This window comes from Streptomyces sparsus, from assembly GCF_054776295.1.
Genome location: NZ_BAAHCA010000003.1, coordinates 1 through 53601, shown reverse-complemented (window position 1 = coordinate 53601; position 53601 = coordinate 1). Strand labels below are relative to the sequence as shown.

The 53601-nt window shown below is 68.9% G+C and carries 40 protein-coding genes and 6 pseudogenes; 26 read left to right on the top strand and 20 right to left on the bottom strand.

The features are described 5' to 3' along the window. Positions 1-922: 922 nt before the first annotated feature. On the bottom strand, positions 923-1102 hold the full coding sequence (locus ACYVE9_RS00820) for a hypothetical protein (protein ID WP_461025710.1): 180 nt from the start codon (positions 1100-1102) through the stop codon (positions 923-925). A 334-nt stretch (positions 1103-1436) separates the two neighbouring features. On the opposite strand from ACYVE9_RS00820, the gene ACYVE9_RS00815 reads away from it, so the two are divergent. Together ACYVE9_RS00815 and ACYVE9_RS00810 are read left to right on the top strand one after the other, a co-directional pair. Then, positions 1437-1889 (top strand): helix-turn-helix domain-containing protein, encoded by a 453-nt coding sequence (locus tag ACYVE9_RS00815; RefSeq protein ID WP_461025709.1) that lies wholly within the window; start codon positions 1437-1439, stop codon positions 1887-1889. 33 nt (positions 1890-1922) lie between these two features. Further along, positions 1923-2369, top strand: coding sequence for a hypothetical protein (locus tag ACYVE9_RS00810; RefSeq protein WP_461025708.1), 447 nt, complete (start codon positions 1923-1925; stop codon positions 2367-2369). Positions 2370-2738: 369 nt separating this feature from the next. On the opposite strand, the gene ACYVE9_RS00805 is transcribed toward ACYVE9_RS00810, so the two are convergent. Next, positions 2739-3980, bottom strand: coding sequence for a hypothetical protein (locus ACYVE9_RS00805; RefSeq protein ID WP_461025707.1), 1242 nt, complete (start codon positions 3978-3980; stop codon positions 2739-2741). A 335-nt stretch (positions 3981-4315) separates the two neighbouring features. On the opposite strand from ACYVE9_RS00805, the gene ACYVE9_RS00800 reads away from it, so the two are divergent. Continuing rightward, positions 4316-5335, top strand: a complete 1020-nt coding sequence (locus tag ACYVE9_RS00800) for a hypothetical protein (RefSeq protein WP_461025706.1) — start codon at positions 4316-4318, stop codon at positions 5333-5335. A gap of 133 nt (positions 5336-5468) precedes the next feature. Here the strand turns inward: ACYVE9_RS00800 and ACYVE9_RS00795 are convergent, their stop codons facing one another. Both ACYVE9_RS00795 and ACYVE9_RS00790 read right to left on the bottom strand, forming a co-directional pair. Further along, the gene (locus ACYVE9_RS00795) at positions 5469-5717 is read right to left on the bottom strand and encodes a hypothetical protein (RefSeq protein WP_461025705.1); all 249 of its coding nucleotides are present in this window, start codon (positions 5715-5717) and stop codon (positions 5469-5471) included. Positions 5718-5939: 222 nt separating this feature from the next. Further along, on the bottom strand, positions 5940-6971 hold the full coding sequence (locus ACYVE9_RS00790) for a hypothetical protein (protein ID WP_461025704.1): 1032 nt from the start codon (positions 6969-6971) through the stop codon (positions 5940-5942). Between the two features lie 666 nt (positions 6972-7637). Between ACYVE9_RS00790 and ACYVE9_RS00785 the strand changes: the two genes are divergently transcribed. From ACYVE9_RS00785 to ACYVE9_RS00770, 4 genes are read left to right on the top strand one after another with little or no spacing between them, the layout of a single operon-like run. After that, on the top strand, positions 7638-8915 hold the full coding sequence (locus ACYVE9_RS00785; protein WP_461025703.1) for an FAD-dependent oxidoreductase: 1278 nt from the start codon (positions 7638-7640) through the stop codon (positions 8913-8915). Further along, a complete protein-coding gene (locus tag ACYVE9_RS00780; RefSeq protein ID WP_461025702.1) occupies positions 8899-10317 on the top strand; it encodes a cytochrome P450 in 1419 nt (472 codons plus the stop codon). Before ACYVE9_RS00785 ends, ACYVE9_RS00780 begins: the two co-directional genes overlap by 17 nt. Before the next feature lie 29 nt (positions 10318-10346). Beyond that, the gene (locus ACYVE9_RS00775) at positions 10347-12410 is read left to right on the top strand and encodes a hypothetical protein (RefSeq protein ID WP_461025701.1); all 2064 of its coding nucleotides are present in this window, start codon (positions 10347-10349) and stop codon (positions 12408-12410) included. After that, on the top strand, positions 12400-13290 hold the full coding sequence (locus ACYVE9_RS00770; protein ID WP_461025700.1) for a class I SAM-dependent methyltransferase: 891 nt from the start codon (positions 12400-12402) through the stop codon (positions 13288-13290). The genes ACYVE9_RS00775 and ACYVE9_RS00770 overlap by 11 nt, the downstream gene beginning before the upstream one ends. Before the next feature lie 149 nt (positions 13291-13439). Here ACYVE9_RS00770 and ACYVE9_RS00765 read toward each other — a convergent pair whose 3' ends face one another. After that, positions 13440-15464: a prenyltransferase/squalene oxidase repeat-containing protein gene (locus ACYVE9_RS00765; RefSeq protein WP_461025699.1), complete on the bottom strand. Its 2025-nt coding sequence runs from the start codon at positions 15462-15464 to the stop codon at positions 13440-13442. Between the two features lie 646 nt (positions 15465-16110). Between ACYVE9_RS00765 and ACYVE9_RS00760 the strand changes: the two genes are divergently transcribed. The 3 genes from ACYVE9_RS00760 (at position 16111) to ACYVE9_RS00750 (ending at position 18511) form a co-directional block, all read left to right on the top strand. Continuing rightward, positions 16111-16875, top strand: a complete 765-nt coding sequence (locus ACYVE9_RS00760) for an SDR family oxidoreductase (RefSeq protein ID WP_461025698.1) — start codon at positions 16111-16113, stop codon at positions 16873-16875. 76 nt (positions 16876-16951) lie between these two features. After that, positions 16952-17266 (top strand): nuclear transport factor 2 family protein, encoded by a 315-nt coding sequence (locus tag ACYVE9_RS00755; protein WP_461025697.1) that lies wholly within the window; start codon positions 16952-16954, stop codon positions 17264-17266. A 60-nt stretch (positions 17267-17326) separates the two neighbouring features. Further along, the gene (locus tag ACYVE9_RS00750; RefSeq protein ID WP_461025696.1) at positions 17327-18511 is read left to right on the top strand and encodes a low temperature requirement protein A; all 1185 of its coding nucleotides are present in this window, start codon (positions 17327-17329) and stop codon (positions 18509-18511) included. Between the two features lie 201 nt (positions 18512-18712). Here the strand turns inward: ACYVE9_RS00750 and ACYVE9_RS00745 are convergent, their stop codons facing one another. Beyond that, on the bottom strand, positions 18713-18895 hold the full coding sequence (locus ACYVE9_RS00745) for a DUF4259 domain-containing protein (protein ID WP_461025695.1): 183 nt from the start codon (positions 18893-18895) through the stop codon (positions 18713-18715). Positions 18896-18980: 85 nt separating this feature from the next. Here ACYVE9_RS00745 and ACYVE9_RS00740 point away from each other — a divergent pair, with 85 nt between their 5' ends. The 6 genes and pseudogenes from ACYVE9_RS00740 to ACYVE9_RS00715 all read left to right on the top strand — a co-directional run bounded on the left by ACYVE9_RS00740 (position 18981) and on the right by ACYVE9_RS00715 (position 26360). After that, positions 18981-21014, top strand: coding sequence for a DUF4158 domain-containing protein (locus ACYVE9_RS00740; RefSeq protein ID WP_461025694.1), 2034 nt, complete (start codon positions 18981-18983; stop codon positions 21012-21014). 452 nt (positions 21015-21466) lie between these two features. Beyond that, positions 21467-21736 (top strand): hypothetical protein, encoded by a 270-nt coding sequence (locus ACYVE9_RS00735; protein WP_461025693.1) that lies wholly within the window; start codon positions 21467-21469, stop codon positions 21734-21736. Positions 21737-21771: 35 nt separating this feature from the next. Further along, positions 21772-23799: a M48 family metalloprotease gene (locus ACYVE9_RS00730; protein ID WP_461025692.1), complete on the top strand. Its 2028-nt coding sequence runs from the start codon at positions 21772-21774 to the stop codon at positions 23797-23799. Positions 23800-24132: 333 nt separating this feature from the next. After that, positions 24133-25140: a recombinase family protein gene (locus tag ACYVE9_RS00725; protein WP_461025691.1), complete on the top strand. Its 1008-nt coding sequence runs from the start codon at positions 24133-24135 to the stop codon at positions 25138-25140. A gap of 25 nt (positions 25141-25165) precedes the next feature. Then, positions 25166-25474, top strand: a pseudogene (locus ACYVE9_RS00720) (ISL3 family transposase); the annotation flags it as partial. A 196-nt stretch (positions 25475-25670) separates the two neighbouring features. After that, entirely contained in the window at positions 25671-26360 is a 690-nt protein-coding gene (locus ACYVE9_RS00715; RefSeq protein ID WP_461025690.1) for a transposase, read from the top strand. A 110-nt stretch (positions 26361-26470) separates the two neighbouring features. Here the strand turns inward: ACYVE9_RS00715 and ACYVE9_RS00710 are convergent, their stop codons facing one another. Continuing rightward, complete coding sequence (locus ACYVE9_RS00710) at positions 26471-26788, bottom strand: hypothetical protein (protein ID WP_461025689.1); 318 nt, start codon at positions 26786-26788, stop codon at positions 26471-26473. A 488-nt stretch (positions 26789-27276) separates the two neighbouring features. Between ACYVE9_RS00710 and ACYVE9_RS00705 the strand changes: the two genes are divergently transcribed. After that, complete coding sequence (locus ACYVE9_RS00705; RefSeq protein WP_461025688.1) at positions 27277-28071, top strand: hypothetical protein; 795 nt, start codon at positions 27277-27279, stop codon at positions 28069-28071. Further along, positions 28068-28973 carry a hypothetical protein gene (locus ACYVE9_RS00700; RefSeq protein ID WP_461025687.1) on the top strand — a complete coding sequence of 302 codons (906 nt, stop codon included), beginning with the start codon at positions 28068-28070 and terminating at the stop codon, positions 28971-28973. The genes ACYVE9_RS00705 and ACYVE9_RS00700 overlap by 4 nt, the downstream gene beginning before the upstream one ends. Positions 28974-29349: 376 nt before the next feature. Here the strand turns inward: ACYVE9_RS00700 and ACYVE9_RS00695 are convergent, their stop codons facing one another. After that, complete coding sequence (locus ACYVE9_RS00695; RefSeq protein WP_461025686.1) at positions 29350-31377, bottom strand: S8 family serine peptidase; 2028 nt, start codon at positions 31375-31377, stop codon at positions 29350-29352. Between the two features lie 786 nt (positions 31378-32163). Between ACYVE9_RS00695 and ACYVE9_RS00690 the strand changes: the two genes are divergently transcribed. After that, on the top strand, positions 32164-34044 hold the full coding sequence (locus ACYVE9_RS00690; RefSeq protein ID WP_461025685.1) for a DNA/RNA non-specific endonuclease: 1881 nt from the start codon (positions 32164-32166) through the stop codon (positions 34042-34044). Positions 34045-34924: 880 nt separating this feature from the next. On the opposite strand, the pseudogene ACYVE9_RS00685 reads toward ACYVE9_RS00690, so the two are convergent. After that, positions 34925-35505, bottom strand: a pseudogene (locus ACYVE9_RS00685) (IS701 family transposase); the annotation flags it as partial. A gap of 583 nt (positions 35506-36088) precedes the next feature. On the opposite strand from ACYVE9_RS00685, the gene ACYVE9_RS00680 reads away from it, so the two are divergent. The 3 genes and pseudogenes from ACYVE9_RS00680 (at position 36089) to ACYVE9_RS00670 (ending at position 40360) form a co-directional block, all read left to right on the top strand. Continuing rightward, on the top strand, positions 36089-36622 hold the full coding sequence (locus ACYVE9_RS00680) for a CbrC family protein (RefSeq protein ID WP_461025684.1): 534 nt from the start codon (positions 36089-36091) through the stop codon (positions 36620-36622). Positions 36623-37384: 762 nt separating this feature from the next. Further along, positions 37385-37804 (top strand): hypothetical protein, encoded by a 420-nt coding sequence (locus tag ACYVE9_RS00675; RefSeq protein WP_461025683.1) that lies wholly within the window; start codon positions 37385-37387, stop codon positions 37802-37804. An 87-nt stretch (positions 37805-37891) separates the two neighbouring features. After that, positions 37892-40360: pseudogene (locus ACYVE9_RS00670) on the top strand (helicase associated domain-containing protein). Positions 40361-40689: 329 nt separating this feature from the next. Here the strand turns inward: ACYVE9_RS00670 and ACYVE9_RS00665 are convergent. Continuing rightward, a pseudogene (locus tag ACYVE9_RS00665) lies at positions 40690-40866 on the bottom strand (restriction endonuclease); the annotation flags it as partial. Positions 40867-41104: 238 nt separating this feature from the next. Between ACYVE9_RS00665 and ACYVE9_RS00660 the strand changes: the two are divergent. The 3 genes and pseudogenes from ACYVE9_RS00660 to ACYVE9_RS00650 form a co-directional block, all read left to right on the top strand. Beyond that, on the top strand, positions 41105-41923 hold the full coding sequence (locus tag ACYVE9_RS00660) for a glycine-rich domain-containing protein (protein WP_461025682.1): 819 nt from the start codon (positions 41105-41107) through the stop codon (positions 41921-41923). Between the two features lie 220 nt (positions 41924-42143). Beyond that, a complete protein-coding gene (locus ACYVE9_RS00655) occupies positions 42144-42578 on the top strand; it encodes a hypothetical protein (protein WP_461025681.1) in 435 nt (144 codons plus the stop codon). A gap of 132 nt (positions 42579-42710) precedes the next feature. Then, positions 42711-42902 (top strand): annotated as a pseudogene (locus tag ACYVE9_RS00650) (hypothetical protein); the annotation flags it as partial. Positions 42903-42939: 37 nt separating this feature from the next. On the opposite strand, the gene ACYVE9_RS00645 reads toward ACYVE9_RS00650, so the two are convergent. From ACYVE9_RS00645 to ACYVE9_RS00635, 3 genes are all read right to left on the bottom strand, one after another. Further along, positions 42940-43101, bottom strand: coding sequence for a hypothetical protein (locus ACYVE9_RS00645; protein ID WP_461025680.1), 162 nt, complete (start codon positions 43099-43101; stop codon positions 42940-42942). A 252-nt stretch (positions 43102-43353) separates the two neighbouring features. Continuing rightward, entirely contained in the window at positions 43354-43818 is a 465-nt protein-coding gene (locus ACYVE9_RS00640) for a hypothetical protein (protein WP_461025679.1), read from the bottom strand. A 786-nt stretch (positions 43819-44604) separates the two neighbouring features. Then, complete coding sequence (locus ACYVE9_RS00635; protein WP_461025678.1) at positions 44605-45213, bottom strand: TetR/AcrR family transcriptional regulator; 609 nt, start codon at positions 45211-45213, stop codon at positions 44605-44607. A gap of 135 nt (positions 45214-45348) precedes the next feature. On the opposite strand from ACYVE9_RS00635, the gene ACYVE9_RS00630 reads away from it, so the two are divergent. Continuing rightward, positions 45349-45981, top strand: a complete 633-nt coding sequence (locus ACYVE9_RS00630) for an FMN-dependent NADH-azoreductase (protein WP_461025677.1) — start codon at positions 45349-45351, stop codon at positions 45979-45981. A gap of 966 nt (positions 45982-46947) precedes the next feature. Here the strand turns inward: ACYVE9_RS00630 and ACYVE9_RS00625 are convergent. The 7 genes and pseudogenes from ACYVE9_RS00625 to ACYVE9_RS00595 form a co-directional block, all read right to left on the bottom strand. Beyond that, a pseudogene (locus ACYVE9_RS00625) lies at positions 46948-47686 on the bottom strand (IS5 family transposase); the annotation flags it as partial. Positions 47687-47781: 95 nt separating this feature from the next. Continuing rightward, entirely contained in the window at positions 47782-48369 is a 588-nt protein-coding gene (locus tag ACYVE9_RS00620) for an SMI1/KNR4 family protein (RefSeq protein ID WP_461025676.1), read from the bottom strand. 43 nt (positions 48370-48412) lie between these two features. Then, the gene (locus ACYVE9_RS00615; RefSeq protein WP_461025675.1) at positions 48413-49339 is read right to left on the bottom strand and encodes an ISL3 family transposase; all 927 of its coding nucleotides are present in this window, start codon (positions 49337-49339) and stop codon (positions 48413-48415) included. 515 nt (positions 49340-49854) lie between these two features. Beyond that, positions 49855-50025 (bottom strand): hypothetical protein, encoded by a 171-nt coding sequence (locus ACYVE9_RS00610; protein ID WP_461025674.1) that lies wholly within the window; start codon positions 50023-50025, stop codon positions 49855-49857. A 110-nt stretch (positions 50026-50135) separates the two neighbouring features. Continuing rightward, the gene (locus ACYVE9_RS00605; protein ID WP_461025673.1) at positions 50136-50672 is read right to left on the bottom strand and encodes an ArsR/SmtB family transcription factor; all 537 of its coding nucleotides are present in this window, start codon (positions 50670-50672) and stop codon (positions 50136-50138) included. 77 nt (positions 50673-50749) lie between these two features. Continuing rightward, complete coding sequence (locus ACYVE9_RS00600; protein WP_461025672.1) at positions 50750-50965, bottom strand: MbtH family protein; 216 nt, start codon at positions 50963-50965, stop codon at positions 50750-50752. Then, the coding region (locus ACYVE9_RS00595; RefSeq protein WP_461025671.1) for a condensation domain-containing protein at positions 50962-53601 on the bottom strand (2640 nt) is incomplete at its 5' end. The genes ACYVE9_RS00595 and ACYVE9_RS00600, both read right to left, overlap by 4 nt.

Here is a 53601-nt window from a genome sequence, read left to right as displayed (position 1 = left end):
GCTGCCTGCACAGTTGTCCGCTCCGCTCCCAATCGTGAACCCCGCACCCGCTGCGCGGGCACGAGGCCGGCACCCGGCTCCGCCGGGTGAAGCGGGCCACGAGGGAGGGTGGCCGGGTGCTGCTCGCAGGCTCGACTACCCGGGGGCTGGCCCATCCGTCCGGCCCAGGTGTATCAAAGTGATGCACTATGTACAGTTGGGGAAAACGAGCCACACCCCCCGGCAGAGCACGGCCCCTCACCAGCCACCCCGAGGAACCCCAGGCTGCCACAACCGAGCCTCACCGGCCCCGGTCGATATGGGCCGGGTAATTCACTCTCGCCTTTCACTCTTCGCCTGGCGGATTCGCCAATTCACCGCCCGCTCAACGCGAATGCCCGCGCTCGCTTCCGCCGGCTCGCAACTCGCCCTGCCACACCCGGGAGCACGGGAGGACTGCGGCAGGGGTGCGGCGGGTCTGCTGACCCCGGCAGCCCCACACCCCGTTTCCCCTTGCCACAGCCCGGAACTCCCTTGCCACAGCACCCGCCGCACCGTGCGACCACAGCCCCCGGGCAACCCGCCGGCTCGCAGGCCCGGCCAGCGCACGGCCAGGCGGCCGGACACCCGAGCTGCACCACGGCCAGGAGGCGCAGCACGTCGGCACCACGTCGAATAGCCGGACCCCGCCAACAACGCCCGGACCGCCACGTCCTGAGTGTGTATCAAAAACGACCCGTAGACCAACTCTGGAATGGCCACCCACCACCCCGGAAACCACCCGCACCCCGAATCCGAACCACCCCCGGAAAAGCCCCTGCCACACCCGAAATTGATGCACGCACAGGAGCGCCACCGGAGCGACCCCCCCGGCAAACCACCCCAGCCGCAGCCGCCACGGCCCGGCCGCCGGCTCGCACCGGGCGCCGGCTCGCACCGGTACTCAGCGGGTGGTGGCGCGGCCGTACTCGAACTGCTCGACACCGTCGGCGGACCACACTGAGCAGCGGATCGGTCCGGTGGTGTAGCGGTGGAGAACGCGGGCCTCACGGCACAACTCCCCGGCAAGGGCGCAGGTGTCCCAGCCCGGCGGCAGCACGCGGGTCCCTCCACCCAGAGCCACGCGGCCAGCAGGGGCCGCTACGTCATCAGGGCGCTCTACCAGGTACGCGTAAACAGTCACGAGTCCATCCAACACCCCACCACGCAGCCCTGTACGCCGACCTGACAGCCCCACACACCACACCCACAGAGACCCGGACGGGGTTGTGAACAGGCACGCCCATGGCAGCCCCCCATCCTCGCGATAGGCGCTTGACGACAGCAGCTCAGTCACCTCGTGACAGCCATGATCACTTCACTGCGCAGTATGAGCAGGGCCAGCCCTCCCCGCCCTTGCTGACGCCCATCCAGTGCCACCACCCCACCCATTCACATTCGTCGGCGAGGCGTTCTCCATGGACAGCCTGGAGTTCATGCGCTGGGCCGCCGTCCGGTACGACGACGACCGGTTCGTCCTCGTGGTGCTGTTCACCCTCATGGGATCGCAGAAGCCCGGCGGGTTGATCGAGGCCACACACGTGGACGTCGCTCAGGCCCTTGGATATAGCCGTCCCCACATCAGCCGCGTCTTCAACGTCCTGAAGGCCGACGGGGCGCTTCGCAAGCTCCAGCGGGGCCTCTACCAGCTGAACCCGGCTGCCTCGCTGAGGGGTGGGCTCAGGGAGCCGGGCAAGGGCGAGAAGAAGCGCTCCAAGACGGGTATGGGCGACAGGGTGGAGCAGCTGGATCTGCTGCGCGAGATCATGGAGGACCCGGACGCACCCGAAGCGTTCCGGGCGATGGCGGCTCCTGGCGCGAAGCTGGAAGTGCGCGAGGAGCCGGATGGGGAAGGGAAGACCACGTCATGACGTCCCGCAGAGGAATGGGTTCCGCGCCGCAACGTGCTGTGGGGCGGTTTCAACGGTCTCGCGTACGTACCGCGGCTGCCTCCTACCGCCTACACCCTGCTGCTGTACATGATGAGCGAGCAGGAGCTGGGCGGCCTGGTCGTTGCCACGCACGACGAACTCGCCACCGGTCTCGCGTTGGAACGCGGCACGATCAGTCTGGCCATGCCGCACTTGGTCGCCGCCCGGCTCGTCACCGTGGTCCGCCGCAGCCGCTTCCAGCTCCACCCTGCGATTGCTGCCTTCAACGACCCCCGCGAACAGCATCGGGCGCTCAAGGCTCTCCCCCGGGACCTGCGGCTGGATGTCGGCGACTTCGAGGACGAGTACGAACGCCGCTTTCAGCTGCACCTGGACGAGAAGGCCCGAAAGGCCGAAGCAAAGGCGAAGGGCAACGTCACATCCATCACCAAGCCGCCCCGCCTCAAACGCGTGCACTGACCACCACACGGCGCCGTGCCCCTTCGGCACGGCGCCGTTCTCGGGCGCCCAGGGGCGATGCTCCGCCCCCAAGGGAGAAGCTGCTGGCCAGCGGCACTCAAGACCGATAGGTGGTAGCACCAGGTGAACCGGTTTGTTCTACCCCTCCAGAACAATCCACGACTGACCTGGCCGTGGCCGATCGATGCAGCAGCTCTGCATAGATCTCGCCCGGAACATCACAGGCCTGCGATGTTGTACAGCCGCTGACGGTGCGGCACCGGCCGGGCCGGCCCGCCCGAGCCACGAGCAGCACCCATCGCCTCGCGTAGCGCTGTGGTCACCTTGCTGCCGTCGCCAGTGGGGGCCGCGCAGGTTCGACGATTGGTCTCAGCAGCGGCGCCCAACGGGCGTGAGGCTCACAATCTGACGGCCTTCACGGGGTTCCAGCCGCTCTTTCAGCGGGCGCGGCAACGTTGGGACAGAGCCGCCGGGAAGAAGGCCCCTGCGGCGCATGGTCTGGTCGCGGCCGCGGCACCAGGGTGTGCAGAACTTGCGTGGACGACGGCTGGACTCGGGGAGCGGCTGGGCGCAGGTGGGGCAGTGGCCGGCCTCGATGACCGGGGCCAGTTTCTGGAGCAGTCGCCGCACGCGGTCTTCGTCTTGCGAGGTGTACGGCTCTACGTCGGCGCGGCACCCAGCGAGGAGTTCGACGAAGAGGGTGCGCAGCGATGTGAGGTCGCGGTGGCAGGTGCCGAGCAGGTCGAGGTATTCCTCCACCGGCCAGGTGGCCAGGACGGTGGAGCGGGAGAGGTAGAAGCCGACGGTGTCGATGCGGTAGCGGTCTGCGGTGTCGAGCAGCAGGTAGCCCAGTAGCTGCCAGGCGCTTGCCTTGGGGAAGCGGTGCGGGTGCCTGTCGCTCTTGAAGTCGATGAGGAGGCCGTCAACTACGAGGTCGGCGTCGGCGGTGATGGGGGTGCCGGGGAACGTGGGGCCGGGCGTGCAGTCCTCGGGGCGAGTGCGGGCGCGCAGGGGGTGCAGGGGGCCGTCAGCGGCCTGGTGGAGCTGCGCGACGATGTCGGCTACCAGGTCGCGGTGAGGGAGCAGGAGGAGCCGATCAAGGGTGAAGGAGCCGGGGTCCTCGCGCGCTGCGAGATACAGCGGGGTGTGCTCGAACCCGAAGGGGTTGCGGGCGAGGACCTGGTACCAGGCCGCGGCGATGAGGAGGCGGGCCAGGGCTTCCTCCTCATCGTGGGCGCGGTCGATGGGGGTGTTGCGGTTGGCGAGGTCCAGGGCGTGGACGGTATGCGTCAGTCGCGAGGCGAGCTCGTTGCCGACGGCGCGCATCCGCAGGCCCGCGCCTTGGTAGTGGCGGCCGGTCTGTTGGATGCCGATCGCGGCCGCCAGGTCCACGGGTGCGACTGTGGTGAAGGCGAGACGCAGCCGAGTGTCGATTGCTGTCCCGGCGGTGCCGGCCTCGGTGCCGACACCGGGGAGTGGCATCAGGACGCGGTCTGTGCGGTGTTGGGACCGAAAGGACTCCCTCAGCGGCTTGGCGCCGGCGGACAGTTCACGGTCCAGGAACCGGCGCAGCGGACTGCGCGGGTTGTCGACTCCGCTCTTGAGACTCATTCGGGGGCCGCCCTTCGACAGACGCGCCCCCGTAGGTGACGCGGTGAAGTGGTCACAGAAGGGACGGTAGGAACCGGGACTGACACGGTGTCGCCCGGAAGAGGTAGGCAGCGAATGTCCTCGGTGCGGAGTTCACCCGTTCGTGCGGCGAGGGCGCTCTGCACGCGGATCGGGCGCGCAGCGGGGCGGCAGGCGTGGCCGTCTGCTGGCCACCGGTGGCCACGACGTGTCTACGGACTGAGGGCGCCAGGATGCGGCGGGAGTGCGCCTCCTGCTGCGCACCTCCGATCAGGAGTTCGTCCCGCTCCGCCGTGGGTGGTCGGTACTGTCCCGTAATGGAATCGCCGATCACGTTCGATCGTCTCTACGAGGGCGGCAAATACTTCGCGCACCTCGCGATGGAAGCCCACGCCGAAGAGAAGCAGGAAGTCTTCCTGTTACACGCTGGCGTCAGCGTCGAGCGCCTGGCGAAGGCGGCTTTGGCCCTTGTCCACCCCACCTTGCTCACCGAGGTGAGCGGGAAGGACGACATGCTGCTGCACTTCGCGGGTGCGGTATCCAAGCCGCCGACCCGTCTCAGGACCATCGGCGCGGCTACGGCGATCGGTCGGCTGCGGAAGATGGACGTCTTCCCGCAGCGGCCTAGTAGGGAGGCTGACGATCTGGATGGTCTGATCGAGCTTCGCAACGGTGTCGCTCACCTCGGGACAGAAGATGTGGAGGACTACCTGGGGACCTTCACAGCGACGGTGGACAAGCTCCTGCTGCACGCGGGGCGGGGCCGCGGCTCTTTCTGGGAGTCCTGGTCGGACACGGCGCAGGTGGTGTTGGACGACAGGGCGGGTCGCCTGCAGAAAGCGGTGCGGCTGAGAATGGGTCAGGCACAGCATCGGTTTCGGGCGCGCTTCGGTTCCCTTCCCGCGGGTGTAGTCGACGACGTTGCGCAGACTGTGGGTGATCGCGGGCTGCTAGTGGTCGAGGTCGGTCCCGCAAGGGCGCTGTTCCAGACGCTGAGCCAGTGCCCTGCCTGTGAGCGAGAAGCCGCCGCTTTGTTCTTGGCCGTAGGGAAGGACACCGCGCTGTTCGACCTGGAGTTGGCGGCCGAAAGCCTGCTGTGCCGGTTGTGCGGGTTCCGCCTTTCCAGCGCGGAGGAAGTCGAGGCCGTGGGCCTGCCGACCACTTACCGTTACTCCGTGGAGGACCTGACGCAAATCATCGCTGAAGGCCCGGACCCCATAGAGCGCCTTGCCGTACTCAAACTGGCCCTACCGATCACAAGGCCCGACACCGACGGCAGGTTTTGGAACCAGCGCCCCGTTGTCGCTGGGTGGCTACCCGAGCCAGACAACTGGTGAAGAGCCCCTATTCGAGTCGTGCGGTATTCCCCGGCTCGCTGCAACCTTGACGGTCACCCAGGCTGGCTCCAGGCCGCAGGCATCGGAGCGGAGAGCGAGCACCAGCACATCGACCGGCCGCCAGGTCAACGCGTCAGGTCCGGCCCTTGGGCTTCTTGCGCCGCACCCGCTCCTTGCGCCGCTGCTCCTCGCGGTTGGCTGCCTGAACTTGCTGCCGTTCTTCGTGGGCAGAGCGCCAGGCCTCCAGGTCGAAGTCGGGCGCGTGCTCGCCGATCCAGGCATCGACGTCCAGGCCGGGCACGGTGTACTTGTAGCGGGCTACCAGCTGCGAAGGCGTGCGGGCGGGGCTCACCGGCACCCCGCACATCGACGCTGACCTCACCGACCCCGACACCGTCCTGGCCCCGCCCGGCCCCTGGACCAACCGGTCGCCTTGATGTTGCTGTCCACCATCGGGCACGTCACCGACCCCGTCGCGGCCGCCGACCTGGGCAGACGTATATGGGGCGCCTGGCAGCGGAAAGCTGTCTGGTGCTGTGCACGACGCTGGCTCCCCCGAGGTCTCCGCCGCGAGCGAGTGGCGCAACCGGCTCCGGGGCAGGTGTCAGGCCAGGCGTGTGGCCCTCAGCCCGTCGAGCGGATACTCGCTCGGGAGCCTGGCGGGGTCGCCCGGCACGGTGATCTGTACGGCGATGGGCCGCGAGTTCCCCGCTGTCAGCAGCTGATCTGTCTGGGAGTCGATGTACACCTTGCCGTCCTCGTGCGTGACGTCGACACCGGACGCCACAACCTTCGCCCCGCGCGCCGTTCGCAGGTCGAACGAGATCCGGAACCTGCGTGTCTCTTTCCCCTCGCCTCCGGCCTTGCTCGCAGCGGTGACGGTCAGCTCGACGCTGTACACCTTGCCCTGCGGATCGGAGCTCTGCCACGATCCGGAGGACTTCTTCGTCACACGGATCTCGTCGTAACTGGGAGGTACCGGCATCGGTGTAATGCGTCCGGCTCCGTTCACGACCTCCAGGCCGTCGACGGGGATCTTCCCCTTCCCGATCCGCTCGGCACGGTCGGGAACGGTGCTGCCGCTCAGGTCGAGGTGGTTGACGTTGCCCGCGGAGTCAACGGCGTAGAAGTGGCCGGCGGAGTCAAAGAACGTGGCCGAGTAGGACTTCCGGGAACCGCTGGACTTGCTGGCCTCGGCAGGGGGAAAAACACCTTTTCTGAGCACGGTCTTCATGGGGTTCTTCCGGGGGTCCACGTGTAGCAGGTCGCCGTTGTCGCCTTCGACCGAGATCAGTCGGCCGTCCTTCGGGTGGTGGGCGAAGTCGTCCCACCGGCCGGAGCCCGGGCGAGGCCCCTCTGTCGCCGTCCGGGCCACCACGTCGATCATGTAGCTGGGGACGTCGGGGCCGCTCGCGACGAAGAGTTTCTTCCCGTCGTCGTCCATGTCGCCGTCGTACCATTTCAGCCCGCCCGGCAGCCCTGCGACGGTCTTGTCCGAGACCGTGCCGGCCTCCACGTCGATGGTGACCAGCCGGTTGCCGCTGACGGCGAAAAGCAGGGGCTCCTGGTCATCACCCCGGTACTGCGCGCCCATGGCGGTGTAACCGTCCTTGTACGCAGGCACCTTCTCGACCACACGGGTGTCCCCGTCGATCGGGTCGAAGCGGTAGATCCGCGTGTTCGTCCTGCCTACCGCCAGATAGACCTTACGGTGCGCCATGAATTGGTTCCTTTCGGTGATGCCTGGGTGCCGCCCACAGCATCGGTAGCTGCGCATTTCTTGGCAAGGCCACAAAGTGGTCGACCGGCGACAAAAGGTCAATCCTGATCGTTGTGCGCTCTACCGGCGCGCCTGCTCGACAGGTCCCTCGGTTCTCCTACGACAGCCAGGTCGGCGGCCGCCAATGCCCTGATGGGCCACGTGCCGGAGTCGTCTGACCAGAGACTCCGGACCGCGGCCCCAATCGGTTCGGGGTTGTTCTCCTGCCAACCGGCCGGGCACGCGCGATCCCAGAATGGGGCCGGGACCCTGGCGACGGTCGGAGCGCAGTCGCCGGCGAGCTGGAGCGTTGACGGTTTCTCCCCTTGTCGGCGCATAGCCTCGAACGTTGATCCCGTATACGGGACAGCTGGCGCCGGCAGGTGCCCAAGGCGTGCGAGAACGCGGCATCTGGAGTAACTGACTGGTACTCGCGAGTGCCATCTCTCGTAGCGTCGGATGTGGCGTGCAAAAGCCCCGGGTGCCGCGTTCAGCTCGCTCGTCCGCCCGGGACAGAGCCCTAGAAGTTGGGAAGGCCGCACCGTGGAGAACCCCGACGTGCTGGTGGCCGGAGCAGGCCCGGGCGGTTGTGCCAGCGCACTGGGGCTTGCCGGACGAGGAGCCGAGGTGCTTCTGGTGGACCCCGGTCCAGCCCGGCAGCCGTATCTGTCCGGTGAGTGGATTCATCCCACCGGCGTCGCCGCGTTGCGGCGTCTGGGGGTCGAGTTCGACGGCGCTGCCTGTGCGCACCATCGCGGCTTCATCGTCCACCCTCCAGACGGCGAGCGGCCCATCACGCTGGAGCACCCCGGCGCCAGGGCCCTGAGCATGCCGCACCAGAATTTGACTGCCGCGCTGCTCAGGATGGTGGTCGACCACCGGGGCATTACCCTGCTGTCCGGGCACCGGTTGCTCTCGGCCACCGAGCACGGCCTCGCGCAGACCACCGACGGCCATTACCGGTCAGCCCTCGTCGTCGGTGCAGAAGGCCGCAGCTCCGCCGTCCGCCGGGCTCTTTGCCCGACGGAAAGCGCACCGGTCAAGCTGAGCCGTACGGCAGGGATCGTGCTACCCCTCGCAACGCTGCCAGCGGAGGGCTATGGTCACGTCGTGCTCGGTGCTCCGGGGCCGATCCTCCTGTTCCGCCTCACTCCCGACAGGATCAGGATCACCTTCGACATCCCCATGCCGGGGCCTTCTCGACAGACCCTGATACGTCATCTGCTGGAGGAGTACCTGCCGCACCTACCTGGTGCACTCCGGCCGGCGGCCCGGATCGCCCTGACCTCGCGGCTGGTCCAGTGGGCGTCCAACACCTACCGGCCGCGCGACTTCCACGGCCGCGGGCGCTGGGCTCTCGTGGGCGATGCCGTCGGTCACAACCATCCGCTGGCCGCCCACGGCCTCTCCCTCGCCCTCCTGGACGCCGAGCAACTGGCAGAGACTCCCCACCTGGGCGCCTACCGCCGCCGCAGCCGCAGTACCTCCTGGGCTCCGACGCACGTCTCCGCTGTACTCGGCAGACTTTTCCTTGCGCCCGATGCCCTGTCGGCGGATCTACGCCGCAGTCTCTTCGCCGAATGGCGCAGCAGCCCTGTACGCGCCCGGCAGGCGATGCGGCAGCTGGCACTTCTGGACACCCGCAGGTGGCCGCTGGCGACGACCTTCGCACGCACTGCCGGACGCGCGCTGACCGGCAGCGGCCAATCGAACCTCCCCGCCCTGTCCCGCCGGATCCGGGAACTGCTCGCCTGGGGCGGGTGGCTCGGTCGCACCCATCCGCCCTATACCGAGGGAGCGCCACGTGACCACGTCAGCTGACCGGCCCGGACACGGGGCAAGAACCACGCCTTCTGCCGCCCTTGAGGACCAGATCAAGCCCTGGCAGGCCATCCCTGCGCTGCCACAGGGCTCTCGCCTGCTGGGGAACTCTGTGGCCTTCGGGAAGGATCCCGTGGCTTTTCTGGAAGCGGGACGGGCGTATGCAGGTGACCTGTTCCGCTTCCGTCTGATGGACCAGCAGGTGGTGTTCGCCTGCGGTGCGAGGGCGCATGAAACCGTGTTCAAGGCTGCGGACAGCACGCTGAATCCGGGCGACGCCTACCCCTTCATGAAGCCCATCTTCGGCGCGGGCATCGCTTTCGATGCCGAGCCCGAGGAGATGGACCGCCAGATGGGTCTGCTGGCGCAGCACCTCACGGCGCCTCACCTCCGCCGCTATCCCGCCCTCATGGAAACCGTGATCGACGAGTGCATCGAGGGATGGGGGCCCGAAGGGGAAATCGGGCTCGTTCCTGCGATTGCCGAGCTCGTCGCCGCTGTGAGCAGCCGCTGCCTGCTCGGTCGTGAGATCCACCGGACCACGGGCCCCGACACCATCAGCCGCTACCGCGACTTGGCGAGCGGCATGCGACTGGCCGGGCTGCTCGACGTACGGCTGCCTCTGCCGGCTTTTCGGCGCAGGGACCGTGCGCGTCGGCACATTGCCCAGCAACTGCAGCAGGTCATTGACGCGCGCAGGAGATCTTCGGATGCACCGGAGCAGGACTTGCTGCAGCACTTGCTGGAGTCGCGGACTGCAAGCGGACAGCTCACGCCGGACGAGACGGTGATCGGGATGCTGATCTCGATGACCTTCGCAGGAGTGCACAACAGCGTTGGCCTCGCCTCGTGGGCGGGTGTGGTGCTCCTGGAGCAGGCGGGGATGCTGCCCCAGCTGCTTGAGGAGCAGGAGCGCGTCGTATCCCCCAGGGGCCCGCTGACGGTGGAGCAGCTGCACGGTATGGAGTTGATGGGGCACTGCATCCGGGAGGCGGAACGGCTCCATCCACCCACGATGGTCCTGATGCGTAAGGCCCGCACGCCCTTCATCCTTGAGGGGCATCACATTCCCCAAGGCACGCTCGTGATGGTGTCCCCCTCCGCGGCCCATCGGATGGAGTCGGTCTTCGCCGACCCGGCGCGCTGCGATCCGACCCGGTTCGCCGCAGGCCGGGAAGAACATCTGGGTCCGTATCGCTTGATCGGTTTCGGCGGGGGCAAGCACCGGTGCATCGGGTTCGCCTTCGCGACGCAGGAAGTCAAAGCGATCTGGAGCGTCCTGCTCCGGCGCTTCGACCTGCAGCTCCTCGGCGCCCCCCACCGGCCGTCCTACTCCACGGCGTTCATCTCCGAGCCGTCGGATCCCTGCATCCTGCGCTACCGCAGACGGCAGCAGGGCTAGGCACGGTTCGTGCGACAGAGGAGAAACCCATGGGCCTGTCCGCCCCCGAAAACGCGCTGGGATACGCCACCGATCGTCAGCGGTCGGCTGCAGATCCCCGGTCGGTCCACCGCCTGGCACGCCAGCGTGTGCTGTCCCTCCAGGGCTTCGACGGTTCCTGGGAAGGCGAGATGGCCTGGAGCGTCATGATCCTCTCGCAATATGTGATCACCAGGCATCTCTTGGGCAGACCGCTACCACCGGGCGAGGTCGGTCCGATCGTGCAGCACTACCGGGTCAAGCGCCTCCGGCAGACAGGCTGGGGGCTGCACTCCGCCTCCGCGGGACCGTCGCCTTACTGCACCAGCCTGGCCTACATCGCCCTGCGCCTGCTAGGCCTCGCTCCCGACCATCCCCTGTGCCGCCCCGCGCGGCGGTGGCTGCGCGCCCAGCCGGGCGGGGTCGCGGCCATTCCCTCTTGGGGGAAGTTCTGGCTCGCGCTGCTGGGCCTTTTCGACTACCGGGCCATGCACCCCCTTCTGCCCGAGCTCTTCCTGCTGCCGAAGTGGTTGCCCATCCATCCCGACCGCCTCTACTGCCACACACGCACCATCTCCCAGGCCATGACCTACCTGTACGGGACCCGCTTCCAAGGACCGCAGGGCGGAGTCGTCGAGGATCTGCGCAGGGAACTATTCGACCGCCCGCTGCGGCGCAGTGACCGTCACCGCATCGGCATCGACGCGGCAGTCTCTCCCACCGTCTCGCTGCGGCTGCTCCAACGAGCCCTGGCCGCCTACGAGACCCGCCCTCCCCTTGCGCTGCGCCGCCGCGCACTGGATCGCTGCCGTGCGCGGGTCGAGCACGAGCACACGGTGGCCGGCCGCCTAGGGCTGTCCCCCGTCAACTCGTTGCTCGATATCCTGGTCCTGCACTCCAGCGGTGAGAAGCCCGACGAGGTCGACCGCTCACTGCAGGCCCTCGACTACTGGCGCTGGACCGACCCGCATGAGGGAACCCGCTATGCCGGGGCCCGTTCCCAGACCTGGGACACCGCCTTCGCCGTTGAGGCTCTCCTCGCCGACCACTCACCCTGCCCGGAAACGCTCCGGGCAGTCAAAAGAGCCGACCGTTTCCTCACTGGCGCACAGATCACCGAGGAGATCCCCACACCCCGCCTGACGGCCCGCTCACCCGTCCGCGGCGGCTGGTGCTTCTCCGAAGGCGGCCATCGATGGCCGGTCAGCGACTGCACCGCCGAAGCCGTCGGCGCTCTGCTCGCCGGAGCCAGCGCAAGCCGTGCCGCCCCCTCCTTCGATGCTTCCGCCGCAACGGAGTTCCTCCTGGCCCGGCAGAACCGCGACGGGGGCTTCGGCACATACGAGGCCCGCCGAGCACCGCGCCTGCTGGAGTACCTCAACCCGGCGGAAATGTTCACCCACTGCATGGTCGAGGGCTCCTACACGGAGTGCACGGGTTCGGCCGCCGTCGCCCTGGCGCAACTGCGTGAGCGCGGCGACAGCACGCAACGACAGCTATGCGACAGAGCACTGAGCAAAGCCCGCGCCTTCCTGCTGTCCCAGCAGGAAGAAGACGGATCCTGGCCCGCAGCGTGGGGAGTCAACCGGATCTACGGCACCCTCTTGGCGGTCCGCGGCCTGCTGGCCGCAGGAGTGCCACGCACTCACCCCTGCTTCGTCCGGGCCGGCTGGTGGCTGGAGAGCATTCAGCTCCCGGACGGCGGCTGGGGCGAGGACCACACCGGCTGCATCGACAACCGCTACGTGCCTGGCGCCGCCAGCCAACCCGTCAGCACCGCCTGGGCGCTCCTCGCGCTCCTTGAGCTGACCGGCGGCCGCAGCCGAGCCGTCCTATCAGGTATCGCCTGGCTCTGCGACCGCCAACTCCCCGGCGGAAGCTGGCCGCAGACCGCAGCCACCGGTGTCTTCTTCGGCACCGCCATGCTCGACTACCGCCTCTACCGCGAGTACTTCCCGCTCTGGGCTCTCGGCCGCTGGCTCGCTACGCACCCCGGCCCGGAACTTCCGGTCGGCAGCCCTGCTGCGCACACAGCCCACCTCCCCAGCGACCCAGGAGCTCGTCATGACAGCTGAACCCCAATTTGCACGCCTCCAACGTCTCGTCTCCAGCCCGCACACCCGCCATCACCACACCACGGAGATGGTCACGACCTACTACGAGCTGGTCAACGACATCTGCCAGGCGGGCTGGGGCGACTCGCATCACTTTCCGCCGCTGCGGCCCCACGAAACGCTGGCCGCCGCCCAAGCCCGCAGCGAACGTGCTCTCGCGGACCGCGCTCGACTCACTACGGGCCAATGGGCACTCGACATCGGCAGCGGCGTCGGCGGCCCAGCCGTCACCATCGCCCAGCACTCCAACGCCCAGGTCGTCGGCATCGACCTCAGCCACTTGCGCATCACCAAGGCCCGGGAACGAGCTGCACGCATCGGCCCAGCCCTCCCGGTGCAATTCATCGAAGGCGACGCCACTCGGCTGCCCTTCCCCGATGCGACCTTCGACGTCTGCTACAGCTTCGAGGCGATCTGCCACATGCCTGACAAGCTCCAAGTCCACACGGAGGCCTTCCGGGTCCTCAAGCCGGGTGGCCGATACCTCGGATACGACTGGCTTGCCGCCGACAGCCTTGACCTCGCGGATCACGAGCAATACATCGAGCCCATCTGCCAATACCACGGTATTCCGGACCTGGATACCCCGACCCAGCTCGACGAGCGCCTGCGTCAGGCCGGCTTTGCCGAACCACAAGTGACACCCGTCGAATCCCCTGCCGACATGCACCGCACCTGGGACCTACTCGAACGCCATGACCGACTCGCCCACGGTCTGAACGACCCGGTCATCGCCTTCATGAGCAGCGGTGCAAAAGCCCTCTATCAAGGGGCTCGCGCCGGCAAATTCACCATCGGACGATGGGAAGCGGAGAAGCGCCCGGATCCTTCCGGCCTCTGACCGCGCTGCTCTTGCCCCGCCTGCTCCCACGCGGGTGCGTTGCCGGTGGAGTTCCGTCCGTTCGGGGCAGTCGGCCGGAACTCGTAGATCCCCCCTGTCCGGCCTCAAACCTCTTCGTCTGGAAGGAGTGGGGGCGGAGCGTGGCCGCATCAGGTGGCGGGTCCCCGACCAGGCGCGACCGTGGGGACATCCAACTGGGCTGTTGTCCATTCCGCGAGAGCCCAGAGCGGGAAGTAGTACCGATAGTTGTCGTAGCGCAGGGCGAGGGTGCGGAAGGTGACTCCTGTGTATGGGCCTTTGGGGTAACTGCCGTCGGGGAGTTGCTGCTGAATGAGATACCGCACTGCGGCCCGGGCGGCGATGCCGGTGGCTTGCCCGGCGGCACACAGCGCTAGGAGGCCCCAGGCAGTTTGGACGGGACTACCATGAAGTGAGGCTGCGTAACGGCCGTTGAGGCTGGAGGCGGGGCTCTCCCCCCAGGACCCATCGGGGAATTGGATGCTTCGCAGGAATCGTGCGGCACGTACGAGCGCGGAATGGTCGTGGTCGAGGCCTGCAGCGCGCAAGCCCTCGACACCGAACCAGGTGCCGTACGTAAAGCAGATACCCCAGTTGCCTTCGAAGCTACCGTCAGGGCACTGGGCATCGAGCAGGAAATCGCGTCCGGAGGCAGTGGCGGTCTCGATCCGGTGACGCAGAGGCGGAGAGAAGGTGTCTTTATAGGCATTGAGGGCTTTGAGGATGCTGGCGGTGCATTCGGTGTAGGACCGCTCGATCATGCAGTCAGCGAACACGTGCATGGGGTTGAGTCGGGCCAGCCAGCGTGGTCCGCGTTCCGGTTCGTAACTTGACCAGCCACCGTCGCGGTTCTGCCAGGAGAGCAGTAGGTCCGCGGTGACGGACGTGGGTACCGCAAGGCGTTGCGTGGACGTCTCAGGCAGGTCGGTTTGCAGAGCTTGCAGGGCTTCCGCAGTGCAGTCGCTCACTGGCCAGCCGTGCGCCCGAGTGGAGAAGGGCCAAGCACCGGCGCGGCGTTCGCGGTGGAAGGAGCCCGGCTGGGGCAGATCGTCGGTCAACTGGCTGGCACGGATATAGGCCAGGGCCCTGGGCAGGGCAGGAACAGACAGATGCGGGCCAGCTTTGTCGGCTGCGGTGAGTGCTTGCGCGGCCAGTGCCGTGTCCCAGACCTGGGTGGATTCGCATCCTTGCACGTCCGCGCCGTGCGGTCCGTGCCATAGGTAGTCCCTCAGTCGGCTAAGAGTTCTTTGGGCCGTCTCGCCTGCCGGGTCGCAGAAGTGGTCGACAACGGCGGCCAGTGCCGCCGCGCTCGAACTCATGTGGAGACCAGAGGAGTGCTGGCCGTCGTACTTCAGATGAGCCAGGACATGATCGAGGGCCCGGCGTCGGAGGCGCTGCGGCACGCACGTGTCAACGAGGCGTCCGGCTGCGGCGCCGGCGGTAACGAGCCAGGAAGCGGGTTGCAGGTCGTCGCTGGAGGCGATCGTGGCGCGATGTTCGCGCCACGGGATGTGCTCGTAGTCCCGCTCGTACAGCTCCATGCGCAGAGCATGGATCACGTCATCAGCCGGCACGGTAGCCCGGTGAGCGTAGAGCCAGCTCATGGGCAGCAGCTGCTGCCGGGAATGGCAGTAAAGTCGGCTGGGATGCAGAGGAAGCCGACGCGGCAAGAGCCAAAGTTCCGGCAGCAGCGGATCCAGGCCGCGGTAGTCGTAGAGGTTGATCAGACACAGCCAGAATTTGGCCCAGGGGGCTGCGCGCAGTGGCCCGCCCTGACAGTGGATCCACCGGCGCATGGCCGTCATGTCAGGCTCACCAGGACTCTCGCCCAGCAAGCGCAAGGCGGTGTAGTTCAACACGGTGCTGAACAAGGTGCCCGGGCCCTGCGCGTATAGGCCCGTGCTGCCGTCCGCATTACGGTAATGACGCATCTGCGAGGCCAGGGAACCGGCCAGATCCGCATCGTAGGGGGTCCGCGTGATTGAGTGCGCCAGGACGAACATCGGGGTCAGGAAGGTGGGCCCGCTGTACTCGGCGAGCCAACTCCCGTCCGCTTGCTGACGGCGAGCCAGGGCCTCGCCAGCGGCATGAATCGTGTGCTGAACTCGGCAGGGCAGGGTTACCTGATCGTCAGTGGCCTCCGGCGGTGCTCTCATACGGCTGCTCTCCCACTAGCACCACAGCTGCTGCGGACGCGCAGCAGCCACTTCTCTCCCACCATTGTTCGAGACAGGCAGAGCCGCAAGAGGAGCATGCGACACCGGTAGCGATCGTGGGGGCCGCGCCCACAGCTGGCACCATGGTCAACCTGCGTCGAACAGCGCATGCGACGGCCACGGACGCTCGGAGGAAGCGCGCGTTGGAGCACACCGATAGGAAGCCCATTGGAAGCGATGGGAGCAGGGCGGACCACCTCATCCAAATCCGAACACCACCTCCGATGCGGGACCAAGGTCGGCAACACACGGGCGTCCCGAGCTCTCGGTGGTGACCACCGCCGCCGGGTGCGCAGCACGGCGACAAGGCCCGCGACGTCGCGGCCCCAGTACGTGAGGGCACCAGTGAGGTCGACGCAGGTGGACCAGTCGGCGGGCAGGGGTTCGGCGGCGGCAAGGGGGTCGACGTGCTCGGCGCGGCGCGATCGGCAGGCTGATCCATGGGATACCTCGTGCGGTTCATGGCCGTGACGGTCTGAGCGTCGAAGATGCGCACAGTTCGCTGCGGTGTTTCTGTTGAGCGTGGCATGGCCTCGGTGTCCGTCGGGCCGTGCCCTTCCCGTTCGGCACAACGCAGGAGGCATCCATGGTCGATACCCCGGACAAGACGCTCAGCGGCAAGGTCGCCTTCGTCGGCGGCGCGTCCCGCAACCTCGGCGGACTGATCAGCACCACCCTCGGCGCGGAAGGCGCCCGGGTCGCGGTGCACTACAACAGCGACTCCTCGCGGGCCAAGGCCGAAGATGTCGTCGCGCAGATCAACGAGGGGCCGGGCGAGGCGTTCGCGATTCAGGGTGATCTGACGAAGGTCGCCGAGGTGGAGCGGGTCCTTGACGAGGTCGTGAACCGGTTCGGGAAGCTCGACTACAGCATCAACACCGCCGGCATGGTGCTGAAGAAGCCGCTGACCGAGATCACGGAGGAGGAGTACGACCGCATGTTCGCGGTCAACTCCAAGGCCGCGTTCTTCGTGATGCGCGAGGCCGCCCGGCGTATCGAAGACGGCGGGAAGATCATTACCATCGTCACGTCGCTACTCGCCGCGTACACGGGCCTGTACTCGTCGTACGCGGGCAGCAAGGCGCCGGTCGAGCACTTCACCCGCGCCCTGTCGAAGGAGCTGTTCGGCCGGAACATCTCGGTCAACACCATCGCTCCGGGACCGATGGACACGGCATTCTTCTATCCCGCCGAGGACGACGACTCCGTCGCCTACCACAAGTCCTCCGCGATGAACGGCGACCTCACCAAGATCGAGGCCATCGTGCCGTGGGTGCGGCACCTGCTGACCGAGGGCTGGTGGGCCAACGGCCAGACCCTCTTCCTCAACGGCGGCTACACCACCCGCTGACCGGCACCAGCCCGGCGGGGGCGCCGTGCCGTCCACCCGCCGGGCCCTCACATCCGACTCCTTGCGGAGGCTTCCCATGGCCGTCCAGTTCCCTGACCCGACCGTGGCCGCGTTCGTCGACGCGGTCAACGCAGGCGACAAGGACGCGTTCCTTTCCGTTCTCGCGCCGGACGCCACCATGTCCGACGACGGAACCGACCGAGACATCACCGACTGGACCGAGAAAGAGATCTTCTCCTCGAACGGGCGTATGGACGTGGAGAGCGTGTCTCCCGACGGGCGGGCCCTGGTTGCCACCTACACCAACTCCGCCTGGGGAGCCATGCGCACCCGGTGGGCCTTCACCGTCACCAGTGGCAGGATCAGCCGCTTCGAGACCGGCCAAGCCTGAACCGGACCACCCCCGCCGACGCCACCACGCTCCTCACCGCACCACAGGGATCCCACGCCCATGAGCCAGACACCCTTCATCGCCGGCGCCTGGCACCGGCCGATGACCGCCCGCCCACGGGATGAGAAGCATCGCAGCGCGACCGCCCTGGAACTCTTCTTCGACCTGTGTTTCGTCGCCGCCGTCGCCCAGGCAGCCGTGGCGTTCGAGCACGAACTGGCCGAAGGACACATCGGCCACGGCATCCTCGGATACGCCCTGGTGTTCTTCGCGATCTGGTGGGCCTGGATGAACTTCACCTGGTTCGCCTCCGCCTACGACACCGACGACGTCCCCTACCGAGTCCTCACTCTGGTCCAGATCACCGGCGCCCTGATCATGGCCGCCGGTGCGGCCGAAGCCCTCCAGAACCAGGACTTCACCGTCATCACCTGGGGCTATGTCGTCATGCGCCTCGCGATGGTCACCCAGTGGCTACGCGCCGCGCGCTCCGACCCCGACCGCCGCACCACCTGCCTGCGCTACGCAGCCGGCGTCTTCCTGGTCCAGGTCGGCTGGGTTGCACGCCTGTTTCTTCCCGGCGACGGCGGCCTTACCGTGTTCGCGGTCCTGGCCCTGGCCGAACTCGCCGTCCCGGCCTGGGCCGAGCGGGCAGCCATCACCACGTGGCACCCGCACCACATCGCCGAACGCTACGGACTGTTCACCCTGATCGTCCTCGGCGAGTCGATCACCGCAGCCACGGTCGCCGTCCGAACCGCCCTCGACGGAGACGCCGCGCTCAGTGACATCGCCACCCTCGTCATCGGCGGCATCCTCACTGTTTTCGCCCTGTGGTGGTACTACTTCGCCCAGGACGCGCCCCGAAGGCTCATCAGCCTGCGCTCCGCCCTGATGTGGGGCTACGGCCACTACGCCGTTTTCGCCTCCGCCGCAGCCGTCGGCGCCGGACTCGCACTCAACGTCGCCCACACCACCGGCCACGGCCACCTCACCGACCACACCGCCGCAGCCGCCTACACCATCCCCGTCGCCATCTACATCACCGTCGTCTGGCTCCTGCACCACCGGGCTTCCGAGGTACGCACCGCGAACGACATCATCCACCCCACCGCCGTCCTCGCGATCCTGGCCGCGACCTTCACACCCACCCCCGTGCTCATCACCGGAGTCCTCACGACAGTCCTCATCGCCACCACCCTCGTCGTGGGGGCACGCGCCGCGGCCGCGGCCTGTCACACCTGAGACGAACCCCCCGGCTGGTCGCCCTGCGCCGCGCCCCCGCAGAGTGTGGCGCTCCGAACTGGACCGCGCGTCCCTACCTGCGGGCATCAGCAACATGGCCCCGGCACCGCTGCCCTACGGCACACAGCTCAACACCCATAGGGCAGGTGTCTAGGACGGCCTCTTTTGGGCTCTGGCGCAAGTTCCGTAAAGCGGTCACGATTAGTGACCAGTAGGCGTTTCGAGTGCCTGGAGGATCTGTCGTACTTCCTGGCGCCATTGTTCGGCGTCGGCGCTGTCCACCCAGCCGGTTGCCATTTCTGATCCGTCCTGGAGAACCCGGTCCAGTGCGAGTCCGGCCTCGGGGAACAGCGGTACAGCGGTTAACGCTAAGCCGGTGATCATGGGCTTCTAGCACAGGCGATCGGCTTGGCGCGGGGGTTCGGCGGAAGATCGTTGAGCGGCTGCGGGCGTCGTTAGCGTCAGGTCCATGCCAGTGGAGTTCTTGACCGACGAGCAGGCGGCTTCGTACGGGAAGTTCAACGAGGAGCCGACCCGGCCGGAGCTGGAGCGGTTCTTCTTCCTCGACGACGAGGACCGCAAGCTCATCGCGAAGCGGCGCGGTGATCACAACCGGCTTGGGTTCGCCCTTCAGATGTGCACCGTGCGCTACATCGGCCGGTTCCTCCCGGACGACCCGCTGGACGTTCCGTGGGCGGTGGTGGAGTACCTCGGGGAGCAGCTCGACATCGAGGACGTCAGTTGCGTGAAGCAGTACACCGAGCGCAAGCCGACGGCGTACGAGCACGCGTGGGAGATACGTGACGCGTACGAGTACCACGAGTACGACGATGCGGAGTGGGGGCGGAAGTTCCGTACGTTCCTGCACGGCCGGGCGTGGACGCACGCAGAGGGGCCGGTGGCGCTGTTCAACCAGGCGGTGGGCTGGCTGCGCCGGCACCGGGTGCTGCTGCCGGGGGTGTCGGTGCTGGCCCGGAAGGTGTCGGAGGTCCGTACGGTCGCGGAGAAGCGGCTGCACGCCACGGTCTCCAGGGCCGCGCACCGGGCGGACGCGGCGCTGCCCGGGGACCTGGTGGCCACCTTGGTGACGCCGGAGGGCGCCCGGTTCTCGGAGCTGGAGAGGCTGCGCCGGCGGCCGACGCGGACGACGGGCACGGCGTTCGCCCGGTCGCTGGAGCGGGTCGATGAGATCGGCGCGTTCCAGCTGGGCCGGGTGCGGCTGTCGCAGGTGCCGCCGAACCGGCTGGCCGCGCTGGCCCGCTACGGGCTGGGCTCGAAGGCGGCGAGCCTGGAGCGGGCGGAGGAGCCCAAGCGCACCGCGATGCTCACCGCGGTGATGCGGCACCTGGAGGCGAAGGCCATCGACGAGGCCCTGGACCTGTTCCAGGTCCTGATGGCGACCCGGCTGCTCAGCACGGCGAAGCGGGCGACGGAGAAGGAGCGCCTGTCGGCGCTGCCGCAGCTGGAGAAGGCGTCCCGGACGCTCGCGCGGGCGGCGAAGGCGCTGTTCGAGGAGCTGGAGCTGGTGGAGACGCACGGCGCCGACCTGGACGCGGCGGCGCTGTGGGCGGCGGTCGAGGAGGTCGCCCCGCGGGAGTCGGTGATGACTGCGGCCGCGCTGGTGGTCTCCCTGGTGCCCGAGGACGAGGACTCGGCCGACGTCGCGATGCGGGCGGCGCTGACCACCCGCTACAACACGGTGCGCCCTTTTCTGGCGCTGCTGGGCGAGTCGAAGGCGCTGGCGGCGTCGACCGGCGGTGCGCGGGTGCTGGCCGGGGTGAAGCGGCTGCCGGCGCTGGCGAGGCGGCGGGTGAAGGACAAGCCGCTGCTGCCGCGCGAGGTCGACGACAAGCTGGTGCCGGCCGCGTGGCGCAAGGCGACGGGGACGTATGGCGTGCTGGAGCCACTCGCCCGCAACCGGGTCAACCTGAAGAAGATCGAGACGTGGTGGCCGGACATGCTCCGGGTCGCAGGCTCCCTGGTCACCAACCAGGTCCGTGCCTACGACCTGCTGCGGATGTTCGGCCGCGAGGGCCACCCCACCCCGCCGGGGCAGGCGTTCGCGGAGTATGGGCGGATCGCCAAGACCGAGCACCTGATGCGGATGGTCGACCCGGTCGACGACACCTACCGCCGGCAGATGAACCGCCAGCTCACCGTGCAGGAGTCCCGCCACAAGCTGGCCCGGGACGTGTGCCACGGCAAGCGCGGCACCATTCACCAGGCGTACCGCGACGGCATGGAGGACCAGCTTGGCTCGCTCGGCCTGGTCCTCAACGCCATCGTGCTCTGGACCACGAAGTACATCGACGCCGCCGTCGCCCAGCTCCGCGCCAAGGGCCACGAAATCCGGGAGGAGGACATCGCTCGGCTCTCCCCGCTCAAGCACCGCAACCTCAACGTGCTCGGCCGCTACAGCTTCACCGCCTCCACCCCGGCCGCCGGCGCCCTGCGCCCGCTGCGCGACCCTGATGCACCAGAACTCGACGATGACGAGGAGTAGGCGGCGTCGACCCGCGGGAGTGAGCGAGGCGAATGCTGATGCTGACGGGCTCGTCCGGGCTAGCGTGGACAGGCTGGACTTCGAGAAGGCGCAGGGGGACAAGTATGGAGACTGAGGCAGCCTCGTACGAGGAGCATACGAACACAGGAACCGTGCGGGAAGTGGTACACGATGTGGTGGCCCGGGTCGCGCAGGAAGAAGTGCCCGTGATGGAGGGGCTGGCTCGGTTCAGTGACGCCACGGTCGTGCGAAGGTTAGGACACCGGGGCGGGCGGCGGCGTGAGCCGTTGGGCTTTGGGGCAGGTGAGGTTGCCGCGTTGGTTACGGGGGTTGTGTGGCTGGCGCTGGACCAGACCGTACGGCTGCTTGGCGAGCGGGCGGCGGACCGTACGCTCCGTGGGACGAGGGGCCTACTGCGCAGGGTTTTCCGCCGAAACGCAGAACCGGCGAGAGTGCCTCCGCTGACCCCCGAGCAGCTGGCCGAGGTGCGGCAGCGGGTGCTGGAGGTGGCGGCCCAGCGCGGCCTGGAGCGGGAGCGTGCCGAGACGGTCGCCGAAGCGGTGGTGGTCAGGCTTGTGCTGGGCACCACGGAGGTGGTACCGCCCGCAGCGCCAGGCGAGTTGGGCGGAACTGCCGACGGTGGTACGAGCGACAGCGCGGGTGGTGATCCGCCACCGGACATACGAGGCAGCAGCGAGGGCAGCGCGCCGGAGAGGCCGTGATGGTGACGGCCACGGGACACCTCACACTGCCGCGCGTGGACGAGCGCTCGATGCCCTCGGGCACCACGCTACGCTTCATTCTGCTGGTGGTGCTGATCGTGGTGAGCAGCGCCCTTATGACCATGCTGACCCTGGGTTCCGGGTTCGGTGCGGCTTCGACCTCGCGCACGGGCAGCACGAATGGTTGCGAACTCGCCGCAGGGGGAGACCCGTCCCGCATCGGCGGAGCGGTCCCGCAGGCGGACACTAGCGCTTACCGGGAGTGCCTGGCCCGCTTTGGCCCGAAGGACACCTCGCCCTGGTGGGTATCCGAGGTTTGGCCGCTTTTGATGGTGGTGGTCGCCGCCGTACTGATGTGGACGATACCGGCGTGGAAGGCGCGGCGGGGACGGGTCGTCCCGCTGGAGGCGGTGGACGGCGACGGCGCGGTACGGGGCGCGGTGGCGGAACTGGCTACGGCGGCGGGGCTGAGGAGGGCGCCGCGAGTGGTCGTCGATCCGACGGCTGCCTCGGCCGGCGCGGTGGTGTTCGGCAGCAACAGGCGGCCAGTGGTGTGTCTGCACGGCGGTCTGCTGGTACGCGCGCGTACCGATCCGGAGGGCTTTCGCGCGGTGCTACTGCACGAGTTCGCGCATATCCGCAACGGCGATGTCACCCTCACCTACCTCACCGTGGCGTTGTGGCGGGCATTCCTCGGCGTTGTGCTGTTGCCATACGTGGCACTGATGCTCAGTCTGGCGGTGTGGATGGCGCTGTTCGCTCTGGAAGTACGTGCGCCGCTGGCGCCCGAGACGATGGCGGGTATCGACAGCACCAGGCTGCTCATAGCCCGGCTGCTCGGCCTTGCGGCCGTGCTGGTGCTGCTGGTCCACCTCGCGCGGGCGGACGTGTTGCGCACCCGGGAAGTCCACGCCGACCTGACTGCGGTGCGCTGGGGCGCGACCCCGGACCACTGGGCGGCCCAGGCGGCCAGCCCTGGCGGAGCTGCTGCGCAGCGCGGCGTGTGGCGGCTATGGGCGTCCTTCGCGGAGCTGTTGCGCACCCATCCGCGGTGGGACCTGCGCCGGGAGGCGCTGGCCGACCCTGCGGAGCTGTTTGGCGTACGGGCGCTGCCGATGTTCCTCACTGGGGTGGCCGCCCCGGTGATCAACGCCCAGGTGTGGTTGTACTCCGGGCGGAGCGGTATCCCGCTGCTGGAGGAGGCTTCCTGGGCGGTGACAGCCGCGCTGGTCGCCGGAGTGGCCGGCGTTGCCCTGTGGCGGGCGGCCGCGCACGCTGTGCTCACCGGGCGGCGCGAGCCTTCCGGTGTACGCGCCGGGATGTGGCTGGGCGCCGGGATGACCGCCGGGGAACTGGTGGCCTACCAGTCCGGGATCAACACCTGGCTGCCCGGCAACCCTGTAATGCTCCTGTTCCCGTTCGCCGCCGGTGCGGCCTTCGGCTGGTGGACCGCCCAGTGCGCCCGGCTGTTGACCAGGGCATGGCCAAGGCGTATACGGCCGATGGTGGTGCTGGGGGCGGTGGTCGGTGCGGTGCTGCTGGTGTCGTGGTTCGCCTGGTGGCAGATGTTCGGCGTGACCTACGCGCGCGAGGGCCGCTCAACGGCGCGCGCCGCTGCACCCGCCCAGGACCAGACCCCCGCTACCCCGTCCCCCAAGACCCGCGCCCTGCAGGTATACGCCTGGGAAGTATACGGCGGGAACCGCCTGGAACAACGCTTCATCACCATCAACCGCGAGCTCGGGCCGCTCATCCAGAACCCGCATGCCATCGACGAGTCCCGCACTCGCGCCCAGTGCGCGCAGTTCCGCCGCTTCGCCCACGACGCCGCTCGGTACTTTCCCGTACCCGACCCCCGGGCCCAGACCTTCTGGCGGCGCACCCAGACCTACGCCACCCGCGGCGCCGCGAACTGCGACCGCGCCTTGGACCGCGCCAGTGGCCGCCTTCTCGCCACCGCCCTGAACGAATTCACTGAGGCCTTGGAATCCATGGGCGCCATGAGCGTCCGCAACCAGAGCATCATCAAACGCGCCGGAATACTGGGACCACGGCGTAGCTGAAGCGACCTTGGGCGCCGAGGAGCATCTGCGTCAAATCCTGCACCTATTCAGCCTCGCAGGCTGGAGCCGATGCTGCGTCAGTCGACCATCGGGCTGGCGCAGCCTTGAAGCACGATCTGTCATGGATCGTCCTAAAGCCCCGAATCACGCCCCTACGGACAGCCGACCGGGCGGCCTCCGGCCACGGACGTCGCGCACGGCCATTCTCATAAATGTTCATCTGTGAGAGTTCTGCGAGAGCCCCCAACGTGATCACGTTTCCGCAGGTCGCCGTTCGCAAAAGTCCTCTCGAAACCGGCACGTTGTGCGAGGCACTTCTGAGAGACTCTCGGCATGGATCTCACGCCCGATCAGGCAGCACTTGCGGTAGAGCGTCATGACTGCCCGAACTGTGACGCGCCCGCCGGCAGCGCCTGCCGCACCCGCGGCGGGAAGACCGCCGCGAAGTACCACACGCCCCGCTTCGTCCTCGTCCCCGCACTTCGCGAGGAATTGGAGATCCTCGTCCCCGTCGACCGCCACCCGGGCCGCGCGTGGAAGCAGGGCCCGGCGCTCGCCGTCGTGCCCGCGCCCCGCACCGAGCGCCCGGTCCGCATCGGGTACGCGAGGACGTCGACCGCCCGGCAGGAGCTGGCAAGTCAGCTCGATGCCCTCCACCGTGCGGAGTGCCACAAGGTCTTCAAGGAGCAGATCAGCACCCGCGTCAAGGTCCGGCCCGAGCTGGAGAAGGCGCTCGCCCTGGCCCACCAGTTCAAGGAGGCCGCCCCGGAGACGTCCGTCATCCTCACCGTGCACGAGCTCAAGCGCCTCGCACGCAACGCGGCCGAGCTGATGACGCTGTCCGCCGAGCTCCAGGCCGGCGGCATCCAGCTCGAACTTCTCACCGGCCCGCTCACCGGCATCTACGACCCCAACGGCATGGGCGCCATGTTCTTCGCCGTCCTCGCCGTGGCCGGGCAGATCGAGCGCAACTACATCCGGGAGAAGACCCTCGAAGGCCAGGTCATCGCCGCGTCCAAGGGCAACCACGGCGGACGCCCCAAGGTCATCGACGACGACATGCTCACCTTCGCCGTCGCGCTCAAGGACAAAGGCGTCCCCGTCCCCGACATCGCCAAGAAGCTCACCATCAAGGTCGGGAAGAACGCGGGCAAGTCCCCGTCGGTCGCCTCGCTCTACCGGGCCCTGGCGGAAGCCGAGGCCGCCGCGGCGGACGACGGCCTGCCCCTGCGGCCGAAGCCCGTACGCATCCGCCAGCCCGAAGAGCCGCTCACCGCCGAGGAGATCGAGCTACGCGAACGGCTCCAGGCCCAGCCCCACCCGAACGCCGAGCTGCGATAGACCTGCTCCCACCTGCACCGAGCCCATGATCACCGGCTTAGCGTTAACCGCTGTACCGCTGTTCCCCGAGGCCGTGCCTGATCCGCAGTTCAGCACGCCGCGAGTGCTGGGCGTGGACGACTTCGCGATCCGTCGCGGCCAGACCTACTCCACCGTGTTGACCTGCGTGGGAGCCCATCGCGTGGTCGATGTGCTTCCGACGCGTGAAGCCGGGCCGCTGGCCGCGTGGTTGATCCGTCACCCAGGCGTCGAGATCATCTGCCGGGACCGGGCCGGCTCATACACCGAGGGCGCCCGGCGCGGTGCCCCCGATGCCTTACAGGTCGCTGACCGGTTCCATCTGTGGCAGGGCCTCGGCCGGGCCGTGGAGACCTGCGTCGCCGCCCACCGCGACTACCTGCGCAGCCCGTCGCCCAGGGGGGACACTGCTGGAGTCGATCAGCCCAGAGTCCAGTCGGCCGCAGGACGACTGCGAACCCATCGGCCGACGGGCCGAGCACAAGAAGGCCGCACACGCACTGGTCCACGAGATGCTCACTCAAGGCCACTCACGCCGGGCGATCGCCCGGCACTTGGGCTGGGGCCTCAACACCGTGCTCCGGTACGCGACCGCCGCCCGCTGGCAGGACACCATCCGCGAGAACACTCCCCGGCGCAGCAGACTGGACCCCTACAAGCCCTACCTGGAACGACGATTCGCCGCAGGATGCACCAGCGTCACCCACCTCCACCGTGAACTCCTCGCCGACAACGCCCCCGTCACCTACCAGATGGTCCGCGCCCACATCGCCACCCTGCGCACAGCTCCGGCCAGCCCACCGCCCCGACCGCCGACGGTGCGGCAGGTAACCGGCTGGCTCACCCGTCACCCCACGGCACTGGACGAGGAAGACCGCGCCAATCTGAAGGAGGTCCTGGTCCGCTGTCCCGAACTGGACACAGCCGCCGGGCACATCCGCGACTTCGGCGAGATACTCAGCAACCGCCTCGGCGCCACGCTCCCCGCCTGGATCGAGGCCGTCGATGCCAGCCAGCTGCCCGGCCTCACCGGCTTCGCACACCACTTACTCCGAGACCTCGACGCTGTAACAACCGGACTCACGCTGGAGTGGAGCTCCGGCAGCATCGAGGGCGCCGTGAACCGCATCAAGAAGATCAAAAGGCAGCTCTACGGCCGAGCCGGATTCGAACTGTTGCGCAAGATGACCTTGCTTCAGTAACTCCCCGCAACCGTCACCCAAGACCTGCACCAGGATCGAGTTTCAGCACCACATGGAGGCTGGAACCTGTCACTGATCCCGGTCGGTGAACGAGGTTGCCGGGCGGTATCTCAACCGAGCATGGCCAGTGCTGCGATGCCGGTTAGATAGGGGGCCGGGATGACGAGCATCCCAAGTAGCCACGGCCGGATCCGACGCCCATAGGCCGCGGGAAAGAGCACATCAACGGCGACGATCAGCAACAGACCAAGCCCGCCGAAAATAACAACGCCGGCCCTGGCCCACCCCGCCCCTTCGATGATGTCGACACTGCCGCAGTGGGTCTGCCCGAACCCTGAGTTGTCGAACGTGCAAGCGCGGTACTCAGTCAGCAGCAACCATGCCGAGTGCAAGGGCACCATGGCGGGCAACCCGATGATGAAGTTCACCCACACCGGCGCCAGTTGCCTCCACCACGACGGGCCCTCAGACCTCGACGTGTCGTTGCTCTCTAACGCAGTCTGCCCTATGCCCCCATGGCCGCAGGGTATCTGATCGGGGAAACCTGGTCCTCCGATCGGTCTACGAGCCGTGCGGACTGAACTCGTCCCGCCGGATCCACGGCAGGTGCCAGGAACCCCACCAAGAAGATCAAGAGACAGCCCTACGGGCCAGCCGGATGCGAACTACTCCCGCAGTATAAACCTGCTTAGTGACGCTCCGCCACGGCTCCCCAAGATCTGTGCCAGAACCCGCTGCTGCTCGATAAAGCGACCGCCTGGAAGGCGCAGGGGAACGCCGTTCCGCCCGCTGTCAGCGCCACCGCTTCGCTCCCTTGCGCGCCGAGACCCGCCCTGTGGTCTGAGCAAGCGCTTAGACGGTACCGCTCGGCCTAGCAGCGGGAGCGGGTGTGCCGCCGCTGCCTGAGTATCGGGTCATGGTCACTCGCCGCACCACGCTCCATGTCGCGCTCGCCGTGATGGCGGGACTGGTGCTGCTCGTGGGAGCAGTGGGGATCATCCGCACTGTCACCACCGGGGACAGCGGCGCCCCGGAGCGCGCCCCGGGGGACGAGACGTCCAGCCCCGGCGAGCGTGTTCCAGGGGATGAGACGTCCAGCCCCGGCGAGCAGCGGCCACAGCCTCCCGTCGTGCGGATCTCCGGGGTGTCACTGGACGGTGCCGTGGAAGCGGACCCGGACAGCGGGGAGGGCGTGCTCTGCGGCACGCTGACGAACAGCTTCGACCATGCCGTGACGCTCCTCGGGATCGCGGCGGAGGACGGCCAGCGAGTCGGTCGCTGCCTCAGTGCGCAGGTCCCCGGCTGCGCACCGGAGACGGTCCTGGAGCCCGGGGTGGCGTGCTCAGTCGCCCTCCGCGGGGTGCCGGTGGAGGAAGTGCGTCTGAGTACCCGGCTCTCCGTCATCTGTCCCTCCCGGTCCGGAACGCCCTGTGAGCGGATTCCGGCGGACCGGGCGCCCGTCGCCGGGCGACCGGTGACGCTGATCGGGACCGGCCACTGGCCGCGGTCCGATGCGGACTCCGAGGAGCCTGAGAAGTCGGTGGACCCCGTGGAGCCCGAGGAGCACGGAGAGACCGAAGATCCCACCGATCCTGCGGATCCGTCGCCGGGCCTGAGCCCGCCGGGGACGCCCGGCACTACCCCGGCGCCCCCCGGTTCCGACGGGGAAGCCCCGGGCGGCTCCGACCGTGGCCAGGCCAGCCGTCGATGACTGCGTCCCTGCCGGGGCGGTTGCGGGTGGCCGCCACGATCATCGCCCCGGCGACGGCCGTGACCTCGCTGCTGTTCTTCTTCGGCTACGTCGCGACCCGCGCCCGGCTGCGCTACTTCGGGGTCTATCTCGACATGGTCGATCTCTCCGTGCGGGAGACGATGCTCTACGGGGTGGAGGCGATCTATCCGCCGCTCGTGCTTTTCGCCTTCGCCGGGCTCTTGGCCACCGGTCTGCACGCCGGTGCGCGCTGGCTGGTGGCCTCGCCGCGCCGGGACCTGGTTTCCGGCTGGGCCGGGGCGTTCCTAGTCGTGGTCGGCGTGCTGGCGTTCGCCCGAGGTGTCACCGGTTTTCTGCTGCCGACCGTCTCGCGCGGTGAACCACTGGCCGTGACGCCCCTGGGGCTCGGGCTGGGCGTGCTGGGCGTCGGCTACGGGAGCTGGCTGCTGCACACCGTCGGCACCCGGCGCGATGCCCGACTGGCGGCTCCCGCCGTGCTGCAGATCGGTCGGCACGCGGTGGTCTGGGCGCTGCTGATCGCGCTGGCCAGCTCGTTCTGGGTGGTCAATGAATTCGCCGCAGCCTACGGTCGGGGGCGGGCTGAGGACGATGCGGCGCGACTGGCCTTCCGGCCCGAGGTGGTGCTGTACACCCGGGAACCGCTGGCCGAACTCCCCTGTGGGGTGGACCACGCGCCGAGCCGCCCGCCAGGTGGCTCGGAAGGCAGTGAGCCGCGGCACCGCTACACGGGGCTGCGGCTGCTGGTGGAGGCGGGCAATCGTCTCTTCCTGGTCCCGGCTCACTGGGACGAGGCCGAAAGCCGGACCCTGGTCGTCCCGTACGACTCCACCGTCCGCCTGGAGCTCCGCCCACCGCCGGCTACTCCCCCGGCCCCTTGCTGAGGCATGTCGTTGGGAGTTTCGGGCCAGCCAGGGTGCGCTGGAACTGCGTATCGGTCCTTCGGCGGAGAACGCGCCAGCCGCCGGTACGCGCAGCTTCCCCGCGCATACCGAGCGGCATGAGACGGAGCGCGGTACGAGCCCGAGTCGGTCTACTGAGCCGGCGGGCCTTGCGGGCGACGTCCGCAGCCTGGGGTTCGACGACACGGTCCGCAGACTGCTGCACCGGCAGGGGCCGGTTCTCCCGCGTGTACCCGTCCGGTCGAGGAGCCTCCGCCCGGCCGGAGGTCTCCGCTGCGTCCGAGCACGCGGTCAGCCTGGCGTGAACAATCCCCGGCCGGCCCGGGAACGCGGAACGGGCCGGGGAGGTGGGAGTGGGTCAGGAGATGCGCCAGGCGAGGGCGTACGGCTGTGCGAACCGGGTGATGCGGTGGGCGCGGACGACAACCTCGGTCTCCCCGGCAGGGATGTCCTTCCAGCGGACTTGTTCGATGTTGTTGACGCGGTCGAAACCGGAGTCCGTACCCATGTTGCCGTGGCGTTCCCGGCCACCCGCGCGGACGATGAGGTCGAGGTCGTTCTGCAGGGCAGGGCCGGGCGGGTCCGTCCAGACCAGGGTGACCTTCAGGGTGTGACCGGTCCCCTGCGGGACCGTGACGCGGATGGTGCGTTCGTCGCCCTGCTCCATCTCCTTCTCGTCGGCGAAGCCGGCCTGGTTGCCGTTACTCGGGTGGATCACGGAGCGTTCGAGGTTGACGAGGCCGAAGCCGGAGTTGTTGTTCGGGGAGAGGCCCGCCTCGGTGGGGTTGTATTGGCCGGGCAGGTCCTCCGCACCGTTGATCAGCATGGCTTTCACGAGCGCGGCGCTCGGCTTGGGGGTGCCGTTCTTCACCAGGGTCTCGCGGAGAACCGCCACGCAGCCCGCGACCAGCGGGGTGGCCATGCTGGTCCCGCTGAGGAAGGAGAAGGCGGGGCCCGAGGAGCTGCCGAAGAGGTCGTTGGGCGCCGCCGCACGCGAATGTGTCGACAGGATCGAGGTGCCGGGGCCTACGAGGTCGGGCTTGATTCGGCCTTCCTGGGACGGGCCTCGGCTGCTGAAGGCTGCCATTCCCGATGGGTTGCCTGCCTGCCGGTCGTCGCGAATCGGGTTGGCGGGAAAGCTGAGGGAGCTCAGCTGACCATAGGTGAGGGGGATGTCAGGACGTCCTCCCTCGCTGGCGCCGATGGTGATGACGTTCTTGGCCCCCGCCTGCCCGCTGACGGATGCCTGGTTGATGCGGCCGTCGCGGTCCTGGTCGTGGCCGCTGTTGCCCGCTGCGAAGCAGATGACGTATTCCTTGTTGTCCCAGACCATGAGGTCGGCCTCGAACGCGCTGGAGTCGTACGGGAGGCCAGGGGCGACGGGGCCCCACGAGTTGGTGTGAATTCGCGCCCCGTCCTCCAGGAAGGGCGGCTCGAACAAGTCGCGCAGGTCGAACGGGATGCCGCCGAGCCCGCCGTCCTCGTCCAGGAGTGACTGCAGAACCAGACTCGCCTCGGGAGCTGTGCCTGTGACGGCACCGCCCATCGACGCCGACGTCCCGTCGCCGAGGACCGAGCCCGCCACGTGGGTTCCGTGTCCGTGGGGGTCGTCAGCGCGGTCGGGGCCTGTACGTCCCAGGGCGATCAGGCGCTTGACCCGGTCGGTGAAGGCGGGGTGCACGTCTGTCGTCGAGCCGCGATCGAAACCGGTGTCGGCGACGGCCACGACCTGGCCGTCGCCCCGGAAGCTGGTACCGCTGAGGGACACCTTGGCGTGCATCAGGGACCCGGCGAGAGTGTTGTACAGCTGCATCCGGGGGACCTCCTCCACATGCCGTACCTCGTCGAGGGAGGCGAGCGCGGACAGGTCGTTCTCCCGGACCGTCATTCGCACCTTGCGGCGGTCGGGCCGGACACTGCCTGTGCCGACGCGGGCGGCGCCGGCAATCCGCTCCCGCACTGTGTCATCGTCCGCGTCGACGTCCTCGTGGAGGACGACGTCGACCGTGCGGGTTCGGGGACTGGCCGCTTCGAGGGGCTCGGCCAGTACGGCGACCGCCGGCCGCAGTCCCGGCGACCGCAACGACGGGGCGACCTTGAAGCCCTTGAGGTACACATCCGCCCAGGCCACGAAGGGCAGTTCCCGCACGGCCTGCAGGTCCGAGGAGCGGTAGCCGCACAGGTAGGTGCTCTCCGGGACGTACTCGTGGATCACCACGCCGAGCGCCGCCAGCTGTTCCCTCTCCCCGGCAGAGGGCACATGCGTGGTCTGAACGAGCAGGTAGTCGGATGCGGAGGCGTCCTCGGAGACCAGCGATGCGCCGGCCATCTCCGCGGACTGGGCCAAAGGGTCGACGGTCACGCCGTTGATGGTGATACGGGCCATACCGGACTCCCGGGGGTCGCGTGCGGGGTAGGCGACTGCAGTTTGTCGCTATTGAGGGGGAATGCGTCACAAGCGTGGCCGCCATGCGGGCTCGCAGTCGTTCACACTCGAACGGGTGACGCGCTTCCCGCAGGTCACCACCGGGAACACCAGACCCCCAAGTCATCGGTGGCCGCGCGGTGATAGTGGCCGTGACCCCCTCCGCGCCGAGTTCGCGGGCTGCGCGGCAGGCCCGGTAAGGCCCGCGCAGCAGTGCGCGACCAAGCACGAGCGCGGCCCTCTTCATCGGCGAGGTCGGCCGCTCCGATGCGGTGACCAGGCAGGCGGAGGCACCGGAGCGGCCCGTCTCGGGGCGCAGGACGCCTGGCCGCCCGGGGTCACGGAATGGACGCCGGAAGGCACTGCTCCGGCGCAGACGTCGAGCAGGTCGCACGGGGCGTGGAGATCCTTGGCGCGGTGGAGGGGTGCCGTCTGCGACCCATCCGTTTCTCGTCGCGCCTGGCGTGCTGGGGACACGGAAGTAGGGACCGCAAGACATTCCGCAGCCCTTGATGTCCATATTGCACATATTTGACTACATTGAATGTTGTGCCAAGTCCGTGGTCGTTCACCGCAGCGACCACCGCGCCCCTGCGCAGGAGCATCCGGAGGCGTTCGCAGCGAACGGACTGGCCCACCACTGCCAAGCCGGACCCGCCAGCAGACGGTCAGCCGCGACCGAGCCGGGCTACGTGTGCCGCAGGCACCTCCATGTGTGCTGCCTCCTCCGCGAAGGGACTTCCTCTCATGGCCTCCAAGAACAAGAAGAAGACCGCGCCGCCATCGCCGCCCCAGAACCCGGCCACCGCGCAGGACGAGCTCATCGCCTCGCTGCGGCAGTACATCCGCGCCCAGGGCCCGGGTCTGCTGAGGGATCCGAACGTGTCCTCTGTCGGTATCGGCTACAAGATCAAGGATGGTACGCGGGAGAAGGAACTCGCGCTGCAGTTCACGGTCGACTCGAAGGTGGGACCGGAAGCACTGGAGGCGTTGGGCACGGTCCTTCTCCCGGAGTCAGTGACGGTGGACGGCATCGAGGTGCCCACCGACGTCATCGAACGCAGCTACAAGCCGGACTTCCGCGTGGTGGCCGAAGCGGAAAGCCCACAACGCAAGACCCGTCTGGACCCGGTCGTGCCCGGAGCGAGCGTCGGGCACGTGAAGGTTTCGGCGGGCACGATCGGCTGCATCGTCTTCGACCGCGCCGACGGCACCCCCTACGCCCTGAGCAACTGGCATGTACTGCACGGCCCGGAGGGGAAGCTGGGCGAGGATGTTGTCCAGCCCGGGCCGCACGACGACAACCGGATCAACCGCAACCGCCTCGGTGCGCTGAAGCGTTCCCACCTCGGCGTGGCCGGTGACTGCGCGGTGGCGACCATCGTGGACCGCCGCTTCGCCCAGGAGATCTGCGGGCTCGGCGTGGTGCCGGAGGAACTGGGCGAGCCGGAACTCGGGGACAAAGTCGTCAAGAGCGGGCGCACCACCGAGGTCACGCACGGCGTGGTCCGCCGCATCGACACCATCGCCAAAATCGACTACGGCGGCGACGGCGGCGAGGTCCTCGTCGGCTGCTTCGAAATCAGCCCCGACCCTCGCAACCTGCCCGCGGACGGCGAGATCAGCAGCGGTGGCGACTCGGGGGCGGTGTGGCTGTTCAAAGGGAACAACGGCAAACCGAGCAAGATCCTTGCCGGTCTGCACTTCGGCGGGGAGAGCGGCACCAACCCCGATGAGCACGCGCTGGCCTGCCTGCCCGCCTCGGTGTTCGAGAAGCTCGACATCAGCCTGCAGCCGCCCGCCCCGGGCGAGGTCCAGACCATGCCGGGCTACGACCCGCACTTTCTGAGCATGCGGCTCGAAACCCCCCAGCTGGCCGCGGACATCGCGGGCGACGCCGTGCTGCTCAACGGCTCCGCGGTCATCCCCTACACCCACTTCTCCCTGACCCTCAGCACATCTCGACGCTTCCCGTTCTGGGTGGGCTGGAACATCGATGGCGGCTCCCTCAAGAGGCTCAGCCGCTCCGGCATCCCGTTCACCAAAGACCCCCGGCTTCCCGCCAGCGCCCAGGTGGGCAACGAGCTGTACGCAGCCAACCGGCTCGACCGGGGCCACGTCGCGCGGCGCGCTGACCTGCTGTGGGGCAGCCCGCCCGAGGCCAGGCAGGCCAACACCGACTCGTTCTTCTACACCAACATCACCCCACAGATGGACGACTTCAACCAAAGCAGCAAGAGCGGACTGTGGGGGCAGCTGGAGGACGCCGTCTTCGCCGACACCGATGTCGACAACCTCAAGGTCAGCGTCTTCGGCGGACCGGTCTTCCACGACGACGACCGCCGCTTCCGAGACGAGCGGATCCCCCGCGAGTACTGGAAAGTGCTCGCCTTCACCCAGCAGGGCGAACTGAAAGCCAAAGCGTTCCTCCTCACCCAGAACCTCAACCAGATCGAAGCCCTCGAACTCGACGAATTCCGCGTCTTCCAGGTCACCCTCAGCGAGATCGAGGAGCGCACCCGCCTCCGCTTCCCCGACACCCTCCACAAGACAGAAACCCTCCCCACCCCCGAGACCACAGCCGATCGGCAGCCCCTGGAAGACCTCACCGACATCCAGTGGCACTGACAAGCCGGCCGCTCGAGCGTGCCGGGCCTGGAACGGAGTCGGCCGTGGCCAGCTGAAGTGACGAGGCCGCCCGCCGGGCCGAGCACTGCGCGGTGGACACAGCGGCCACCGCCCCTGACACAGCCGCCGACTCAGCGACCGCCGATCATGGCGACGCGCCGAGGGTGTGCCGTGACCGAGTCCTGACGTCAGAGCTCGACATCGACCAGGTGGAGGTCCGTCACACCGCTGATGTTCACCGGCCACGGACACCCCGCTCGCTCGCGGCGTGGTCGAAGGCGTAGGTGTGGCCAGGGCCGGGGCTCCAGTGGCCCGGACAACCGGGCTGCTGTCCAGGGACTCACCCGAGGCGGTCTCGCACAGCATGTGCCAGCCTACGCAGGCGCCGTCCACGCCACCCGGCAGACCTCCGGGCAGCAGGCCCTCCACCCGTCGGTCACCCGGCCCGATCCGTTCTCGACGCAGACGCGGATCTCGCCGCAGCCGAAGCAGCAGGACCCGCCGTCGGTGGCACAGGCGGGCGCGGCGGCCCGCGCCCGCCGCACCTGTCACGCACGACCGTCCAACGCATGTGTCTGACCTGCCGTAAGCAGGGGCTGCCGGGGGTGCCTACACGCCCTTCGTCAAGGCGCCCCTGTCTGGTTGGGGCTGATTCGGCAAGCCTGATGGATCTAGTACTCAGCGGGACTTTGCTGTCTGACCTGCGGGTTCGTCGGGCGGCTGGAGCGCGGCGGGACTTCGATCGTGTGGGGGCGGCCTCACGGAGACCGCCCCTCGATCGTGCGACAATGCCGCAGGTAGTGACAGCGGCGGGCGACTGCGTGGCGTCGGCGGCGCCAGTTCGACCGGCTCAGCGCGTGGTGCAGTCCTCGGTGTCCGCTCAGGTGCGGGGGCCGGGCACGACAAGCTGCCAGGAGTCGCCGAACCTCCGCCACTGTGAGCTCGAGGGCCCCGGCCGTCTCACCTGTTTCGCCCTTTTCCCGGGCCTGGTGTGTCGTGGCGGCCAGGAAGGTGTGCGCGAGCATGGCCGTGGTGACGTGCCGGTACCAGCCCACGTAGCGACGGACTTCGTACTGGTCTAGGCCGCATTCCTTCTTCGCGGCCTAGAAGCACTCTTCGATCGCCCAGCGTGCCCCGGCGACCCGCAGCAGCTCCTGGACGGTGACCCGAAGGGGGGTGTAGGCGAGGTAGCAGGCGATCGTCGGTTTGCGAATGCTCCGCAGGGCCAGTGCCCACCACATCCGGTGAGAGACCTCGCCCTGATAGTCGAATTGGATGACGGTCGACAGCCTCACCGCTGCCCAGTGGCATACGCGGGGCCCTTCGCGCCCGTCGCCGCATGACATCTTCTCCCACGCTCCGCCCGGGGCCTGCGTGAACAGAACCTCGATCGGCGAACAGCCCACGCTGAACACAGACTTGGGGACGGCCAGCACCGTAGCCGACACCCGTCTGTTCCAAAGGCCCGGCCACGGGCGGAGGCGTAGGCGGTGAAGACGCCGATCTGGCGATTCTCGGTCCGGCCGGGCAGAAGCCGATCAGGACCCGGCCCAGTGGCTACCGCTGGCCCCGGACGCGCACTGCCGGTACGTGGGCGAGTGGGTCGCGATGAAACTCCGCTGGCAGCTCACCCTTCGACGCCGCGGAGCTGGACGCGCTGAAGGTGTTCGCTGAAGGGCCTGCGACGACACCGTCGTCCAGTACACCCCGGCCGGGTAACAGCGCCTGCCCACCTCCATCGGTGCTCGGGGGGCGCCCCGTTCTCGGCCGCCCGGCGGGTTCACCAGTTCGATGCGGTTCGGGTCCCTTCCTGCGTCGCGCCGTGGGGCGCGACCGACCGCGCTGGTGCGGTGGGCGAGCGGCACCAGTGACCGCGAGGAGCGGCGCGCGCGGGAGGCCCATCGCCGACCGCTGGTTTGTCAGCTCCAAGCTGCGCCGGGTGTGGCCTTTTTGATCATGCGGCTGAGTCTGTCGTCGGTACCGACCCAGCAAGATCATGGCCTCACAGCTTGATCACGAGGCTTCTTGTGAACAGACTGCCCTGGTGAGCGCCGATCTGCCTGCCTTCCGCTACCACCCCGATCCGCTCGCCAGCGGCTCCATCCGCCAGAGCGCGGAGACATGTGTGTGCTGCAACCGCGACACGGGATGGATCTACACCGCGGCCTTCTACACCGCCCAAGCGGTCAGCGGACGTTTCTGCCCCTGGTGCATCGCCGACGGCAGCGCGGCTGAACGGTTCGCCGGCGAGTTCGCCGTTTCCTACGGGCTTGAAGACGTCAGCGAGGAGACCCTCCGCGAGGTCACCCGCCGCACTCCCGGCTTCCATGCCTGGCAAGACCCGCACTGGCTCGTTCACTGTCACGACGCGGCAGCCTTCATCAGCGAGGTCGGATACACCGAACTGGCGGCCCGCCCCGAAGCCCTCGACCAGCTCAGGCAGGACCTACGTACGAACGACTGGCACGACACAGCCCAACTCGAGCAGTTCCTGACTCACCTCGGCGAAACAGCCACCGCCATGCTCTTCCGCTGCACAGTCTGCGGCACCTACCTCGCCTACACCGACGCCTCATAGCCCGCCGCCCCCGAGCAACCAACCACGTGCGGCGTGAGGGCCCGCCAGGGGTGAGGAAGCGGGCACCCATGTTGTCCCTCGGATTGAGGTAGACCATCGCGGTGAACCAGTGGGGCGGCCTTGCGAGGTGCTTCAGCCGCAGCAGAGTCGCGTAGGCGTAGAGCGTGCGGTGGGCGGGCCGGTGAGCGCCATAACCGGTGGAAGGAAGAGCTCGAACGCCACGAGACTGGGCTCGTGGACATTCGGTCAGCTCGCCCAGACGACGCCCCCGTGATCGCGGAAATCTACATCCGAGCCTGGCAATCGGCCTTCGCCGGGATCATTCCCCGGCACTACCTCGACGGCATGGACCTGGCAGCCGAGACGGCTGGCTGGGACGAAACACTGCGAGCAGCCCGATGGCCGAAGGCCGGCGCGCTCGTCGCGGAGGAAGAAGCAGACGTGACAGGTTTTGCAGGGTTCGGACCAGCCCGCGAGTCACCCGCCACCGCGGAGCTTTCGACCCTCTATGCCCTGCCCATCGCCTGGCCACCAGCACGCCTACTCACAGGAGCGTCACGGCGGGGCTCGCCTCCGGCGGCCTCACCTTCTCAGACCCGGACCGCCGTATCTGAGCACTACCACCACGGGTCGCGTCACATCCAAGACCAGCTCACCACCTAGCCCCACCGCCCGGTGTGGCAGCGCCTCCACCTGGACAGTGGTCGTAGCCGGCCCGGCTCCCGCCTCCGATACCGTGTTCCTCTACGAGGTGCCACGGATGTGGCGCCCTCCACCGGAGGTAATCAGCGTATGAGTTCGAAGCGCAGCAAGAATCCAGCCCTGCCCGTACTTGACGACGCATTCCGACTCGCGTCGGTCAAGGACGCCGAAGAGTCCACCCGTGACTTGGCCGCGCGGCTGGCCACCACCGAGCTGCGCCGCGTTTCCCACCCGGGCCGGGTCACCTGGGAGCCCACCGATCAGGCCGAGCCCGTACCGGTCCCGCCGACTGTGGTCGACGGTGACGGGGACCTGTGGCTGCGGGACCGGGGCACCGGCACCTGGACCATGCCCGAGTTCAACCCGAAAGAGTTCCCGGCCCGCTGTGGCGAGGTTCTGACGTGGAACCAGCTTGCCCGCGAGTTCGGCCCGCTGACCGGACTGGCCGACGACCGCCGCATCGGCGGCGGCCGGCGCTGACCGCGCACCCTTCTGGGATGGCCGCGCCCCTGAAGCGCCCGTTACGGGTAGCTGGGCCGCTGTACCGAACCCGAGGGGAGGACGTCCATGTCCGTCATCAAACTTCGCGAACACCAGGTGGCCCAGAAGGCGGCCTTCCGGAAATGGGTGGGACTCCCCCCACGGTCACCGGTGCCCCCGCATGACGCCCGGGGCACGATCGTGTCCGCGACCGGCTCCGGCAAGACGATCACGGCCGCTGCGAGCACCCTGGAGTGCTTCCCGGACGGGCGAATCCTCGTCACCGTCCCGACCCTGGACCTGCTCGCGCAAACCGCCCGGGCCTGGCGGGTGGTCGGTCGGTCACCAGGCCACGATGGTCGCGGTGTGCTCGCTGGAGAACGACGCCGTACTGGACTCGCTGGGGGTGCGGACCACTACGAACCCGATCCAGCTCGCCCTGTGGGCCGGGCACGGGCCAGTCGTCGTGTTCGCCACGTATGCCTCCCTCGTGGACCGCGAGGACGTCGACGCACCGATGGGCCAACGGAAGGTTCGCGGGCCGCTGGAGGCCGCTCTGACGGGCGGCGAGCGCCTGTACGGGCAGCGCATGGACGGCTTCGACCTCGCCATCGTGGATGAGGCCCACGGAACCGCTGGTGATCTTGGTCGTCCGTGGGCGGCGATCCACGACAACCAGCGGATCCCCGCCGACTTCCGGCTCTACCTCACCGCGACCCCGCGCATCCTCGCCGCGGCCCGCCCGCAGAAGGGCGCGGAAGGCCAAGAGGCGGAGATCGCGTCGATGGCCGACGACCCGAAAGGCACGTACGGCGCATGGCTCGCAGAGCTCGGTCTGAGCGAGGCGATCGAGCGCGAGATCCTCGCCGGGTTCGAGATCGACGTGCTGGAGATCCGCGCCCCCTCCCCCGTCCTCGGGGAGTCGGAGGAGGCCCGGCGCGGCCGGCGCCTGGCGCTCCTGCAGACCGCGCTGCTGGAGCACGCGGCGGCGTACAACCTGCGTACGGTCATGACGTTCCACCAAACCGTCGAGGAAGCCGCCGCGTTCGCGGAGAAGCTGCCCGAGACCGCAGCCGAGCTGTACGCCAACGACGCCTCCGACGCCGACATGGTCGCCAGCGCCAGCTTCCGCCCCCTCGTAGCCGTCCTCCAAGGCCTGCGCTCCCATGACGAACGACTCGTCGAACAGCTCGCCTCCCGCGCGCTCACCAGCGGCAAGCGCAAGGTCCACGTCCGGCGCGACGAGGACGGGCAGATCGTCGCAGTCGGCGGCGAGGGTGACGGCGAGGACCAGGAGGACGACACGCAGGCCGCCGCCGAAGCCGCCCTGCTCCACTTCTCCAGCCCACGCGACGCCGCGACCATCGCGGCCTTCCTGCGCACCCGGGTCTACCGACCGGAGTCCCTGGTGTGGCTGGAGGGCTACCAGGCCCTGCTCCGGTGGCGGAAGGAGAACGAGACCACCGGCTTCTACGCCGTCCCCTACGACGTGGAGACCGAGGTCGGCGTCACCAAGGACTTCCCCCTCGGGCGGTGGGTGCACCAGCAGCGCAAGGCACTGCGGGCCGGAGAGCTGGAAGAGCGACGCAAGACGCTCCTGGACACGCCGGAGGCCGGGATGGGGTGGGAGCCGGGCGAAGAAGCCTGGGAGGAACAAGCTCGCCACGCTCCGCTCCTACCGGCGCGCCATGGGGCACCTCGCGCCGCGTCAGGACGCCGTGTGGAGCGAGGGCGAGACGATGGTGCCGGTCGGCCAGCACATGGCCAACCTTCGCCGCAAGGGCACGAAGAACGAGCTCGGCAAGGATGAGGACACCACGGCCACCCGGGCCGCACAGCTCGCCGAGATCGACGAGGACTGGGACTGCCCGTGGCCGCTGGACTGGCAACGCCACTACCGCGTCCTCGCCGACCTCGTCGACGCCGACGGCCACCTACCGGCCGTCGAACCCGGGGTGCTCTTCGAAGGCGATGACATCGGGCGGTGGCTGGAGCGGCAGAAGAACCCGGGCACCTGGGCACAGCTTCTCCCCGAACAGCAGGAACGGCTGTCGAAACTGGGCGTACAACCCGCCCAGGCACCCTCCCCCGCCCCCGCAGCCCGACGCGGGGCGAAGGGGCCGAGCAAGGCGCAGCAGGCGTTCCAGCGGGGGCTGGCGGCGCTCGCGCAGTGGGTGGAGCGGGAAGGCGCCCACCGGCCGGTTCCGAGGGCCCACAGCGAACAGATCGCGGTCGAGGGTGAGGTGGAGCCGGTGGTCATGAAGCTGGGAGTGGGTCTCCAACACCAAATCCAGGCGCGACAAGCTCACCGCCGACGAGCTCGCCGCCCTCGCGAAGCTGGGCATGGACTGGGCGGGACCGCCTCCGGCCGTCGAGACCGCCCCGGAGCGGCCCGCACTGCAGTCCGCTTCTTCCACGCCGCAGGGACGTCGGTCGGTACGGGAACACGAGGAAGAGTGCGAAGAGGAGCTGTACGAGGGCGGGAACTGCACCTGCTGGTCCATCAAGCGGTACGGGCCGCCCTCCGAGCGGGAGAGCTACTGGGACAACCTCTGACCACTCCCACGCCCGACCGGGCCCCTGACCTCCTGGTCCGGGGCCCGGTCCGTCGTAGGCCGAACATGGGCACGGCCCTGCAACACGAGTGAAACGCGCCCACACCGACTCCCCCTCGCGAGTGTTCTTGCAGGTCAGAGTTGCACGCGCCTCCGTTTCACTGAGGCGTTTCAGTGCCATGAAGTGATGTTGCAGTTCGTTAGGCCGGGCCGGGCGCGGCCACCCGGGGAATGGTCACGTGGCCGAGCTCGCATGCGTGACGGGACGAGTGGAGGCTCGTTGGCCGGGCATGAACAAGCACCTCACCACCGCAACCGTCAGCCCACGGTTCAGCCCCCGCTCGGTACAACCCTCTCCGGGGCGAGCGCGGCTTCCGATCGGTCCAGCCGTTCGTAGAGAGCGCGGGCCAGCCGGGCGCGGTTCTGGACGCAGCGCACGGTGCCCTCCAGCGTCGCGGATAGCCGGCCTTCCGCCTCGCGGAGGACGACGTCGGCGAGCGCCTGCGGTGCGCTGTGCGCGGGGTAGGAAGCCGGGTTAGAGCGGCGAATCGGCGGTCCAGGAGGGACGGCCTGGAACGTTTCCTCTGGGTTGCCTCACCGGCCGGTGTTTGTCGGCTACCGGCTGGAATCGCAGCCGGTTTTGACGCTCCCCCTCTACGGATGATCTTCTGCGCGGCACGCGTGGGATGGAGATCAAGTGAGTGGATCATCACGGATGTCTGTTTATTTCCGTGAAAGGTGTTCCATGAGGATCGTCCGAACGACCCGGGCGCGTTGCGCTGTTGCGCTGTCCGCCGTCGCCGTCGCGTCACTGCTGTCGCCGTCCGTCGCGTCCACCGCGTCCGCGTCGAGTGCCCAGGTGCGGACGTTCAATCGTGCGGGTGACCACACCTTCACCGTGCCGGAGCGCGTCAGCCGTATCAGCGTCGTGGCCCTGGGCAGCGGCGGTGGCGGTGGTGGCGGTGGCGGTTTCAACGACGGGTCCTTGACCGGCGGCGGTGGCGGTGGTGGCGGCGGCGGTGGCTCCGCCTCGTGCACCCTCGCCGTCACCTCCGGGCAGACGCTCGACCTCACCGTCGGCAGGGGCGGTGGTGGTGGTAAGGCGTCCAGGCACAACAACGGCTGGAAGGGTGAGAACGGGACCGCCACCGTCCTCGCCGTCAACGGAATCAAGCGCGTCAGCGCCGACTTCGGCGACTACGGCGAGAGCGGCGAGGGCTCCGGAATCGTCGGAAGTGGTAAAGGCGATTTCGGCGGAAAGGGCGGCAACCCCAAGAACAGCCTGTGCGAAGGCACCGACCCTAGCCTCCTCGCAGGTCAGAAGGGCGAGGACGGTCACGACGGCAGCCGCAACAGCCGGGGCATCGGGGGCAACGGCGGCAGGCCCGCGCTGTACCCGGAGACCTGCCCGGGCGCTGGTCGCGGAGGCGACGGAGGCACCGGCGCCGGTGTCTCCGGCGCTCGGGTCAACGATGAAATGCAGTACGAACTGGCCGCCCCGGGCCGCGGAGGCCGGGACGGCTGCGTGGTCCTGACCTACACCACGGACGCCCCGGAATCCTGACACCGCGCCCTCCCCCGGTGTGAGGCAGGTTTTCAGTGCCCGTTCGAATCTTGACCTGCGGGTTTTGCCCAGCTCCGGATTCGAACGGGGCGGCTTGGGTTGCGCCGGCGAGGACATGAGCGTCCGTGCTGTCCGAGCGGACCGTGATCACTGGCCGTTCCCTTCCGCTCCGAGGCGCGTTACCTGAGGGGAATCCACTCACCTCGGAGGAGAAGCCTCGATGAAGCGTCTGACCGCTGTTCTCTCTGCCTCTGCGCTTGCGCTGGGAGGTCTCGCGGGTGCCAGCATGCTTGCACCCGTCGCTGCGTACGCCGGGCCCACCTGCGGCGGGTCCATCGACGACTGGAGGAGCCTCGATACGGCCGCCAGCTACAGCGGCACCGCCAAAACCTATTCCGGCGGCGAGGTACAACGCGAGGTTGTCCTGGCGGGCGACACCGTATGGGTTCCCGGTGAGACGAACACGCTCCCCGTCACCTTCACGGAGGGGAAGCTGACATGGGGCGTGAGCAGCCCGGACGGCGGTTCGGACTACAGCCTCAGCTCGCCGCAGTGTGCGCAGGGAGACTCCCGCGTCACCAGCGCGACGTACGAGGAGATTTCAAGTGGCGTAGGCGGGGGCGGCCGCATGGAGGGACAGCTCACACGGGCGTGATCCCCCCATCCCCGATGTAGCGCAGGGCCGCACCGAGGGACAGGCCGAAGAAGTCGCAGATACGGCGGGGCCACCACCGGCGGCCTCGGCCTCGTCTCGTGGGGGACGGTCCTCACGGAGCCGGCGGGCTAGGCCGGCCGCCACGTACCCACGGACCGGGTGTGGTCGGCGTGGCTGTGCGGCGACCCCCTCGTGTCCGAGCGGCGCGAAGTGCTGCGCCAGTTCGCCAACGGCATCGACGCGGCCGGGCGCAGGGTCCACCGCGCGTTCCTCGCCAGCGTTCGCGTGCTCGGGAGCGTGGACATCACGGGCAAGCGGGGAGTCATGGAGCTCCAGCGCCCCACCTGTGCCCCGGGGGCGGCTACTCGGTGAGGCGATCGGGGCCGGGAAGCTCCGGCGGGAAGTGCCGCTCGAGGATCTCCTCCCAGCGGTGCAGGACGACGAAGCCGGTGGTGTCGGCCTGCGCCTGAACCAGCTCGCTCAGCGCGTCGACGAAGGGCTGGGCCGCGGTGCCGGGCGGCACCGCGGCGACGGCCGCCTTGAGCCGCTCGTGCGCGGCTGGGAAGACGTCCCGGGCCCACGCGTCCTGCTCCCGGACCTGCTTGCTTCCCTTGCTTCCCTCCTCGAGGTTGATCTGCAGGATCGCGAGCGCCGGGCAGTCGGGGGCGTGTCAGGTCTCGCTGCACCCGCCGTCGGTCTTCACGTACGCGATACGGGTGTTGTCGAGCCCGGCAGGGCGAAGCAGTCGGTGCAGTCGACGCGTTCCGTCTCCGGCTCATCGGTCATCGCGGACCCCCCTTCGAGTGGAGGCAGCGCCCGCCATCCCGATCAACGGGTGGCCAGTGGCTTCCTCCGCCGCCGCAACCCGGGCCGGCCCCCGGGGCTCGAGGCAGACCTCTTCCTCTCGGCTATCGCGTGAGAAAGACACCTCATGCAGTTGAGCCGTCAAGCCGCCGCCCCATCGCCCCCGCAGAACCTTGGCCCAGTCGCCAGCTTCCGGACCCGGATCTTCCCACTGTGGCACCGGGCTGGGAGCCGTCTCGATCAGGTGCACGAGCGTCCAAGCGACGCCGTAGCAGTCGTCGGGACCGAAGCAGGTGGCCAGGGCAGTCGCCTCTTCGGACGTGACAGGACGGGAGATCGTCCTCAGCTGACGTTCACGCCGGTCGATCTCTTCCTCGCTCGCGTCCCAGTCGGGAAGCGGTCCGTCGGCAACGAACGTCTGTACTTCGGGTCTCATGGCCGAATGATCGTCTCCCTCGCCGCCGATGGACAAGCTGCCCCGTTCTGCTTCACGCGGTGGCTGTTCCTGCTGGCTGGCGCTCTACGGGGAAGGCGATCGCTTCATCGAACGGGACCCGTGCCAAGAGGCAGTGATGGAGTTGGCCGAGCATCCGGCCCTACCCACCGCCACGTTCAGCGCGGTGCCGGCAGCGAGGTCAGAGGCTGACGGTTGGCACCCTGACCGACCACCCGCCACACCGGCTGCTCGGTCCCGTGCTCGGTCAGCTGGGACAAGGTTGTCGTCGCCACGGTGATCCGCCAGTTCGGCCGGGCACGGTCGTGGAAGGCGGCCTCCCTCGTTTCCGGGGCCGCACGGCGCGTGGCCGGGGCGAAGACGAACAGCAACAGCGGGAAGGGCCGCTCCAGCGACGGCCCGGCGTAGGTCTCCTGCCAGTGGGAGCGCGGAGCGCGGGCGGCGTTCCCGCGCCTGGACGGCGGTGCGCCGACGGTTCACGCCATGCGTTCATGACCGGCTTCACCGACGCCATGGCCGTTGTTGGTGTCATTCTCGTTGTGACCGCCGCGGCGTGCCTGGCGCTCGCCCCCCGCCGCGCCCAAAACTCACAAGACGTAGCGCCCGAGGGCTCGACAATTGAGCACTTCCCCGAGCCTTCCCGGTCTTGAGCTAGCGATGATGGAAGGAGGGTCTCCCCCACAGGCTGGCGGCGCCTGTGCGGCAGCCGTCTCCCGCCGAGCGGCAAGCAGTCGGCGGTGTGAGGCCACTGGCCCCGGCCGCAGGTGATCAGCGCACCAGGCGTTCGATCAGCGTCTGCCAGGCGTCACCGAGGAAGTCGTTGGTCTGCGCCGCCGTCCCGGCATCGATCTCGGGACGCGAGCGGGCCAGCAGCAGGGGTCCTTCCAGGGCTGCGGTGAGCTGGATCACCACGCCCTCCAGGTTCGGCATCGGCGCACCTTGGCGCAGCAGCATCCGGATGTGGAGCTGAGTCAGGGAGGGGTCGCCGACCAGGGCGGGCTCGTCGCGGTCGAGGGCGGCGCGTGCGATCGCCTGGTGGTCGACGAGGAACGCCACGCGGGCGCGGCCGTAGGCGACAAGACGTTCCAGGGGATCGGCTCCGGGCCCCAGCGGCGGCGGCCCGGACAGCACCCGCTCCTGGAACTGCCGCTCGTCCGCGTCCAGCAGTGCCCGGAAGATGCCTGCCCGGGTGCCGAAGCGGCGGAAGACGGTGCCCTTGCCGAGGCCGGCGCGCTCGGCGAGGCCGTCCATCGTGACCTTCTGTACGCCGTATTCCTCGATCATCTCGCGGGCGGTGCGCAGCAGATGCTCACGGTTGCGCACCGCGTCGGCGCGCTCGCCGCGCGGCTTACCGAGGGGCACTACGGAGGAGTCCACAGGTCCAACCTACAAGCAGAAATATTAAGCGGGGTGAAGTCCGTTTATAGTGTCGTGGGAGCGCGACACGTCTGGAGGCCCTCCAGACCGTCACATCCGCATGCACCGATCCGCCCGTTAGAGAGATGACAAACCATGAACTTGCTCCGACTCGACGCCAGCATCTTTCCCGGCACCTCCGCCAGTGCCGAGATAGCCGACCTCGCTCAGGCCGAGTGGACCGCAGCCCACCCCGACGGCACAGTGACCCGGCGCCACCTCGCCACCGACGCCCTGCCCGCTGACGCCTGGACCCTCGCCACGCTGGCGAGCTACACGCCCGAGGCGGACCGCACACCGGCCCAGCGCGAGGCACTGGTCCTGGCCGCGGCCCTGGCCGAGGAAGTGCAGGGTGCAGACGCCGCGATCCTGGCCGTGCCGTTGTACAACTACGGCGTTTCCCAGCACTTCAAGACCTGGGTGGACCTCGTCATCACGGGCGCCGGCCCCACCACCCCGCTGCTGAAGGGCACCCCCACCGTGCTGGTGACCGCGATGGGCGGCGGCTACGGGCCCGGCGCTCCGCGGGAGGGCTGGGACCACTCCACCCCGTATCTGGAGCGGGTCCTCGCCGACATCTGGGGAGCCGACCTGACGATCATCAAGCGCGAACTCACCCTCGCTGAAACCACTCCCGCCATGGAGGGCCTGCGGGACCTCGCCAAGCGGCAGCACTCCGACGCGCTCTCCGCCGCCCGCGACGCGGGCCAGGACCTGGCAGGGCGCTGACGCTCAGGGGCCTCCGCACGCCCCTGCCACATCCGATGCCGCCGACAGGCCGTTCCCGGTGCACTCGCAGACGCCGTGTGATGTCCGATGGTCCGGCTCGAACGCCCGAAGTCAGCAGATGGAGCGAGGTCCAGTGCCGTCTGGGTTGTAGGCACGGTCCGCGGGCTTCACCTGGCGTGAGGAAACCCCAGACGGGTCGCGGAGTAGCGGACGCGACCTTCCTGACAGTGCCGGGCCACGGGACGGGCCCGGCACTGTCCCCCACCGGGCGGCAGCAGCACGCAGTGCTACGTGTGCAAGATCGGAACGACATGGACTCCACACCAGCGATACGAGACCAGGACAGTGCGATCCCGACACTGCGCCGGGCGGGCTGGTTGATGTACCCGCGGTGGCACGACTGATCGCTTCCGACGGGCTGGCGGCACCGTCTATCGCGCCAGGACAAGCACACCAAGCCGGAAGCACATTGCGGCTGCTGCTTGCCCATGACGCCCTCGAAGCCGGGGCCGTGTGGCTGGCCGAGGAGACGCCCGGGCACCTGGCAGCCGTCGTGACCTGGCAGCCCGCCCACGGGCGAGAGCCTGATCCACAGCGGGTCGAGCACCTGCTGACCAGAGAGGTCGGCGCGCTGGACGAGTTGAGAAGCACGGCACAAGCAGACGCGGCGGCCATCAGCGGGCACTGGCCCCAGGTGCCGCATGGTGTGCTGGTGCTGACACGGCGGCAGGGACACGTCGCCGCGGGCATCGCCATGAATCTAATCCGAGCAGCACTGCGTGACCTCGGCCCTCAGCACGAGCCCGTGGTGGCCGTCAGCCGCTCCGCAGGGGAAGGACACCTACTCGAGGGGCTCGGCTTCTCGGACCCGCACGACATACGCCTGCCCTCCGGCGCCGGTTTGTGGCTGTCCGAACTCAGACCGCCCGCCAGGGATACACAGACATGGTTGTCCAAGACCGTGTCCTATGTGGTGAGGCGGACGAGCCGCTTGCAGCAGCAGAGGGCGGCGGCGAGTCCGAGAAAGGCCAGGTAGTTGCGGGGACCGCGTTCGTAACGAGGGTTGAGTCGGCGGTAGCCGGACAGCCAGGACATCGTCCGCTCGACGACCCATCGACGGCGCCCCCATCGCTCGCTGGACTCGATTCCCTTGCGGGCGATCCGCACGCCGATCCGTCTTCCTCGTAGCCATCTGCGCAGGTCGGCCCGGTCGTAGGCTCTATCGGCGTGCAGGCGCTCGGGGCTTGAAGTGACGGCCGCGATGGGGGTCGTGTCACGTTTGGTGACCCTCCACCACCGGCTTCAGACCTTCACTGTCATGGACGTTGCCGGCGGAGACGCCGACGAGGACGGGCAGCCCGTTGGCGTCCGACAGTACGTGCATCCTGGAGCCCGGCTTGCCCCGGTCCACGGGGCTCGGACCTGTATGTTCGCCCCCCTTCCTAGCCCTGACGTGGGCGGTGTCGAGGACGACGCGGGTGACATCGACCAGACCGGCACCGTCCGGGCGGTGTAGCACGGCCTCGTGCAGCCGACCCCAGACCCCCGCCCTCGACCAGATCAGGAACCGGCGATGGACGGTCGACTTCGATATCCCGAAACAGGGCGGCAGCGACCGCCAGGCGCACCCACTGACCAGCACGTAGACGATGGCCGCGAACACCGTCTCATCAGGCGTGTTCTGCGTCCCCCCGCCCTGACGTCGCTTGTCGATGAGTTTGGGAGGTGCCCATTTCCACGGATGGGTGATGTCGACGAGTTCGGGTTCTGGCTCACATTCCGTGGAGCGGATACGGAAAGTCAGATCTTCGGAGCCATGCGATGGCGGTTCGGATGGGCTCGAAGTCGAGGCGAGGTGAGTTCCAGGGCCCGGTTGTCGCGTCCGGCGCTCATGTGGTTGATCCAGCGTTCGTACCAGTCGAGGAAGTCGGTGGCGGAGGAGACGTTGGGGCCCCAGTACCCGTCGCTGTTACCAACGAGGACGCGGCCGGTGAGTGGACCGGCCACCCCGAGGACGCATACATCGGTGCAGCCCATTTCGATGATGTGGAGGAAGAGATCGCGTTCATGTGGCCCGGGGCCCACGCAGCCGAAGCCTCGGGGTGTCCTTGGTTCTCCGGGCGGATCCATAACCAGCAGGGAACACCGTTCCAGCGGCATGAGGCCATAGAACGGAGCCGCGCCTGAGCCGCCGATGTGCGTGAGGAACTGCCGATAGGCGTAGGGAAGAACGATGTCGTGCTCGGCCTCAAACGCAGCGACGCGTGCTTCCGCCAGCTTCGGACCGGGGAAGAGCTTGTGTTGTTCTTCCCCGAAGGAGTGGCTGCGCAGTGGTTGGAACGGGATCGCGGCCAGCTTGCGACGCAGGCGGGGTATGCGGGGATCCATGGTGCATCTTCTCTCGTCCTCGTCACCCTATGGGTGGCTGTAGTCAGCTGGCCAGAAGCACCCTCTTCCGCAGTAGAGCGAAGCCAGCCTGGCCGAACATCTGGCGTTTGAGCATCTTGATCCGGTTGACGTGGCCTTCGACGACGCCAGAGCTCCAGGGCAGTGTGAGGCCGGCAATGACCGCGTCACGGTCACGGTTGATGCCTGCGGCAAGGGTGTGGAGGCTGGGGAGGTCGTCTCGCCGGACGGCGTCGAGCCACCGCGGCAGCCGTTCGCCATGCCGCTCGGTGAGCATCTGCCCAAAGGAGCGGACGTGGCCGGTGACAGCATCGAGTTCGGGGCAATGGACCAGCACTGCCTTGAGCCGAAGGTGCTCGGTCTCGGTGAGGGTCTCGGGTCGGCGGAGGATCCATCCGGCGACGACCCGGGGTGACGGTGGTCGAGCTGTGACGGGGCCCGGTGAGAGGCGCTTCTCCCGGAAGTAGGCGCGAACCCGCTGGTAGCTGCCCTGATAGCCGAGCGGAACGATCTCCTCCCAAACGGTCCAGGCGTTCGTGCAGCCTTGGTTCCAGCGGTCATCCAGGTAGAGCTTGAAGGCGTCGAGCTTGGACGGTCGTCCCTGCCGCTGCCCGTGGAACAGGTCCTCCGGGGTGGCTGCGTCGGCGAATAGTTTGACGGTGCGGGAGGTCATACGGAGTTGACGACCGATCGCCCTCCGGCTGAGCCCGGTTGCCAGTAGTTCGTGGACGATCGCGTGCCTGACGCGGGTGCGGTCAGCGAAGCGGTGTCCCCTTGGCCAGGGCGAGCTGGAGGGGTCTTCGAACTTCTCGGGCGCGGAGGCAGGCTGGGCTGGATTCGGCACCAGGACCTGCGTGTGCCGAAGATGCCACCTGTCCACCACCTGCACCGCCTGTGGTGCCCCGGCCGTGGCACCTTCGGCGAAGAACGGCGCACGATCGCGGCAGACCACCTCCACCCCAGGGCCGTTTCGCGAGCCAAGCGGCCAGGCTGGACGCCTCCCGGTCGGGCAACAGGTCCACTGGACGCCGGCTTTCGATCGACCAGAACAGTTCCGTAGTGACGCCCTTTGCGGGTCGCGTACTCATCGACGCCGACCACCCGCGGGGCTGGAACGTCGGGGTCAGGCAACGCTTGGACCAGCCGCAGCACCGTACTGCGGCTGACGGACACGCCGAACACGCTCGCCAGGCGGGCACCGGCCCGACCAGCGAGCGCGAGGCCGACCGCGGCCAGCGTCGACCGCAGGCGCTCGGTCCGCCGACCGTACCGACGGGTCAACCCAGGCAGCTGTTTGGCGAAAGTCCGCCGCCCGCACGAGATGACCGGGCAGAGGAACCTGCGGACGCGTAAACCGAGAGCGACTTGTCTGCCTCCGCTGGGCACATCAGCAGGAAAGCGCAGGTAGGAGCTGTGAATCCGCCGCGACCAGCTTCCGCCCGTCCGGGGGCGGGCAGGGCCGCCGCGTCAAAGCCCGCGGGACCGGCCGGTGCCAATTCCGGCGACGTACAGAGCGGGCAGCCCCAGCCCCAGCCCCAGCCCCAGCCCCAGCCCCAGCAGCATGATGTTCCTCGAGCGGGAGGCGTCGCTCATTGTGATATGGGCGGCGTTGATCAGGAAAGCGAAGTTGAAGAGCACCACTGCACCTATGTCCAACATGTCTCACTCCTCTGCCGTCGTGGTCAGAGGGCTCGTCCACCCCCGATTCCACGGGACAGCCGGTTCGACGCCGACGGACTGGGGCGGAATCAGCGGCGCGCTGCGGTGACCATCACCAGTAGGGGGACGAGGCGGGTGGGGGGGATCTGGTAGCGGCCGCGCCCCGTCGTCTCCAGCCAGCCGGCGGAGACGAGTTGCCGCAGGTGGTGGTAGATCTGGCCGGTCGTGCCGAGCCCCTCCAACTCGGTGAGCTCGGCGACCGCTGTACGCCCCCCAGCCAGCGCCTGAATGAGCCGCAGCCGCACCGGGTGACTCAGCGCCCCCAGCGCGTCGGCCGCCTCCGACCAGTCCGAGCTCAGCATTGAATCGGTGGCGTCGGACCGCTCCCACTCGACGAGCTCCCCGTCGAGGCCGACCACGGACCCGGCGAACAGGACCCCGCCGCGCGCCGCTTCCTGGAGCCGCTCGCGGAGTTGGGGCAGCGCCCAGTAGGCCTCGGTCGGCGCCTCGTCCGGGCTGGGGCCCCGGTGGTCGCCGCCCAACCTGGCCTCGATTTCGGAGAGCCGCCGCGCCATGTCGGCTACCTGCCCCGCCAGGGCCTCCCAGGAGGGCGCGTGCTCATTCATCGACCCAGCCTATCGGTGGTCCCACCGGGGCGGGACCACGGCGGCGGGCCCTTGGGCGGGCCCGTCCCCCGGGCGCATCAGGCGTCCGTCGACAAAGCTGCGACCAGGCTGTTCGGCCGCATGTCGGTCCAGTGCTCCTCAATGTGCCGAAGGCAGGCCGCGCGGTCGTCAGGCCCGAAGACACGGGTCCAGCCGGCTGGCACGTTCGCAAACCGGGGCCACAGCGAGTGCTGCCCCTCGTCGTTGACGAGCACCAGGAAGACGGCAGTCTCATCGTCGAACGGATTGGTCATGGGATGGCCTCTCTCTTTCGGTCGTCGTTCCGGAATTCCGCGCCAAGCAGCTCGGCCACCGTCGCCCTGGGGCGGGTGGCGATGGCGTCGAACAGGTCGGTCAACTCGTGCAGGAGAGCGTGGGCGGCACCTGGTTCCAGCGCGCCCAGCCGGTGGTCGAGGCGCAGGTGCAGCGCGCCGTCGACGGCGAACGCCACCAGGGTCAGCGGGTAGTGGGTGGCGTCCCGGCCCGTCACGGAGGAGACCCTGAGGCCGTGGGCGGGGCGCGAGAGGGCGGCCGGATCCAGGGGGTAGTTCTCGAACACCAGGTGGGTGTCGAACAGCTCTCTGCGCCCGACCGCGCGCTGGATCCCGCTCAGCCCGATGTGGTGGTGCGGCAGCAGCCGGGTCTGTTCATCCCGCAGCCGGCGCAGGGCCTCGCGCCCGGTCTCCGCGCCGTTGAAGCGCACGCGCACCGGCACCGCGTCGATGAACAGACCGATCATCGAACCCATCCCGGGTAGCTCCGGCTGGCGGCCCGAAACAGTCGCGCCGAACATGACGTCGCCGATGCCGAGACGACGGGCCAACAGCAGGCCCCAGGCGTACTGGACCACGGTGTTGAGCGTGACGCCGTCGCCGCCCAGGGCGCGCAGCGCTGCGGTGACGGCCTCGGACAGCACCGCGCTCAGGGAGGCCGCGGGCCTGTCACCGACGAGCACGGCTCCGGTCAGCCGCCGGGGCGGAGGGGCACCGTCGAGGGCGGCGCGCCACGCCGCGCTGGCGGCGGGCGCATCCCGGGACGCCAGGAGCGCAAGGTGGTCACGGTAGGCGGTGGCCCGGGGCAGCGCGTCCGGGTTGCCCCCGTGCGCGTAAAGGTCGAGCAGCTCCCCGACGAGGAGCGGCATGGACCAGCCATCGAGAATCAGGTGATGGTTGGTCAGGACGAGGCGGTGCTCGTCAGGGCCCCACTGGGCGAGGGTGAAGCGGAGCAGCGGCGGTTGGTCGGGAGTGAAGCGGCGAGCCATATCGGCCCGGTTGATCCGGTCGAAGACCTGCTTCCGGCGCTTCTCGGAGACGCCGGTGAGGTCGAGCAGCCGCCATCCCGGCGGGGCCGTGGCGGGGACGACCTGGACGGGGCGGCGCAGGCCGTGGTGGACGAACGCGGCGCCGAGGTGGGGATGGCGAGCCGTTAGAGCGGCGGTGGCGGCGCGCAGGGCGTCCCGGTTCAGGTCGCCTCGGAGCGTGAGGACGCACTGTGCCTGATAGACGTCGGGGGCGTCGGGGGCGTACAGAGCGTGAAAGAGCAGCCCCTCCTGGAGTGGAGTGAGCGGAAGAACGTCCGCCAGGCCGGGGTGAGCCTCCTCCAGCCGGTCGATCTCCTCCTGCGCGAGCTGGACGAGCGGCAAGTCGGAGGGTGTTCGGCCGCCGCCGCAGATTCGCGCGTGCAGGACGAGGGAGTCGAGGGCGGCGAACCACAGATCGATGAGGAGGCGGGCCTCGGCTTCGGTGAGCTGGCCGTCCGTCCAGGCCACCGTGGCGGTCAGCCGGGGGCCGTCGGGTCCGTCGGTCGTGAGCGCGTTGATGTCGAGGAGGTGTCCGCCCGGCCGGCCGGGGGCTCCGACGGTACGGGAGGAGGCCTGCTCCCCGGTGATGCTCCAGTCCGTGTCGGCGGCGGTGGCGAGGCGGCCCAGGTAGTTGAAGCCGACCTGCGGCGGCGTGCGGCCGTCGAGCGCGGACCGGGCCGCCGGGTCGAGGTGGCGCAGGACGCCGTAGCCGAGGCCCCGGTCGGGGATCGCGCGCAGTGTCTCCTTGACCTGCCGCAGTGCGCGGCCGAGGCCGGTCCCCGCGCTGCGCACGTCGGTCCAGGAGCAGCCGGTGGCGGGCAGCCGGACCGGGTAGAGGGCGGTCAGCCAGCCGACGGTCCTGGACAGGTCGGTGCCGGGGTGGTCGGGGCGGCCGTGCGACTCCAGGTCGACGAGCAGGCCGTCCGGGGCGGGCGGCCTGCCGCGGCGGCGGCGCCACTCCTCGACGGCGAGGGCCAGGCCGGTGAGGAGGACGGGTTCGATCCCGCAGTGGAAGGCGGCGCCGACCTCGGTGAGCAGCGGCGAGGTCCGGCCGGGCGGCAGGGTGGCGGTCAGGGCGGGCGTCGGCGAGGATGTTCCGCGAGCGCGGGGGGTGGAGCGGGTTTCGGCGAGGGGGCCGGGGACCGGGGCGGGGCGGGGGTCGGCGAGGGCGGGGTCCGTGCCCGTCAGTGCCTTCGTCCACAGGGGCAGTTCGGCCCGGCGCGTTCCCTCCGTTCCTTGGGCCCGTACCGTGCGGGCCCACTCCGGGAAGGTCACGGGCGGAGGGATGAGCTCGGGGGTCTCTCCGGCGGCGAGCGCCCGGTCAGCGGCGGCCAGGTCGGAGAGCAGGATCCGCCAGGAGACGCCGTCGACGGCCAGGTGGTGGACGACGAGCAGCAGCCGCCCGGTCGCATCGGGTCCCCGGTCGAGGAAGGCTGCGGAGAGCAGGTGTCCCTCCGTCGGGGCGAGCCGTCCGAGGGCCTCGTCCAGCGCGTCGGGGGGCAGCAGCGGCGGGGAGGTGGCGGGGGCGGGGAGGTGACGCACCCGGTCGTCGACGCGGATCTGTCCGGCCGGCCGGACGTCGAGCCGCCA

Excerpts from the sequence above, each read along its gene's own strand:
- ACYVE9_RS00815 (WP_461025709.1), top strand. The coding sequence starts at position 1,437 with ATGGACAGCCTGGAGTTCATGCGCTGGGCCGCCGTCCGGTACGACGAC.
- ACYVE9_RS00805 (WP_461025707.1), bottom strand. The coding sequence starts at position 3,980 with ATGAGTCTCAAGAGCGGAGTCGACAACCCGCGCAGTCCGCTGCGCCGG.
- ACYVE9_RS00800 (WP_461025706.1), top strand. The coding sequence starts at position 4,316 with ATGGAATCGCCGATCACGTTCGATCGTCTCTACGAGGGCGGCAAATAC.
- ACYVE9_RS00775 (WP_461025701.1), top strand. The coding sequence starts at position 10,347 with ATGGGCCTGTCCGCCCCCGAAAACGCGCTGGGATACGCCACCGATCGT.
- ACYVE9_RS00770 (WP_461025700.1), top strand. The coding sequence starts at position 12,400 with ATGACAGCTGAACCCCAATTTGCACGCCTCCAACGTCTCGTCTCCAGC.
- ACYVE9_RS00765 (WP_461025699.1), bottom strand. The coding sequence starts at position 15,464 with ATGAGAGCACCGCCGGAGGCCACTGACGATCAGGTAACCCTGCCCTGC.
- ACYVE9_RS00760 (WP_461025698.1), top strand. The coding sequence starts at position 16,111 with ATGGTCGATACCCCGGACAAGACGCTCAGCGGCAAGGTCGCCTTCGTC.
- ACYVE9_RS00755 (WP_461025697.1), top strand. The coding sequence starts at position 16,952 with ATGGCCGTCCAGTTCCCTGACCCGACCGTGGCCGCGTTCGTCGACGCG.
- ACYVE9_RS00750 (WP_461025696.1), top strand. The coding sequence starts at position 17,327 with ATGAGCCAGACACCCTTCATCGCCGGCGCCTGGCACCGGCCGATGACC.
- ACYVE9_RS00745 (WP_461025695.1), bottom strand. The coding sequence starts at position 18,895 with ATGATCACCGGCTTAGCGTTAACCGCTGTACCGCTGTTCCCCGAGGCC.
- ACYVE9_RS00740 (WP_461025694.1), top strand. The coding sequence starts at position 18,981 with ATGCCAGTGGAGTTCTTGACCGACGAGCAGGCGGCTTCGTACGGGAAG.
- ACYVE9_RS00725 (WP_461025691.1), top strand. The coding sequence starts at position 24,133 with ATGGATCTCACGCCCGATCAGGCAGCACTTGCGGTAGAGCGTCATGAC.
- ACYVE9_RS00715 (WP_461025690.1), top strand. The coding sequence starts at position 25,671 with ATGCTCACTCAAGGCCACTCACGCCGGGCGATCGCCCGGCACTTGGGC.
- ACYVE9_RS00705 (WP_461025688.1), top strand. The coding sequence starts at position 27,277 with ATGGTCACTCGCCGCACCACGCTCCATGTCGCGCTCGCCGTGATGGCG.
- ACYVE9_RS00700 (WP_461025687.1), top strand. The coding sequence starts at position 28,068 with ATGACTGCGTCCCTGCCGGGGCGGTTGCGGGTGGCCGCCACGATCATC.
- ACYVE9_RS00695 (WP_461025686.1), bottom strand. The coding sequence starts at position 31,377 with ATGGCCCGTATCACCATCAACGGCGTGACCGTCGACCCTTTGGCCCAG.
- ACYVE9_RS00690 (WP_461025685.1), top strand. The coding sequence starts at position 32,164 with ATGGCCTCCAAGAACAAGAAGAAGACCGCGCCGCCATCGCCGCCCCAG.
- ACYVE9_RS00660 (WP_461025682.1), top strand. The coding sequence starts at position 41,105 with ATGAGGATCGTCCGAACGACCCGGGCGCGTTGCGCTGTTGCGCTGTCC.
- ACYVE9_RS00655 (WP_461025681.1), top strand. The coding sequence starts at position 42,144 with ATGAAGCGTCTGACCGCTGTTCTCTCTGCCTCTGCGCTTGCGCTGGGA.
- ACYVE9_RS00640 (WP_461025679.1), bottom strand. The coding sequence starts at position 43,818 with ATGAGACCCGAAGTACAGACGTTCGTTGCCGACGGACCGCTTCCCGAC.
- ACYVE9_RS00630 (WP_461025677.1), top strand. The coding sequence starts at position 45,349 with ATGAACTTGCTCCGACTCGACGCCAGCATCTTTCCCGGCACCTCCGCC.
- ACYVE9_RS00620 (WP_461025676.1), bottom strand. The coding sequence starts at position 48,369 with ATGGATCCCCGCATACCCCGCCTGCGTCGCAAGCTGGCCGCGATCCCG.
- ACYVE9_RS00605 (WP_461025673.1), bottom strand. The coding sequence starts at position 50,672 with ATGAATGAGCACGCGCCCTCCTGGGAGGCCCTGGCGGGGCAGGTAGCC.
- ACYVE9_RS00600 (WP_461025672.1), bottom strand. The coding sequence starts at position 50,965 with ATGACCAATCCGTTCGACGATGAGACTGCCGTCTTCCTGGTGCTCGTC.